Below are 57,671 nucleotides of genomic sequence, written 5' to 3' on the forward strand. Positions count from 1 at the left end.
GCTTGCTCGCGAAGGCGGAGTGTCAGTCAACACAGTCTTCTCTGACCGGCCGCCTTCGCGAGCAAGCTCGCTCCCACAGTGGTCAATGGGTTCTGGATGTTTACGGAATGTGAGCTAGATTGCACGACATGCCTTTAGCCGAATCCGTTTTCGATTACGAAGCCCGCCTCGCTGCTTGTGCCCGTGGCGAGCGTTCGGCCCTGCGCGATTTGTATGTGCAGGAAGGTCCGCGTCTGCTCGGCGTGGCCAAGCGCCTGGTGCGCGATACGGCGCTGGCGGAGGACATCGTTCATGAGGCCTTCATCAAAATCTGGAACGGCGCGGCGGGGTTTGATCCGGCGCGCGGTTCGGCGCGTGGCTGGATGTTCAGCGTGACCCGGCATCTGGCGCTGAATCTGCTGCGTGATCACGGCCGGGAAACGCCGTTCAGCGAGGCCCACGAAACCGCTGCGGACGATGCCAGCTTCGACGCCCACGCGCATTCGGCGCGTATCCACCATTGCCTTGAACAGCTGGAGCCACAACGGCGCAGTTGCGTCCTGCATGCTTACGTCGACGGCTACAGCCACGCGCAGATTGCCGCGCGCCTCGACACGCCGCTGGGCACCGTCAAAGCGTGGATCAAGCGCAGCCTCAATGCCTTGCGGGAGTGCATGGGATGACCAGCGAATCAGCGCAGGAACGAGATGAACTGGCCGGCGAATATGTGCTCGGCACGCTGTCGTTCGAACAGCGCAGCGAGGTGCAACGGCGCTTGCCGAATGATCCGCAATTGCGCGCAGCGGTAGACGCCTGGGAACGGCGTCTGCTGGAGCTGACGGATCTGGCCGAACCGCAGCAACCCTCGGCGCAGTTGTGGCAACGCATCGAGCGCAGTGTCGGTCGACTGGCGCGGCAAGCACCTTCAACTTCATGGTGGAACCTGCTGCCGCTCTGGCGTGGGTTGAGCGCAGCCGGTTTGGCCGCCACGTTGATTCTGGGTTCGATCCTGCTGACCCAGACCACGCCGAAACCCAGCTATCTGGTAGTGCTGGTTGCGCCGCAGGACAAGGCCCCGGGCTGGGTGATTCAGGCGAGCAATTCGCGGGAAATTCAGTTGATTCCGCTCGGTGTGGTTGAGGTGCCGACGGACAAGGCGCTGGAATTCTGGACCAAGGCTGATGGCTGGCAGGGACCGGTTTCGCTGGGGCTGGTCAAGCCTGGACAGGCGTTGTCGGTGCCGTTGGACAAGTTGCCGCCGCTGCAACCCAATCAACTATTCGAGCTGACACTTGAGGGCGCCAATGGCTCGCCGATCGGCAAACCGACCGGGCCGATTCAGGCGATCGGGCGCGCTGTGAAGGTGCTGTGAGGCTCTGCTCTGCGGCTCCTGGCTACCATCATCGGCATCGATGTTCACCATCACGGCAATGAAGTTCTCATAAAAAATCCCGGGCGTAACATCTGCTCCATACCAACCAACAACACCCCGGAGCACACCATCATGAAACGCCAAACTCTTCTCGGTATCGCTTTCTCGGTCTTCGCTATCAACGCTTTCGCCGCTACCCCGGCCCACACCATGATCGCCGAAGGCGGCTCGGACAAACTGATCGAAAGCCGTTTGGCTGAAGGTGGTTCGGATCGTCTGCTTGAACGTCGCGTTGCTGAAGGTGGTTCGGATCGTCTGCTCGAACGCCGCGTTGCCGAAGGTGGCGCTGATCGTCTGCTTGAACGTCGCGTTGCTGAAGGTGGTTCGGATCGTCTGCTTGAACGTCGCGTTGCTGAAGGTGGCTCGGATCGTCTGATCGAACGCCGCGTTACCGAAGGTGGTTCGGATCGTCTGCTCGAACGCCGCGTCGCTGAAGGTGGCTCGGATCGTCTGATCGAACGTCGCGTTGCTGAAGGTGGCTCGGATCGTCTGATCGAACGTCGCGTTGCCTGATGATTGGCTGTAAGCGCAACAACCCAGAGAAACCCGGCTCCCTTGGCCGGGTTTTTTATGTCTGTCTGATTTATCCGGCCTTGGCCATGCAGCGCTTGTAGCGCTCGTCCACGCGCTTGGCGAACCACGCTGTGGTGAGTTTGCGGGTGATCTTCGGGCTCTGCAGCACGATCCCCGGCAACACCGCGCGCGGCAGCTTTTTCCCCTCCGCTTGCTCCGCCAGTTCGAACACCCGCTGATAGAGTTTGGTCTCTTCGAATTCCAGGGTTTTGCCCTTCTCCAATTGGTCGCGAATCGTCGGGTTGCGCATGCCCAATGACTTGCCGAGGGTGCGCACCGCCAGTTCCGTGCCGCCGGGCATGATCGAGTCGTAGCGGATCAGGTCGCCATCCAGCGCCAGCGGGATGCCCGAGGCGCGGCTCACCGCGTTTTGAAATGCGGCATTACGACTGGCGTACCACCCGGCGTTGAAATCGGCGAAGCGATAAAGCGGCTCGCGATAACTCACCGGGTAACCGAGCAAGTGGGCAATACCGAAATACATGCCACCACGGCGGCTGAACACCTCGTGGCGGATCGTGCCGTCTACCGGGTACGGATAATCCTTGGCGTGTTGCTCGGCAAATTCGATGCTGACCTGCATCGGCCCGCCGGTGTGCACCGGGTTGAAGCCACCGAACAGCGTGCGCCCCATCGGCACCCGGCCGATGAAGTCGTCGAAAATACCGCTGAGTTCTTTCTCACTGCGTGCGGCGTTCAAGCGTTCGCTGTAGGTCTTGCCGTTGGTTGAGCGCACTTGCAACGCGCCGCTGACCAACAGGCTGGGGATGTGCACTTTGGCGGCGCGACGGTCGATTTCGTCGCGGGCAATCTTGCCTAGGCCGGGCACCGTGGGGTCGGCCTGAAAGGTAGATTCCTGTTCGGCAACGGCCAGCACCGAACACAGATTCTGCGTGGTCGGGCTGATGTTCTGCGCGGCAAACGCGGCGTAGATATCGGTGGCCCAGCCTTGCCGATCGGCAGTCTTGGCCGGCATCAGCCGCACGATCTCGGCCTTCACTTCAGCAGGCGCACGGGGCGCCGGTTCTTGGCTGCGTTGCCCGGCGCAACCGGCGAGCACCAGCAGTGCGGCGAGGGTGATCGGTAATTGAAAGTTGTGCATGAAGCTTTATCCAGTCCGTTAAGCCCAAACCACCATACACAATCCGTGTAGGAGCTGCCGCAGGCTCCTACACAGGAATGCGGGTATTGAAGGGGTGATGACAAACTGATTGCAAGTCGCTACTGAGAAAACCTATCATTTGCACCTGGAGTCGCATTTGCGCAAGGAGTTCCCGCGCCGCCCTTATTTTTCTCACTGGCCGTGCGCCTCCAGGTCCCTACATGCCCGTTCCAGCTCGACTCGCCGTCCCGTTTCGCCCGACGCTTCTCGCCCTGCTGTGCTCCCTGACTGTCACCGCCCACGCCGCTGAAGGCGATACCAAAGCGCTGGTGCTGGACGACGTCAACGTCAACGCCCAAGCCCCGACGCCCAACGCCCTGCCCCCGGTTTACACGGGTGGTCAGGTCGCCCGTGGCGGCCAGCTCGGCGTGCTGGGTAATCAGGACATGATGGACGTGCCGTTCAGCGCCGCCTCCTACACCGAACAATTGATTCAGGATCAGCAGGCCGAAGACGTCGCCGACGTATTGCTCAACGATTCGTCGGTGCGTCAGGCCTCCGGTTTCTCTAACCAGGCGCAGATTTTCATGATCCGCGGCCTGCCGCTGACCGGCGACGACATTTCCTATAACGGCCTGTACGGCGTGCTGCCCCGGCAGATCATTTCCACCGATGCGCTGGAGCGCGTGGAAGTGTTCAAAGGCCCGAACGCCTTTATCAATGGCGTGACCCCGACCGGTTCCGGCATTGGCGGTGGCGTCAACCTGCAACCGAAACGCGCTGGCGACGTGCCGCTGCGTCGTTACACCACCGACATCAACAGCGAAGGTCGCATCGGTCATCACTTCGACATTGGCCAGCGCTTCGGTGAAGACAACCGCTTTGGCGCCCGGATCAACCTGTCCCAGCGCGAAGGCGACACCGGCATCGATCACGAAAACCAGCGCTCGAAACTGTTTGCCATCGGCCTCGATTATCGCGGCGACGCCCTGCGCATTTCCGGCGATTTCGCGTATCAAAAAGAACGCGTCAACGGTGGCCGCAACTCGGTCAACCTCGGCACTGCCACGCACATTCCGGATGCGCCGTCGGCCGACACCAACTACGCGCCGAAGTGGGGTTACACCGACATCGAAGACACCTTCGGCATGCTCCGCGCCGAATACGACCTGAATGACAACTGGACCGCCTACGCGGCCGGCGGCGCCAAGCACACCCGCGAAGTCGGGCGCTACAACTCGACCACCCTGGTCGGTAACAACGGCGCGTCGTTCACCACCGGCTCGTTCATTCCGCACGACGAAGACAACACCAGCGTCATGGCCGGCCTCAACGGCAAATTCGATACCGGCGCGGTCAGCCACAAGCTCAACTTCGGCCTGACCGGAATCTGGGCCGAACAACGCAGCGCCTATGATTTCGACCTGACCAAGTACGCCAACAACATCTACCACCCGGTACAGACGCCGTCGCCAGTGGGCAATTTTGCCGGCGGCGACTTGAATGATCCGGGCATCGTCGGCAAGACCTTCAACCGCAGCATCGCACTCTCCGACACCCTCGGTTTCTTCGATGATCGCCTGCTGGTCACCGCCGGCCTGCGTCGCCAGCAACTGGTGGTGCAAGGCTACAACTACGCCAGTTGGGGCAGCGGCGGCCGCAAGTCGAGCTACGACGAATCGATTACCACACCGGTCTACGGTGTGGTGTTCAAGCCGTGGGAACACGTGTCGTTCTACGCCAACCACATCGAAGGCCTGGCCCAGGGCCCAACCTCGCCGACCAGCACCGGCGGCTTTCGCGTGACCAACGGCAACGAAGTCTACGCACCGGCGCGTTCCAAGCAGACCGAAGTCGGGGTGAAAGTCGACATGGGCACTTACGGCGCCAGCCTGGGTGTCTATCGCATCGAACAGCCGAGCGACGGTTACTGCAACATCGACAGCGCCACCACCTGCACCTACGTGCGTGAAGGCGAGCAGGTCAACAAAGGCGTGGAAATGAACGTGTTCGGCGAACCGATCCAGGGCCTGCGCCTGATCAGCGGTCTGACCCTGATGGACACCGAACTGAAGAACACCCTCAACGGCGCCAACGACGGCAACCGTGCGATCGGTGTGCCGACCTTCCAGTTCAACGCCGGCGCTGACTGGGATGTGCCGGGCCTGCAAGGCGTAGCGCTGAATGCGCGGATGCTGCGCACTGGCGGTCAATACGCGGATGCGGCGAACAATCTGAGCCTGCCGACCTGGAACCGCTTCGATGCGGGGGCGCGTTATGCGTTCAAGATGTCGGAGAAGGACGTGACGTTGCGTCTGGGTGTGGAGAATCTGGCGAACAAGAAGTATTGGGAATCGGCTCAGGGGGGTTATCTGACTCAGGGTGAGCCGCGGGTGGCGAAGTTGTCCGGCACCATTGATTTTTAAAGCTGAAAAGCCCCTCACCCTAGCCCTCTCCCAGAGGGAGAGGGGACTGACCGTGCTGTTCTTTCGAGCTACACCGACCTGAAATATCGAGTCGTACTCAAGTCTTAAAAAACACACAAATCGGCTCCCCTTCCCCTCGCCTTTTAGAGGAAAGGGGACTGACCGTGGTGTTCTTTCGAGCTACACCGACCTGAAATATCGAGTCGAACTCAGGTTTTGAACGGACCCCAAATCGGCTCCCTCTCCCTCGGGAGAGGGCTGGGGTGAGGGGCGCGTATTTACGTCACACAACAGCACCCCAGCCGAACACCATCAAAACCTCCCCGTCTGGCCGATCAACTGGCCAGCCTCTCCTTCTGATCCATACTTGCTGCACAGCAAACGGAGGACAGGCCCATGAACCGCAGCGACGTTCTGATCATCGGCGCCGGCCCGACCGGGCTGGTGCTGGCCCTGTGGCTGAGCAAACTGGGCGTGCGCGTGCGCATCATCGATAAAACCTCCGCGCCCGGCACCACGTCGCGAGCGCTGGCGGTGCAGGCGCGCACCCTCGAGTTGTACCGGCAACTGGACCTCGCCGACACCGTGGTGCGCAACGGCCATCGAGTGGCGGCGGCGAATTTCTGGGTCAACGGCAAACCGATCGCGCAGTTGCCACTGAATCGCATCGGCGAAGGCCTGACGCCCTACGCATTCGTCGAAATCTTCCCGCAGGATCAACACGAACGGCTGCTGATCGAGCGTCTTGAAGACTACGGCGTCACGGTCGAACGCGATACCACCCTGGAAAGCTTCGAGGAAACCGGCGACGGCCTCACCGCGCACTTGCGCCTGCCCGATGGCGAGCAGGAAATCTGCCAGGCCTGTTATCTGGCGGGATGTGATGGCGCCCGCTCAGTGGTGCGCAAAACCCTCGACACCGGTTTTCCCGGCGGCACCTATCAGCAGATTTTCTACGTCGCCGACGTCAAGGCCAGCGGCCCGGCGATGAACGGCGAGTTGCACCTGGATCTGGATGAGGCGGACTTCCTCGCCGTGTTTCCCCTGGCCGGCAAAGGCCGCGCGCGGCTGATCGGCACGGTGCGTGATGAGCGCGCGGATCGCGCCGAAAGCCTGGAATTCTCCGACGTCAGCAGCCGTGCCATCGAACACCTGAAAGTGCATATCGAAGACGTGCACTGGTTCTCGACCTACCGCGTGCATCACCGCGTGGCCGAGCATTTTCGCAGTGGCCGCGCCTTTCTGCTCGGCGATGCCGCGCATGTGCATAGCCCGGCGGGCGGTCAGGGCATGAACACCGGCATTGGCGACGCGATCAATCTGGCGTGGAAACTCGCCGCCGTGCTCAGCGGTGCCGCCGAACCAAACCTGCTCGACAGCTACGAAACCGAACGCATTGCCTTCGCCCGCCGATTGGTGTCGACCACCGATAAAGTCTTCAGCTTCGTCACTGCCGAGGGGCGCATGGCTGACTTGCTGCGCATGCGTGTGGCACCGTTTCTGATCCCGAAAATGGCTTCGTTCGAGGCCAGTCGCGAGTTCCTTTTTCGCACCGTGTCGCAAGTCACCCTCAACTATCGCGGCATGCCGCTGAGCCAGGGCGCCGCCGGCCAGGTGCATGGCGGCGATCGCTTGCCATGGGCGCATGATGGTGAGGGGGATAATTACGAACCGCTAAGGCAACCGTGCTGGCAGGTGCATGTGTACGGCGACACCAGCGACGAAATGATCGCCTGGTGCAATGAACACCATTTACCGCTGCATGTGTTCGACTGGCGCCCGGCGTTTGAAGCGGCAGGATTAGGGCGCAACGGTTTTTATCTGCTGCGCCCGGATACTTATGTGGCGATTGCCGAAAGCAGCGCGGACCCGAAAGTGATTGAACGCTACTTCCGCGATCACGGCATCCGGCCCTACTTCAACTGCCCCTGACACACCACAAATCAAATGTGGGAGCGAGCTTGCTCGCGAAGGCGTCGTGTCAGTCAACATGGATGTCTGCTGAAAGACCGCTTTCGCGAGCAGGCTCGCTCCCACAGGGATAATGCGGTGACCTTTAGATCCCGGCCAGGGCCAAATCCATCGCAAAGTAAGTAAAGATCAAATCAGCACCCGCCCGCTTGATCGCGCCCAGACTCTCTCGCACCACGCGATCCTCATCAATTGCCCCGGCCTGCGCGCCAAACTTGATCATCGCGTACTCGCCACTGACCTGATACGCCGCCAGTGGCAGGTTCGAGGCCTCACGAATGTCGCGGATGATGTCGAGGTAAGCGCCGGCCGGTTTGACCATCAGCGCATCGGCGCCTTCCTGCTCGTCGAGCAGCGATTCGCGCAGGGCTTCGCGGCGGTTCATCGGATTCATCTGATAGCTTTTGCGGTCGCCTTTCAGCGCACTGCCACCGGCCTCGCGGAACGGGCCGTAGAGTGCCGAGGCGAACTTGGTCGAGTAAGCCATGATCGGAATCTGGGTGAACCCGGCCGCGTCGAGTGCCTGACGAATCGCCCGCACCTGACCATCCATCGCCGCCGACGGCGCGATCACGTCGGCACCGGCGCGAGCAGCGGCTACAGCCTGTTTGCCGAGGTTGATCAGGGTCTGGTCGTTGTCGACCTCATGGTTGTGCATCACGCCGCAATGGCCGTGATCGGTGTATTCGCAGAAGCACGTGTCGGACATCACGATCATCTCCGGCACAGCGTCCTTGGCGATGCGCGACATGCGCGAGACCAGACCGTCTTCGCGCCAGGTGTCGCTGCCGTTGCTGTCCAGATGATGCGACACGCCGAAGGTCATCACCGACTTGACGCCAGCACGGGCATAACGCTCGATTTCGCTGGCCAGTTTGCGCTCGGGAATGCGCATCACCCCGGGCATGCTCTTGATCGGCACGAAGTCATCGATTTCTTCCTCGACAAAAATCGGCAGCACCAGATCATTCAGGCTGAATTCGGTTTCCTGGAACAGGCTGCGCAGGCTCGCATTGCGGCGCAGACGGCGGGGACGTGCTTCGGGGAACTGACTGGACATGAGGGCCTTTCCTGAAAACGGCAGATGAGACGAAAGTCGTAGGGGGCGAAGCTTATGCCTTGCGGGGCGCGCGGTACAAACCTGGATCAATCAAGAGTGCATTACCGGGGGTGTAATAATCCCTGTGGCACAACAAACCCCCTGTGGGAGCGAGCTTGCTCGCGAAGTTGGTGTATCAGCAATAGCAATGCTGGCTGACACGACGCCTTCGCGAGCAAGCTCGTTCCCACAGGGTTATGTGTATAGCCCTGAGATTACGAGGGGATGGTCAGGCCGCGAATGACCGCTGGGCGGGCGAGGAATCGCTCCAGTACGCGGGTGACATTCGGGAAGTTGCTGATCCCGACCAGATCACCCGCTTCATAAAACCCGATCAAGTTACGCACCCACGGAAACGTAGCGATATCAGCGATGGTATAGCGCTCGCCCATGATCCAGTCACGGCCCTCGAGCCGGCCGTCGAGCACCTTGAGCAGACGTTTGCTTTCATCGACGTAACGATCACGCGGGCGCTTGTCCTCGTAATCCTTGCCAGCGAATTTGTTGAAGAAACCGAGCTGGCCGAATATCGGACCGATGCCGCCCATCTGGAACATCAGCCACTGGATGGTTTCGTAGCGCTGCGCACCTTCCTGCGCGAGCAACTGGCCGCTTTTGTCGGCCAGATAAATCAGGATCGCACCGGATTCGAACAGCGCCAGTGGCTGATCTTCGGGGCCATGCGGATCCAGGATCGCCGGGATCTTGTTGTTGGGGTTCAGCGAGAGGAACTCGGCAGACAATTGATCATTACTGTCGAAAGCGACCTTGTGCGGCTCGTACGGCAGGCCGATCTCTTCGAGCATGATCGAGACTTTGACGCCGTTGGGCGTCGGCAAGGAATAGAGCTGAATCCAGTCAGGGTACTGCGCCGGCCATTTCTGAGTGATCGGGAACGCGGACAGATCGGTCATGGGAAGCATCCAGTCACAAATTAAAGCCAGATCATAATTCAGAGCCGCCGCAGCCTGTGATCTTTTGGCCAGTGCTCGCCCACATCAATCCTCGATAAGGCTGTCAAGCCACGCATATTCAATTTTGTTGCGCTGCAACGTCTGCAGGCTTTTCGCCGCGTAAACAACGCTGTCAGCATTGTTCGCGGCCATGTGCGCGCGCATTTGCGAATTGGCATTGAACAGGTCAACCGCCGTATGAAGGTCCAGATCGTCGTCGACGCCCAGGTAATCACTGACGCCGAACAAAAAGCTATCGTGATCGTCCCCGAAGGCCTTCAAGTAATCGACCGTCAATCCACCACGCATGATCGCTTCGGAAACACCGCGCTCCGGCACGTCATAAATGCTTGGCAAATCCGGGCTCAACAGACCTTGCAGATGGTTGTTCAGATAGAAGAAATCCGCGGCATTGGGCCCGATGGCCTGGAACCGGTCAACTCTGTTGGTGTGCAACATTTCATGGCCCAGCGACATACTCAAAATTCCACGTCGCATGTACTTCCGGTTGATGAAGAACCGGCCATGAAAATCTCTTTTGTACATCCATGCGGCGGCGTCATTATCGACATCAACGCCGATAAATTTTTCCTCCCCCCACACGCCCTGATACTCCCTGGACAGCGCCAGGCCTCGCGAGACTGACTCAGCGAATTGCCCTGCAACGACTCGATGGTCAGCGCCAAAGAAGCTTGTGTAAACCGCATCGGCTTCGTGCAGATTTTGACTTATGGCGTAATTGGCATCAGAGAAAACCGTTTCGATCGCCCGCAACTCCGAACGAATGAGTGCTGCCTGTTTTGGCTTGAACTGCTTCAACCCACGCGCAACCAGGGTGGCACCGATCAACGTGTCACGCTCGATCATGTCTTCGCTGCCATCATGAATCCGTTTTTTTGCGGTCGATTCATTTCTGATGCCGCGAATCAGCTCATCAATATCGATATCAATCACGTTGGCTAAGTCAGAGGAAGGCTGAGCAGCGGCGAGCTTCCACAGCCTGTTTTGCGGATCAAAGATCAGCGCCGGCCCGGAAGCTGCCAATTCCGATGCCAATGTCGCCCGATACTCGCCGGTTGCTGCTGTTTGCCGAACCTGAACGATCTCGTCGTGAGCAATATCGACGTATTGGCGCCCGTTGAAGATCCTCAAGCCCTGGGCATCGGCCGCAGGCAAGCTGGCCGGTGATTTCAAGCGATAGTGTTCAAGTGATCCGACCACAGGACGAATAGGTAAAACCCCGGCAGACGGCAATGCTGAGACCGTGAAAGGTGTAATCGACATTTCAGGTTGATTGGCAGCCGCCACCTGCGTTTGCGGCTCATCAAGCCGCGAATTCTTCACCAGCCCGTCGTCGGCGAGCACACCGTTGCTTCTTTTACGAGACGGGTTTGCGTCCGCCAGTCCAGGGCTGGACAGCGAGTGGGTGGCGGTTTTGCGAACAATGCCCATAAAAATCCTTTTTTTAAGAGTGCTGCCCAATGAAAAACCAGGCAGACGTCGCGATAGTCGTCTATCACACAGGCGCCATTGCAATCGACTGGGCAGCATCGGGTGCGGTACATGGATATCGCACATAAAAGGGAGTTTTGTGCATTCTCGTGGAGCCGGCGCAAAAAAACGTCTGCTGCGTCGAACCGTAACATCCTGTCGCTAACCTGTGCCCAAGCCGTTGAAGTTTGCCGCTAAAGTGCCGCTCACTCGTACGGATCGAACCAAATCGGCCCCAAGGGACTCTGAGCTATGGCTTTGTTGCAGAGGAAGCCGTTCACGACAGGGAAAACACCCGGCGCTGGGAGCCCGCGGTGTAAAGGTTTGTCAGCCTTAACCGAATTTGCTGAAGAACCTTTTATTTCATGACGATCCTTATGCGATTCGCCAAACGTTTCAAACACCGCGCATATGTGGCCCTGCCTTCCCTGCTGGCCGTCAGTGCGCTACTCCTGTCGCTGGAGTCCAGCGAAAGCCGCGCGCAACCGGTGGACGGTACCCAGACGCTGGTGTTCCTGCGCCATGCGGAGAAACCCGAAGGTGGCCTCGGCCAGCTCAACTGTCAGGGCCTGAACCGCGCCATCGACCTGTCGACGCTGCTGCCGGAGAAATTCGGCAAGGCCGATTACGTGTTTGCCGCCAACCCGACGCGCAATGTCGAGGAAGGTGAGCTGGATAATTCCTACAGCTACATTCGCCCGCTGATGACCATCAGCCCCGCCGCGATCAAGCTCGGCCTGCCGGTGAACATTGAGTTCTCGGCCAACGACACCAGCGATCTGGCCCGCGAACTGCTGGAAGACAAGTATCACAACTCGACGATCTACACCGCCTGGTCCCACGGCTATCTGCCGGAGCTGATCAACAAGGTGGCGGGCAACGCGGTCGGCGAGAAGCAGAACATCACCGATGACTGGGCGGGCAACGATTTTGACTCGCTGTACGTGCTGACCCTGACCTGGCACAACGGCAAGGCCAGTCTGCAGAGCCACAGCTACAAGCAGGGGCTGGATCATGGCAAGGAAACCTGCCCGACCTGAGTGTTGTGTGGCCTGGCCCGGCTCCTTCACGAGCAAGCTCGCTCCCACATTGGATTTGCGTGAAATACAAATCCCCTGTGGGAGCGAGCTTGCTCGCGAAGAGGCCAGCCGCTACAACCTCATAGCGTCTGATTCACTCGCTCACGCAGATACTCAAGCACCGCCCCACGCTCCCCGGCAAACTCGATCCGCCCGCCCTTCTTCTCGCGCTGGAACACATACATCGGGTCGTAATACTCACGCAGCAAGCCTTCGATCCAGCCGCGATGCAAGTCCACCGCCCCACTCCGCCCCTGCTCGATCAACGCCTCTTCCATCAACAGCAGCATTCGCCGATGACGCTCGCCACCGAGGCGTTTTTGCACATTGTTGAGGCTTTCCAGCAGGCGTTCAGAGAACAACGTGAAGCCCTCTTCACCGTGCACTGCCGTAAATTCCGCTGACAGATCCACCACGTAATCACGCAGAATCCGCTCCACGCGATCGTCAAAACTGTCCTCCAGCCAGACCATCGGGTACTGCTGCATGCCCTGATACAGCGGCAGCGGCAAGGCGCAACTGCCGACCACCCGACTCTCGTCCTCCAGCACGAACTGCGCAAACCCCGCGTCGCGTTTCTTGAGAATATCGATGGCCAGGCGGTTTTCAAAATCGATGTTCGACGGCTGTCCGGTGGCGCGTTTGCCGAAGCTTGAGCCACGATGATTGGCGTGCCCTTCCAGGTCCAGGCCATTGCGCAACTGCACCAGCACTTCGGTCTTGCCAGTGCCGGTCATGCCACCGAGCAGGACGAAATCACATTGCGCGATGGCCTGTTCAAGGGTGTCGATGAGGAAGTTGCGCATCGCTTTGTAACCACCGCCGATGCGCGGATAGTCGATGCCAGCCTCGTCACGCAGCCATTGCTGGGTGATCTGCGAGCGCAGGCCGCCACGAAAGCAATACAGATAACCGTCAGGATGGGCGCGGGCAAAATCGGCCCAAGCCTCGATACGCTCGGCCTTCACCGCGCCCGAAACCAGTTGATGGCCCAGCTCGATGGCGGCCTGCTGGCCGTGTTGCTTGTAGCAGGTACCGATCTTCTGCCGTTCGACATCATTCATCAGCGGCAGGTTGATCACGCCGGGGAACGCGCCCTTGTGAAACTCGACCGGCGCACGGGCATCCATCAGCGGCCGATCGTTGAGGAAAATGTCTCGGTAGTCAGTGCAGTCGCGGAGCATCAAATCACCTCGACTGCGTTCGTCTGTCGCTCAACCAGTTCGCCGATTGGCGCAAGGTTCAAGCCCAGTTCAGCGGCGACGGCGAGGAATTCTTCGTGGCCTTCAGGCGTCACCGCGATCAGCAAGCCCCCGCTGGTTTGCGGGTCGCAGAGCACGCGCTTGTGCAACTCCTGCACACGGCCGACCTTGCTCGCATAGCTGTCGAAATTGCGCAGCGTACCGCCGGGGACACAACCTTGATCAAGGTAATACTCGACGCTGTCCAGACGCGGCACGCGGTCGTAGGCAATGCGTGCAGTGAGTTGGCTGCCATCGGCCATTTCCACCAGATGTCCGAGCAGGCCAAAACCGGTGACGTCGGTCATCGCCGTGACGCCGGTGAGTTTGCCGAAGCGACTGCCGGGTTTGTTCAGGGTGCACATCCAGTCGCGGGCCACGCCGACGTCGGCGGCGCGCAGCTTGCCCTTCTTTTCGGCGGTGGTGAGGATGCCGATGCCCAGCGGTTTGGTCAGGTACAACAGGCAACCGGCGGTGGCGGTGTCGTTGCGCTTCATATGGCGCTTCTCGACCAGACCGGTGACGGCGAGGCCGAAGATCGGCTCTGGCGCATCGATCGAATGCCCGCCTGCCAGTGGAATGCCCGCCGCGTCGCACACGGCACGGCCGCCGCGAATCACTTCACGCGCCACTTCCGGCGCCAGCACATTGACCGGCCAGCCGAGAATCGCGATGGCCATCAGCGGATCACCGCCCATCGCGTAGATGTCACTGATCGCGTTGGTCGCGGCAATCCGGCCGAAGTCGAACGGATCGTCGACAATCGGCATGAAAAAGTCGGTGGTCGAGACCACACCGCGCTCGGCATCAATTTCGTACACCGCCGCATCATCGCGCGAGGCGTTGCCGACCCACAGTTTCGGATCCAGGTTCTGTGCGCCGCTGCCGGCCAGAATCACTTCCAGCACCTGTGGGGAAATCTTGCAGCCGCAACCGGCGCCGTGGCTGTATTGGGTCAGACGAATCGGCTCGCTCATGGGGGAGTCTCAGGCTGTTGATGGGGCCGATTCTAGCAGAGCACGCCGGGTCTATCCGATCGTTCCCACGCTCCGCGTGGGAATGCAGCCCGGGACGCTCCGCGTCCCTTCCGGAGCCGGAACGCGGAGCGTCCCTAGAGGCGTTCCCACGCAGAGCGTGGGAACGAGCAGCTTGAGGCAAGGCAAAAAAAACCGCCCTCGCGGGCGGCTAAAAGTGCTTCGACCCTAAATCAGAAGCCCAGGCTGAAGCTGATGGTCATCGCATGGTCGTTGCTGTCGTTCGACAGTTGGCCGGAGTAGCCGACCCCGAGTTTGCCGGTCGGGCTGATCTGGAAGTCGACCCCCGCTTCGACGATGGCGCTGTCCTTGGCGATCGGCACACCTTGGGTGCTGAACGAGGCGCCGCCGTCGATGAAGGTCAGATCAGCGTCAGGCTTGGTGTCACCAAACGCATGGCGCCAGCCGAGCGCCGCGCGCGGGGTGAATTGCCCGCCGTTGGCCAGGGTGATGACTTTGCCGGCACGCACACCGAGGGTCGAGAAGGTGATGTCTTGATCGGCATCGGCCTCCAGGCGCCCTGCTCCGCCTTTTTCCTTGGCTTTGTCGCTGTCGTAGTTGACGTAGGCCAGCCCGGCGAACGGCTCAAGGGCAATGCCGCCGGCGTCAATCGTGTAACCGACTTCACCGAACACCTGGGCACTGCGCGCGTCGTAGTTGGCTTTCAAGCGGTCGTTGTAGCTGCCGACGCTGACGTTGCGTTTGGTCTCGATGTCGTGCCAGCTGTAAGCCGCGCCGAGGCGCACGGCCAGGGCATCGAACTGCGAGTTGAGGTACGCGGCCAGATGGTAGCTTTCGACGGTGGCGTCCGAGCGACGATCATGGGCATCAAGGTCGCTGCGGGTGTAACCGGCGGCCATGCCCACGCGCCACTGGTCATCGAGTTGCTTGTCGGTGCCGAGCATGAAGCCGCTGAGGTTACGATCGAGTTTCGCCGCATTGCTGTCGCCATCCGACTCACCCCACGCGCCAAGGGCCCGCGCCCAGCCAACCATTTCGCCGTGGCAACCGTTGCTGCTCAGTTGGTTGTCACTTGGCGCCAAGGCACGGCGTGGATCATCCGCGGCGCTGCACGACGGCTGGCGCATGCGATCGTTGACCGCGTCACGCACGTAGCGCGAATCCTCAAGGATCGCACTGGCGGTGCTGGCGTGGATCTCACCGGACAGACTGTCGAAGGCATTACGCGCACCGGCGACACTGAGGTTGACGATCTCGTTCTGCAACGCCGCGCCCGCCGGACCATTGTTCGACAGCGCAGTAGCAGTCCGGAACTGGTTGCCGGTGGCGGCGACATCGGCGAACGAATTGCCGTTACGGCTGACCACCAGGTTCACTGCGTTGGCGTCATACACCAGTGCCGTGTTGAGGAACGCGTATTGCGGCAGGTCCGCAGCGCTGAAGGTGCCGTTCACGCCACCGCCCGCGGAGATCAGCGAGTACGTGGTGTTGCCGGTGAACGGTGCCAGCGAGTTCACTTGCAAAGCGCCGCCCAGCGTTGCGGTGCCACCGACGGCCAACGGTGTCGCGGTTGGCGAACTGACGGTCAGCGCCAGCACCCCGTCGCTCGAATTGGTCAGGTTACCGGCCACGCTCAGGGTTCCGGCCTCAGCACCGGAAGCCACCACACCATGGTTGACCACCGAGCCGACGCTGCCATTACCACTCAACCCCGCGCCGTTGGCCACGGTAACTTGCCCACCCAACGACGCCCGCGCCGACCGGCTGCCGACTTGCAGCACGCCTTGATAGACTGCGACCGTGCCGCTGAATGGCTGATCACCGGTCAACAGCAAGGTGCCGGTACCGCGTTTAAGCATCGCGCCCAGTCCGCGCAACGATCCATTGAACTGACCGTTGAAGTTCTGCACGAAAAACAGCGAAGCGTTGTTGAGGATATTGCCTTGCAGGCTGGTGGTGTTACCGACCAGCGTACCGCCGCTGACGGTGGTGCCACCGCTGTAGGTGTTGGCGCCGCTCAATACCAGCGTGCCGGAATCAAGTTTCTCGATGCCGCCCGTGCCCACCAGCGGCGCGGAGATTTCCGCGCTCCCTCCGGCATTGACCCGCACTGGCGCGAGGCTGCCGCCCGCACCGTTGACCGGGGTCAGTGAGCCACCGGCACCCGGCGTCAGGCTGTAGCCGCCGGCGAGGAATTGCAGGCCGGTGAAGTTCTGATTGCCCTGCACGGTAACCGTACCTGCCTGACCGCCGAACACCGCGAACTGACCATTTGAAGCCAGCGCCTGAGTACCGCTCGGATCGGTCCAGTTGGTGCCCGGCCCCCAAACACCGCTGCCGCCACCGATGCTGCCGTCCGGATTGGTGGTGCCACCGTTCCAGAACTGCACCTCACCCGGGGTGCCTTGCACCAGCAGGTTGATCTGATTGGCAATCGCGGTTTGCAGGGTCAGATTGGCCGCCGACACCGGCAGGCTGCCATACACCAGACCGTTGTCGGTCAGGCTGCCGCCGTAGCTGAACAGTTGATAAACCCCAGTGCCGAAACCGCCGGCGTTGCTGATGTTCAACGTACCGTCGAGGGTCAGATTGCCGGCGACATTGACCACGGTGGTCGAACTGGCCGCCGAGCCGAGACTGAAATCCAGATTGGTCCCCGACGACAGTGCCAGCGAACCGACTGACAATGGCGTTGCCGTACCGCCACCCAGCAGCGTCGCGCCGCTGGCCAGTTGCACGGTCCCCCCAAACTGGCCACCACCGCCGATGCCCGCGCCGCTGGCAACGTTGACATTGGCGCTGTTGAGCACGCCGTTGACGATCAGGTTGCCGGCCTGCACCGAGGAATTGCCGGTGAAGCTGTTGTTGCCAGTCAGCAGCAACTCTCCAGCCCCGGTTTTGTTCAGCGTGCCGGCACCGGTGAGGTTACCGGTGTAGCTGCCGTCGGCGTTTTGCTCGAAGGTCAGGGTTGCGTTGTTGACGATCGCACCTTGCAGGCTACTGGTGTCACCGCGCGTCGTGCCGCCGTTCAGCGTGGTGCCACCGCTGTAGGTATTGGCACCACTGAGGACGAGATCGCCGCTACCGTTTTTCAGCAGACTGCCGATGCCGGTCACCGCACCGATCAATGTGGTGTTCTGATTACCCGCGAGGGTCAGTTGCGCGCCAAGGTTGATGGCATTGGCCAGTTGCAGCGCCGAGGTGCTGTCGAGCGTGCCGTCACCGGTCACGTTAAGCGCAGCGCTGCTGATCGCACTGTTGTTGCCAAGAACCAGCGTGCCGCCGGCGAGTTGAGTGCCGCCACTGAAAGTGTTGCTGCCGTTGAGGGTCAGGCTCGATGCGCCGGCCTTGATCAGGCTGCCGCTGCCGCTGACCACGCCGTCGAGGGTCAAAGCGTTGGAACCTGCGACATTCAAGCCACCGTTGAGCACAACATCGTTGCCCAGGCTGACGGCCGCGTTGCTGTCCAGCGCGGTGCCATCGGCGGCGGTCAATACACCAGTGCCGAGCGCCGCGTTGTTGCCAACGACAATCTTGCCGCCATTGAGCGCCGTGCCGCCGGTGTAGCCGTTGGCCGCGTTGAGCACCAGCGTACCGCTGTCGTATTTGCCCAGCGTGCCGCTGCCATTGAGCGCGACACCGATGGTTGCCGTGGCATTCGGGTCAACCCGCACCGTGGCATTGCCCAGCGAACCGTTGACCAGATTCAGCGAGCCCGCCGTGCCGTTCACCAGGCTGTAGCCATCGGTGACGAACTGCAGGCCGGTAACGGTTTGCGCGCCGTTGACGGTCACCGTGCCGGCCGCGCCCTGGAACACCGCGAAGCTGTTGGTCCAGGCCTGGTTGGTGGTGCCGTTGACGTCGGTCCAGTTGGTGGTGCCAGTGCCCCAAGTGCCGCTGCCGCCCTCTACCGAACCATTGGCCACCAGTTGATTGCCGTCCCAGAACTGCACGGTGACGCCCGGTGCGGTGACCAGCAGGTTGATCTGATTGGCCAGCGCGGTTTGCAGTTGTAGATCGCCCGGGCTGACGCTACCCGGCAACGTGCCGAAGAGCATGCCGTTGTCAGTCAGGCCGCCGGTGTAGTCGATCAGGCGATACACGCCGCTGCCAAAACCGCCGATGTCGCTGACATTGAGGGTGCCGTCGAGGGTCAGGTTGCCGCCGACATTGACCAGCGCATTGCCGCCACCGGACACCGGTGTGCCAAGTCCGACGTCGAAGTTTGAGTTGCCGTTCAACACCAGCGAACTGACGTTCAGCGTACTGCCAGTGACGCCAGCCAGATGACCGCCATCAGCCACCGTCACGGCACCGGTCAAGGTGCCGCTGCCACCGAGGGTGCCACCGTTGTTGACCAGCACGTTGCCGCTGGCCAGCGAGCCGTTGACCTGCAAGGTGCCGGCGTTGACGCTGGTGTCACCGGTCATGTCGCTGATGCCGCTGAGGGTCAGGGTGCCCGTGCCGAGTTTGCTCAGCCCGCCATCACCGCTGAGTATGCCGGCAAACGTGCTGCTGACGTTGTTGCCACCGAGGCTCAGCGTATTGCCAGTGCCGACCAGCGCAGTGCCGCTGCCGGTGAGGCTCGCGAGGCTGCCCGAAGCACCGAGATTCAGCGCCGCGCCACCCGCGAGATTGACCGTAGCGTTGTTGCCCAGCGCTGCGCCACTCAGTGTGGTCAGGCTGCCGGACGCCACATCGAACGTGCCGCTGAAGGTGTTGTTGCCACTCAGCGTGACGTCGGCCAGACCGTTTTTGCTCAGCGTACCGGCGCCGGCAATCACACCGCCAAGGGTCAGGTTGTTGTTACCGGCCAAGGCCAGATTGGCATTGACGTTGAGGTTGTTGGCCAGCACCAGTGGCGCGGAATTGTCGAGGGTCGAAGCACCCGCCACGGTCAGCGCGCCACTGCCCAGCGACGCGCCCGTACCAAGGGTCAACGTGCCGGCATTCAGCGTGGTACCGCCGGTGAAGGTGTTGATGCCGTTGAGTGTCAGGTTCGACGCGCCGTCCTTGATCAATCCACCCGCGCCGCTGACCACACCTGCGAGGGTCAGGTTGTTGCTGCCGGTGTTGCTCAGATTGGCGTTGAGCACGACGTTGTTGCCCAGGCTCAGCGCGCTGTTGCTGTCCAGCGCCGAGGCACCCGCCACGGTCAGGTTGCCCAGACCCAGCGCCGAGTTGCTGCCGGCGGTCAGCGTGCCGGCGTTGAGGGTGGTGCCGCCGAGGAAGTTGTTGTTGCCGCTGAGGGTCAGGTTGGCCGCGCCGTTTTTGCTCAGGCTGCCGGCGCCGTTGACCGTACCGGCCAAGGTCAGATCCGCCGTGCCGCCGATGCCGAGATTGCCGGCCAGGTTGACCGCGTTGTTTACCGAAACCGCCGTGCTGGCATCCAGAGTCGTACCGCCCGCCGCGTTCAACGTGCCGGAGCCGAGCGCCGAGTTCGACGCCAGAACCAGCCCGCCGGCATTCAGCGCTACCGGGCCGAGGAAAGCGTTATTGCCGCCGAGGGTCAGATTGGCCGTGCCGGTTTTGATCAGCCCGCCGGTGCCACCAATCACGCCGTTGAGGGTCAGCGCATTGCTGCCGACTACGGTGAGGTTACCGTTGAGCGTCGCCGCGTTAGCCAGTGTCACCGCCGCGTTGCTGTCCAGTTGCGTGCCGGCATTTGCCGTCAGCGTGCCGGTGCCGAGCGCGGTGTTGCTGCCGACGATAATCTTGCCGCCATCCAGTTGCGTGCCGCCGCTGTAAGTGTTGGCGCCGTTGAGCACCAAGGTGCCGGCGTCGAGTTTGTTGAGGATGCCGCTGCCATCGATATTGACGCCGATAGTGCCGGTGACGCCCGGATCGACCCGCATTGCTGTGGTGCCGCCAGTGCCGTTGATGGCCGTGAGTTGCCCTGCCGCGCCGTTGACCAGGTTGTAGCCGTCAGTGACGAACTGCAGGCCGGTAAACGCTTGCGTGCCGTTCACCGTCACGGTGCCAGCGCTGCCTTGGAACACCGCGAAGTCGCCGGCCCACGGCTGGTTGACCAGGCCGTTGGCATCGGTCCAGTTGGTCCCGACCGCGTTCCACGTACCGCTACCGCCATCGACCACGCCGTTGGCAATGGTCTGGCTGCCGTCCCAGTAACGGATGTTGCTGTTCGGCGCCGAGACTTGAATGTTGATCTGATTGGCCACGCCGGTTTGCACCAGCAGATCGCCGAGGCCGTAGCCGACCGGCACGCTGGCCACGTCCAGACCGAGGTTGGTCAGGCTGCCGGTGTAGTTGAACAAGCGATACACACCGACGCCGAAGCCGCCGGCATCGGTGACATTGAGATTGCCGTCGAGCGTCAGGTTGCCACCGACATTCATCAGCGATGAGGTCGACGGTGTGCCCAGTGCCACATCAACGTTGCTGCCGGTGCCGAGAGTCAGAGCGCCCGCCGACAAGGTGTTGCCCGACGACAACGCGAGATACCCACCGTTGTTGATGTTTACCGCACCGAGCGCCGAGCCGGTACCGGTCAGGGTGCCGCCGGTATTGACGTTGAGTTGAGCACTGCCCAGCGAACCGCTGAGATCAACGGTGCCGCCATTGATCGCAGTGTTGCCGGTGATGCCGCTGATCCCGGTGAGGTTCAAGGTGCCGGTGCCGACTTTGACCAGACCGCCGCTGCCACTGAGGTCACCGTCAAACGTACTGGTGACGTTGCCGCTGCCGACGGTCAGGGTGTTGCTGCCGGTCAGTTGCACACTGCCGCTGCCGGTCAGCGCGCCGAGGCTGGCGTCACTGCCCAGATTCAGCCCGGCACCGGCACTGATGTTGACCCCGGAGGTGTTACCCAACGCGTTGGTATTGAGCGTGGTGACGCTGCCCGAGACGATATTCAGCGCGCCGGTAAAAGTGTTGTTGCCGGCGAGGGTCAGATCCGACAGGCCGTTTTTGGTCAGGCTGCCGGCGCCGTCGATGATGCCGTTCAGGCTCAAATCGTTGTTGCCGGCAACCGTCAGCCCGGCGTTCAAAGTGATCGCGTTGCCAATGCCGAACGAGGCGCTGTTATCCAGCGTCGCCGCGCCGCCGACGACCAATGCACCGCTGCCCAGGCCGTTGGCATTGCCCAATGTCAGCGTACCGGCGTTGAGCGTGGTGCCGCCGCTGAAGGTGTTGTTGCCATTGAGGGTGAGATTGGCCGCGCCGTCCTTGATCAACTGGCCAGTGCCGCTGGTGACGCCGCCGAGGGTGAGGTTCTGCGTACCGCCCACGGTCAGCGCGGCATTCAGGGCGACGGCGTTGTTGAGGCTGACCAGCGGCGAATTGCTGTCCAGCGTTGCGGCGCCAGCGACGGTCAGCGCACCGGACCCCAGTGCCGAACTGTTGCCGACGGTCAACGTACCGGCGTTCAGCGTGGTGCCGCCGAGGTAGTTGTTGGCGGCGTTGAGAATCAGATTGGCCGCGCCGTCTTTCACCAGACTGCCGGCGCCGCTGACCAGACCGGTCAGGGTCATATCCGCCGTGCCGCCGATATTCAAGGCACCGGCGAGTGCCACGGCATTGTTCAGGCTGACCGCCGTGTTGGCGTCCAGCGTGGTGTTTGCCGCCGCGTTCAACGTACCGGAACCCAGCGCGGTGTTGCTGCCGACAATCAGTTTGCCGGTGTTCAACACGGTGTTGCCAAAATAAGTGTTGGCGCCGTTAAGGGTCAGGTCGGCAGCGCCGTTCTTGGTCAGTCCACCGATACCGGCGACCACGCCGCCGAGGGTCAGCGCATTGGAGCCACCCAGGGTCAGAGTGCCGCCGAGGTTAACGTTGTTTGCCAGCGTTGCCGCAGTGCTGGCATCCAGAGTGGTGCCGTTCGAGGCATTCAGTGTGCCAGTGCCGAGGGCGGTATTGGAGCCGACAATCAGCGAACCGGCGTTCAGGGCGGTGGTGCCGGTGTAGGTGTTGTTGCCGTTGAGGGTCAGGCTGGATGCGCCGGTCTTGATTAAACCACTGCCGCCACTGATCACCCCGCCAAGGGTCAGCGCATTGGCGCCGCCGGCGGTGAGGTTGGCGTTGAGGGTGATTGCGTTGTTCAGGGTCACCGCCGTGCTGCTGTTGAGGGTACTGGCCCCGGCGACAGTCAGTGCGCCAGTGCCCAGCGCCGCAGCGTTACCGACAGTCAAGCTACCGGCGTTCAACGTGGTCCCGCCAGCGAACGTGTTTACCCCATCGAGGGTCAGGTTGGCGGCGCCGTTCTTGATCAGTTGACCGGCGCCGTTGATGACGCCGGAGAGGGTCAGACCGCTGCTGCCGCCGAGGCTCAGGGTACTGCTGTTGAGGTTGATGTTGTTGCTCAGGTTGACAGCGGTGTTGCTGTCCAGCGCTGAGACATCGATGACGTTCAATGCACCGCTGCCCAACGCGGCCGCGTTGCCCACAGTGAGCGTGCCGGCGGCCAGCGTGGTACCGCCGAGATAAGTGTTGGCACCGTTGAGAGTCAGGTTGGCAAAACCGCGCTTGGTCAACCCGCCACTGCCGCTGATCACACCACCGAGGGTCAGGTCAGCACTGCCACGCACTTCCAGATCACCGCCAAGGGTCACCGCATTGGTCAACGCGGCCGTGGTGCTAGCGTCGAGTTTGGTGCCTGCCGCTGTGGTCAGGGCACCGGTACCCAGCGCCGTATTGGAACCGACAATCAGCGTACCGGCATTGAGCGCAGTGCCGCCGGAGAAGGTGTTGTTGCCGCTGAGGGTCAGATCCGCCGTGCCATTCTTGATCAAACTGCCGACGCCGCTGACAACGCCGCTCAGGCCCAATGCCTGAGTGCCGCCGATGGTCACCCCGCCCGCCAGCGCAACGGCGTTGGCCAATGTCACTGCGGCAGTCGCATCCAGCGTGGTACCCGCCGCCGCATTCAGTGCGCCAGTCCCCAGCGCGGTGTTGCTGCCAACGAACAGGCTGCCGGCATTGAGCAGCGTGTTGCCGCTGTTGGTGTTGTTGCCGCTCAAGGTCAGGCCGGCGCTGCCGGATTTGGTAATCCCGCCAGTGCCAGACAACACGCCGCCGAGTGTCAGGGCATTGCTGCCGAGCACGTTGAGCGCACCGGTCATACCGATGTTATTGGCCAGAGTGACGTTGGCGGTGCTGTCCAGACTGGTACCGGCGGCGGTATTCAGCGCGCCACTGCCCAGCGAATCATTGTTGGTCACCAACAGGCTACCGGCGCTGAGGGTGGTGGTGCCGGTGAAACCGGTATTGGCACCGCTGACGGTCAGGCTACCGCTGCCGGTTTTGGTCAGGCCGCTGCTGCCGCTGATCAAACCGCCGAGGGTCAGTGCTCCGGTGCCGCCTGCCGTCAGGGTGCCGCCGAGGCTGATGGCGTTGGCCAGGCTGATCGTGCCCGGTGCGCTCAATGTTGTCGCGCCGGTGACGTTGAGGGTGCCGGTGCTCAGCGCCAGGTTGTTGCCCAACTGGACGGTGCCGCCATTGAGCGTGGTGTTGCCCAGGTAGGTGTTGGCAGCGCTGAGGCTCAGTTGCCCGGAGCCGACCTTGGACAGGCCACCGCTGCCGGAAATGACGCCGCTCAGGGTGGTGGCGTTAGTGCCTTGCACGGTCACGCCACCCGCGCCGAGGGAAATCAGATTGCTGATGTTCAACCCGGCATTGCTGGCCTGCAGAGTCCCGCCGTTGGAGGTGATTACGCCGCTGCCGAAGGTGGCGTTGTTGTTGAAATTCGCGATACCGCCGTTGAGCGTGGTCGCGCCACTGACCAATGGCCCCTGCAAGGTCCAGGTGCCGCTGTTGAGGGTCAGGTTGTTGAAGTTGATGTAGGTGGCGCTCGATGCCGTGCCAGTCCCGGTGATACCGCCGCCGACGCCAGCCGGGTTTTGCAGGATCAGGCTGTTGGTGCCGCCCGCACCGCCATCGACCGTGCCGGTTGGCGCAAAGGTCAGGTTGATGCCGATCAGTCCGCCGAGGCCGACGCTGACCTGCACGCCGTCACCAACCTGCACCGAAGAGCCGGTCACTGCGGTGAAGGTGTTAGTGCTCGCCGCACCCATCGACACACCGCCGGTAATCGCACCAGCGTTGGTGAAGGTATTGCCCGCCGCCGACGTTTCGAACGCGATCCGGCCGTTGATCACACCGGTGCTGCTGTTGGTCATGTTGACCTGCGAACCGCCGTAGACGCCGACCACCGGGGTATCCGCCAAGGTGATGCCGCCGATCGAGAGTCCGGTCGAGGTGATGGTGCCGTTGTTGGTGATGCTGGTGGTGCCGGTTGCCGCGTTGTTAACCGAAAGGGCCAGGCCGTCGATGCTGGTCAGGTTGAGCCCGAGCAACATGCCCGTGCCGCGAATGATCCCGCTGGCATTGTTGAGCACACTGACCGTACTGGTCGCACCGGTGCCAATGAATGCGCCGCCACTCAACACCGAGACCAGGCCCAGTAGCGCCGGGTCGAGGGTGCCGGAGTTGTTCAGGGAGATGTTTACCCCGGTCAGGTCCATCACATGGCCGCCGAGGGTCGCGTTCATCTGCGCGCCGCTGTTGACGTTGACCGTCAAACCGCTGGTGGCACTGGAGAAGTTGTTGAGGAACAGCGGCAGACTCGGCACGCCGGTGCAGGTCACAGTGGAACCTGCCGTGGAGCACGTGGCCAACGCAGGTGCGCTGACGCCGCCGAACAACAGCCCGGCAACGCTCAGGTGCACAGCAAGGGACAGTGGGGAAAAACGCGAAACGAGGGCGACACCAAACCTTGCTTCCACGGGCTACTCCTTGTCGTGGCCAATTTCTTCCTTGAGCGGCGTGCACAAGCAGCGGGCTTATTCGACACGCGAATCAAGACTGCGCCGGTCATTACAAAACCGTTCTATTCCTGACACACGCTAGTCGACGCCCTGCGATGGGGCATTGGTTAAATGGCATTAATACTTTGGTGCTAGAGGCCTCTGCAATCAGCGTTTCAACCACGCAGCGATTAGCCTCGACGAGACTCAAAACTGTGGGAGCGAGCTTGCTCGCGAAGGCGTCGTGTCAGCTCCCACAAGGACCTGCAGGGTGCGCAAAACCGCGTCTGACCGATCAAGCAGGAAATGCAGCAAAACGATCTATTTTTCAGCTTGTTGAAGATTTTGGTACGTCTTGTGCAAACGTTTGCGCAATGGCAATTCCAGCGTTTTCGTAACAAAACCGTACAAGCCCACGGAATCCGGGCCCTGATCCGCAAAAAAGGACTTTGAATGCCCATCGCATGCCCTTTTCGCGCACCTTTCCCGTGCACGCTCGCTGTTTCCCTGCTACTGACCGGCGTTACCGGACTTCTCAGCCCCAGCGCTCTGGCGCAACCGGTCGCCAAGGAAGAATCCGCCCAGGGCGAAGCGCTCAGCCCCGAAGCCAGCCCGCCGAAAAAAGGTGCGTACCTGTCGGACTGGTACAACCAGGATCTGATGCTGATCGGCAGCAAGGACATCAGCTTCGGCCCGCAACCGGCTGATGACATCTATCTGGAATACGAGTACTTCGGCCGCAAAGGCCCGTTCGAGTTATACGGCTACGTCGACATTCCAAAGATCTTCAACATTGGCAATAGCCACGACAAAGGCGTGTGGGATCACGGCTCGCCGGTGTTTATGGAGCACGAACCGCGCATTTCCATCGACTACCTCGCCGGCCGCAGCCTGGCCATCGGCCCGTTCAAGGAATGGTATGTGGCGTTCGACTGGATCTACGACCACGGCAGCCGTAAAGAGAACCGCGCCAACACCCTCTACAGCGGTTTCGGTACCGACATCGACACCCATTCGCGGGTCAATCTGTCGGCCAACCTCTACGGTCGCTATCAGTGGGAAAACTACGGCGCGAGCAACGAATATTCGTGGGACGGCTATCGCGCGCAACTGAAGTACATCGTGCCGATCGACAAATTCAGCAACGGCGCGTCGCTGACCTACATCGGTTTCACCAACTTCGATTTCGGCTCGGACATCCACAAGGACAACCCTGCGCGCACGGCCAACGCAACAGTGGCGACCAACGTCTTGCTCTACTCGTTCACTCACTTGCGCTTCACCCTGGTCGGCCGTTATTTCCACAACGGCGGCAACTGGGAAGACGGCAGCGAGCTGAATTTTGGCGACGGCAACTTCCGCGCACGTTCCAACGGCTGGGGTTACTACGCCGGCGTCGGTTATCAGTTCTGAATCAAGGAGTTTTCCATGCAAGCAATGATGCGTTTGACCCTGGCCGGTGCGGCCCTGCTCTCCTCCACCGCGTGGGCCGCCGAAGCACCGATGCAGCCGAAAGTCGTGCTGATCACCATGTTCGCCCCCGAGGCGCAGCATTGGATCGATCGCCTGGAGCTGAAGCAGGAAATCCGCGTGCCGGGCCTGTCCGCCGAGTACCCGAGCATCCGCTGCAACACGCAGCAGGTGTGCCTGCTGACCACCGGCATGGGCCAGACCAACTCCGCCGCCTCGACCCTGGCCTTGGCCTTGTCGCCGAAATTCGACCTGCGCAAAAGTTACTTCCTGATCGCCGGTATCGCCGGCATCAGCCCGAAACACGGGACTATCGGCACCGCCGCGTGGGCGCATTATCTGGTGGAATTCGGCACGCAATGGGAGATCGATTCGCGCGATGCGCCGTCGAGTTGGCCAACCGGCTACCTGGGCATCAACACCCAAGGCCCGAACGAAAAACCACCGTTGGACTACAAGACCGAAGTCTTTGAACTCAACCCGAAACTGCAGGCCAAGGCATTCGCCCTCAGCCACAAGGTCGAGCTGAGCGAAAACAGGGAATCCGCCGCGTGGCGCCTGAAATACCCGTCGGCCCCGGCCAATCAACCACCGGTGGTGACCCGTTGCGACACACTGGCCGGAAACACCTGGTTCTCCGGCACGCGCTTGAGCGAACGGGCCGAGGTCTGGACCAAGTTGTTGACCGATAACAAGGGCGAATACTGCACGACGCAGCAGGAAGACAACTCCACCTATGAGGCCTTGCTGCGTGCCAGTCGCGAAGGTCTGGTCGACGTACAACGTCTGGCCGTGGTGCGTGCCGGCTCCGATTTTGATCGTCCAGAGCCGGGCGGCAGTGAAGTGAACAACCTGCTCAAGTACGCCGATCAGGGCGGCTTCGTGCCGGCGCTGGAGAACCTCTATCGCGCGGGGAATCCGCTGGTGCAGGACATCCTGAAAAACTGGTCGGCGTGGGAAAACGGTGTCCCGCAATCCTGAGCCCGACACCGATCTACTGTAGGAGTGAGCCTGCTCGCGATCGCGGTGTGTCAGTTGATACATGGGTGACTGATACACCGCGATCGCGAGCAAGCTCACTCCTACACGGGTTTGCGGTGTTTCAGGGGATGAGGATGACCTTGTCACCGCTGCCCTGATTCACATCGGCGTAGCGCGCCAGGCCTTCGGCCAACGGCGCTTCGACCAACCCTTGCGGCAACGGCAGCAAGCCTTCATCAAAGAACCGCCCGAACTGCTCGAGCATCGCCGCACACGCTTCAACGCCATACAACAACGAATTGATCCCGACCACCGACCCGCCTTTGCGATACAACGCCAGTGCCGGCAGTTGCACGTGCCCATCCACCGGCGCGGCGATGATCGCGATCCGGCCGAAGGTGGCCAATGCCGCCACCGACGCCGGGAGCCAGAAACCGGTGGTGTCGAAAATCACATCGGCGCCGCCGCGATACACCGCGTTGACCTGCGCGCCGAGGTCTTCGGGTTTATCCAGCTGGATCGTCTGATAACCCTGCGCCTGTAACTCCGCCACCTGCTCCGGGCGGCGCGCCGCTGCCAGCAACTGCGCACCACGCACTTTCGCCAGGGCCAATGCCGCCGAGGCCACCGCACCGCCACCGATCACCAGCAAACGTGTTTCAGCCGTTACCAGACTGCGTTCCAGCGCATCCCACGCCGTCGTGTACGGCACGCCGAGGCTGGCGGCTTGGGTGAAACTCAGATGCGAAGGTTTGTGCGCCACGCCATTGGTCGACAGTTTGACGAACTGCGCATGGGAGCCGTCGGCAAAAAAGCCCAGCTCACGGCCAGTGCCCCAGACTTCCTGACCGATCAAGGCCTGCGGGCCTTCGACAACGACACCGGCAAAATCCCGACCGGGAATCCGTGGCAGCGTGGTGTAGGGGAAACGACCCAGGACGTTTTTCACATCACTGGGATTCAGGCCGGCAGCCTTGATCTGCACCAGCACTTCGTCGGCGCTGGGTACCGGAGTCGGCACCTCGACGTAGCGCAAGGAAGACAGATCGCCGGTTTTATCGAATTGCAGTGCTTTCATGGGGACATCCACCGAAGGAGAAAAAGAGTTCAGGACAGCCAGCCCGTCACCAGTTGCCGGCCCATCGGCCATAACTGTTCACCGGCAAGCATGCCGAGCAAACCGACCAGTGCGATGGCCGGTGGCGCCGGGGAACGGAAATCCAGCGCGCCATACAGCAGGCCGACGCCCAGACCAATGGCCAGTGAAATCAGGTAGTTCATGGGGAGGAACTCCGCCGTTTGAAGGGAATGGGCAGAGTTTAGGGAACCGGCGGGGATGGCATCGGCCAAGGACTTCTGAATTTCGGACAAGTATCGGATGCACACCACAGAACCCTGTGGGAGCGAGCCTGCTCGCGAATGCGGCATTGGATCTGCGCTGGTTTGATTAATCGTGTTCCACTGCAAATTGTGAGGGCGCCACGCCAAGTTCGCGGCGAAACATGTCGCTGAAACTACTGGGTGAATAGCCGAGCTCCCGGGCAATCACACTCACCGCCACGCCCTGAATCAGTTCCGCCACCGCCGTCGCCAACTGCACCTGCCGCCGCCACTCAGCGAAGCCCATGCCGAGGCTGTCCTTGAACAACCGCGCCAACGTGCGCACGCTGGCCCCGGCATTTGCCGCGTGCTGCTCGAACGGAATCTCCAGCGACGGCGCTGCCATGACCGCCTGGCACAGGTTCATCAAACGCCGATCGGAATCATCCGGCATCGGGATCTTCAACTGTGAACGCCTGGCGCGTTTGAGTTCCAGCAAGGCCAGCCCGACCAACGCCTCGTAGTAGGCCGGTTCACCACTGTCGCCCTGCTCCACCAGCCCGACAATCAACTCGCGCAGCAAACCACCGACCTCGATCACCTGCACCGTCTGATCCAGCGTCGCCGCCAGCGCCGGACGCAGGTAGATATTGCGCATCTGCAAATCCGACACCACCCGAATCCCGTGCGGCACCCCCGGCGGCAACCACACCGCGCGCTGCGGCGGCACCACCAGCGCTTCGTGCGGGGTCTCGACCCACATCACCCCGCTCATCGCATACAGCAACTGCCCCCAGACATGCTCGTGCGGCTCGATAAACAAGCCGCGCGGATACGTGCGTGCCAGCGGTTGCACGGGCACATCGGTATCGCTGAGATCGGGCGGTGCGGCAAGGGCCATGGCGAGCATTCATTGGGGTTGGCGGGGAAACCATGGTAACCAGTGCGCCACGGCGTCGCCAACGATAGAGACCGTCGGACAATCCGAATGAATTTTCCCGGTGCGCCGCGATCCCTCTAATACTACAGGGAGGAATACGGGCTTTATGAACAACGCAAAACTCTATGTCATCGAATACACCCTCCACGGCACGCCCAAGTCCTTCATTATCCGCTCGGACAAGATGGACAATGTCGAGGCGTGGCACTGGGCGAGCTGCGACGCCGGCGTCGGTCGCATCCCGCGCTTTGGCCGTGAGAAGGTGCAGAAGACCAGCAAGCCGATGGCAGAAAAATTCGGCGTGGAAAACGTCGTGTGGCGACCGACCAGCTAAGCTCAGCCTGGTGATCGGCATCATTCGGGGGAATGCACCATGACCAACATCAACAGCCCGGCGCATCTGGACTATGGCCTTGATACGTTGTTCGGGCGTATCACCAAAAGCGTGGATTGCCGCGTTGGGCTGGAGGCGGTCGTAGATGATCCGTATCGCTTTGCCGTGCGAGTGCCAGCACCGCTGCCGGAGGATCTTGACCAGGCGAAAACCGTGGTGGTCAGGGTTGAAGGCCGGCGGCTGCAAGGTACGGTGCGGCATACCGAACGAATGGACGATGAAAGTCTGAAACTGGAAGTGGAGCCTGATTAGGCTCCACTTTTTTATGCGTCGTTCGTCATCCGTGGGCGCATTTACAGCCCTTGGTAGAGCATTCCGCACCGTTCTCATGATGATGGGCGCAAGCCTCGCAGCAAAAATGCTTGCCATGACGCACGACCGGATGCTCGCCGAGCTTGCAATTGCATTTAGGGCAGTCACAGGTTTTATCAGGCATGGGACAGACTCCTTGGGTGGTGGTTGTCTGGGGCTTGAAGGGCAAGCCGTAATACCCAGTGTAGGAGCTGCGGCAGGCTGCGATCTTTTGATTTTGTTTGGGATTGGGGGCATATCCGTTGCTGCGGGTGCTGCCGCTGGCGGTTTCGCTCTTACAGCGACTCACTTTTCCAGACGCCGAAAAGTAAGCAAAAGGCTTTGCCCCTGGCGTACGGCACTTCGCTGAGGCTCAGTGTTCCCTCGCTACGGTGTCCATCCGGGGGCATCGCCTACGGTTTGCTTCGCTGCACCTCCTCTCGATGTATGCGGCTACGCCGCACGGCGCTGCGCGCCTAACCCCCGGATGAACACCTCCGCTCGGCCTGCCGATGGGGCAAAAGATCAAAAGCCGAAGCAAGATCAAGAACCAGATCAAGAGCCCCTCACCCTAGCCCTCTCCCAGAGGGAGAGGGGACTGATTGAGGTGTTTGGGAGAGCTACGCCGATGTGCGATACCACGTTGAACTCAGGCTCTAAAAAGCAAAAAAATCAGCCCCTCGCCATGAGGAAAAGGGGACTAATCGAGGTGATTGGGCGAGCTACGCCGACGTGCGATACCGCGCTGAACTCAGGCTCTAAAAAGCAAACAAATCAGCCTCTCACCCTCCGAGAAAGAGGGGACTGACTGAGATGTTTGGGAGAGCTACATCGAAGTGAAATACCGAGTCGAACTCAGATTTTGAAAAGCCCACAAATCGGCTCCCTCTCCCTCGGGAGAGGGCTGGGGTGAGGGGTGAATCCAACACCAATCCAAAGCCGAACACGCTGTTGCTCCTCACCACTCAACAGGATGAGCGTTAGCTCGGCTGCAGCTCTTGATCTGTAGGGCGACGTCGGAAGGCTGAGTGGAGGGATTGATCCGGGCGTGAGAGCGCAGCGACCGTTTGGCGCAGCCAAACACAGCGGGAGTAGGTGCAGCGAAGCAAACCGGAGACGCTGCGCCCGGATCGATCCCGCAGCGAAGGAACCCCGAGCCCCAGCGAGCGGGCCGCACGTAGGAGCAAGCGTTTTTTTGCTTACTTTTTTTAGGCGTTTGTAAAAAAAGTGAGTCGCCGTAAGGGCGAAACCCTAATCAGCCGTTACCGCAGCAATGGATATGTACGCAACCCAGGTCACCCAGCCTGACGCGAACTCCGATACATAAACACCAAAGCCAACCCCAAACACCCCATCGCCAAAATCCGACTGGAAGAAAGCTCAATCGCCGGATTCCCCAGCCAGCCAAAATTATCAATCAACATCCCCATGCCCAACTGCCCGACAATCACCGCCACCGTCGCCACAGCCGTCCCCACCACCGGCACCGCCCCGACCATCACCATCATGTAGACCACACCAAACAGCGCCCCGGTCAACTGCCACTTCGGCACATCCAAAAGACTCACCGCATGCGCCGGCTCAAAAAACAAAATCAACAACCCGGTCGACACCGCACCGACAACGAATGTCAGCAAACTACTGCGCAACACCCCGACGCTCTCACCCAAACGCCCGTTGATCGCCGCCTGCACACTCAACACCGCACCGGCCAACACCACCACCGCCAACAAAATAACCAGACTCATCACTCACCCCCGCGCAATCAAAACAAGTGCCGCCACAATCAACCCCAACGCCAGCCACCGCTCGGCATTGACCTTCTTGCGCGTCGCGCCGAACCAGCCGAAATGGTCGATCAACACACTCTTGCCAACCTGCCCGGACAGAATCGCGATCATGGTCATGGCAATGCCGATATGCGGCGTGGCCAACGTCAGCACCACTACATACATCGGCCCCAGAAACCCGCCAATCAACTGCCAGCGCGGCAGATCAGTCAGTGCCGGGCCTTTTTGCGGACCGGCGAACAACAGCAGTAAAAACAGAATCGCCGAGCCGACGCCAAAGATGCTCAAAGTCGCCCACAGATGCCCGACCTGCACACCCAAAGGACCGAGCAACCCCGCCTCCACCGACAAGCCCATGCCCGCGATAATCACCAATGGCAGCAGCAACAAGCGCAGCCCTGATTTCGTCGCCGGTGCACTGACACTCACCTCATCCAACGTCTGCATAAACAACATTCCACTCAACTAAACGATCGCGCGTATTATCGACTGGCGAAGCTGTGCGATAAATGGGAGCATCCTGACAACACTTTTGCGCAACCCGCACAGCAGGACACATCATGCACGGGCTCAATGAACTCGGATTCAAGGCACTCAGGCTGTTTGTGGCCGTGCTCGATCACGGCAGCTTTTCCGAAGTGGCCCGCCGCGAAGGCGTGGCGCCCTCCTCGATTTCCCGGCAGATCCAGTTGATGGAACAGGCGCTGAATCAGCAATTGCTCTATCGCCACACCCGAGCAGTGACGCCAACCGAAGCCGGGCGCATGCTCGGTCACCATGCGCGGCTGGTGCTGGTGCAACTGGAGGAAGCCGAACAGGCGCTGCAGGAACAGCAAAGCGAACCCACCGGCCTGGTGCGCATCAACGCCCCGGTAGTATTCGGTCAGCGCCATCTGACGCCGTGGCTGGGCAAGTTGTGCGCGCGTTATCCAAAGCTGCAACTGGATATCCAGCAGACCGACCATTACGTCGACCCGCTGCAAGAAGGCGCCGACCTGTTGTTTCGCATCGGCCCGCTGCACGATTCGAGTATGCAGGCACGGATTCTGGCGCCGCACCGCTTTCAGGTCGCGGCCAGCCCGGCGTATCTCAAACGCCACGGCACACCGCAAAAACCCGAAGATCTCGCGCAACACCAATGCCTCGCCTACAAAGGCGCGACCGGCCAGCAGCGCTGGTTTTTCCGTCGTGATGGTGAAGACTGGACGCCGTACTCGGTGAAAGGCCCGATCACCGGCAACCACGCCGACACCCTCACCCAAGCCGCCGAGCAAGGCCTGGGGCTGGTGATGTTTCCGTCATGGCTGATTGGCGAAGCGGTGCGCGACGGCACGCTGGTGCCGGTGTTGGGGGAGTATCAGGTGTCGAACAGCCTGGAGCCGCAGCAGATTGCGGTGTTGTGGCCGGGGAGCCGCAGGTTGTCGGTGAAGGTGCGGACGGTGATTGATTTCTTTGTCGAATGTTTTGGTGAAGTGCCCTATTGGGATCGTCCCTGAAAACTGAAAATCAAAAGCCCCTCACCCTAGCCCTCTCCCGGAGGGAGAGGGAACTGATTGGGGGATGCTGTGGAATTACGCCGACCTGAAACAGCTTTACCGAATCCATAATCGACCCAATCTTTCAGGTCGATGTACAACGCAAAACACCTCGGTCAGTTCCCTCTCCCTATGGGCGGTCCGACGTTTCGGGAGGGCTAGGGTGAGGGGCTTTTCAGGCTGTCAGATCCGGAACTGCCCAACCAGTTTGCCCAGGCGCTGCCCCAGCTCCGCCAGACTACGCGAAGTCTGCGCACCCAACTGCGTCTCATCGGCCACGCTGTCCACCGCCACCGCAATCTGATGCACGCTGCGGTTGATCTCCTCCGCCACCGCCGTCTGCTCTTCCGCCGCACTGGCAATCTGCGCGTTCATCGAGTTGATCGTCGCGATCAACTCGGCCATGGCATCCAGCGAAGCCCCGGCCTGATTGGCCTGCTGTGAAGTGCCGTCGCCCGCCTCACTGGAACGACGCATGGCTTCAACCGCTTGCTGCGTACCCGCCTGCAAACGATCGATCATCCCCTGAATTTCCTGCGTGCTGATCTGCGTACGGCTGGCCAGCGCCCGCACCTCATCCGCCACCACGGCAAAACCACGTCCGGCCTCACCGGCCCGCGCCGCTTCAATTGCGGCGTTGAGCGCCAGCAGGTTGGTCTGCTCGGCGATCGAACGAATCACCCCGAGCACGCCGACAATCGACGTCACGTCTTGCTGCAGGCTGTCCAGCGACACGCCGCTGCTGCGGATGTCATCGACCAGCGCATGAATCTGCTTGATGCTGCCGGCCACCACGCGTTTGGCGCTCTGGCCTTCTTCGTCGGTCTGCTGAGCGGCGACGGCGGCGTTCTGTGCGCTCTTGGCCACTTCCTGCGCGGCGGCAGACATCTCGTTGATCGCCGTGGCAACCTGATCGGTCTCGTGGCGCTGACGCTCCATCGCCTGATCCGAACGCTGGGCCTGATCGGACACTTGCGTCACCAGACCGGTCAGTTGCGTGGTCATCTCGGTGATCTGCCGCACCAGGCCATGAATCTTGTCGACGAAACGGTTGAACGAGCCCGCCAGTTCGCCAAGTTCATCCTGGCTGGTGATGTTCAGGCGACGCGTAAGGTCGCCCTCACCCGCTGCAATGTCGTCGAGGTTGGCTTTCATCAGGGTCAACGGACGCAAAATGGTATTGGCCAACAGCATCCCCGCCGCCGCGATGACCAACAGCACCACCACCGCGACGCCGACGATGCTCAGCACCACGCCTTGCATACGTTCCTGCACCTGCGCTTCGACCAGCGCCACTTGCGCTTCGATGCCGTCGAGGTTGACCGACGTACCGACCGCCATGTCCCACTTCGCCAGGTATTCGGTGTAACCGAGCTTTGGCACCAGCACGTTGGCGTTGCCCGGCAGTGGCGAGCTGTATTGCAGATAGTGGGTGCCGTCCTTCGCCACACTCACCAGACCACGATTGACGTAGACGCCATTCGGGTCGCGGTTGTCCTTGAAGCTTTTGCCCACGCCTTCGGGGTCGTTGGCCTTGAACAGGCGCACGGTCTCGGAGTCGTAGCCGAAGAAGTAGCCGTCCTTGCCGTAGCGAATGCCCGAGAGCAATTTGATCGCCTGCGCCCGCGCCTCAACGTCACCCGGCGCGGCCGCGTCGTACAGCGGCTTGATCGTGGTCATGGCCACGGCGACGTAGCTTTGCAGAGTGGCTTTGGCATCGCCGAGCAGACGCTCGCGGGTCTGGTCGACCTCTTTGTGCGCTTGCTCCTGGAGGATGAACAGCGTGGTCAGGCTGATGACCAGGGCAAAGAGCAACACCGGGAGAACGGCGAGGGAGAGGACTTTAGCCTTGAGGCTCAGGCGCATTGTGGGAGCTCACTCTTTTGGTTTTATTGGCGTGGTTAAAGGCTTTAACGGCACGTCATTACAAAAGTTGAGCAAAGGTATTACCCCATTCCCCTGTGGGAGCGAGCTTGCTCGCGAAGGCGTCGTGTCAGTCAACCATCAAGTCGCTGATACACCGCTTTCGCGAGCAAGCTCGCTCCCACAGAAGATCGGCGGGGTTCAGAGGACCATCGCGGCCACCCAGCCAAACGCCAGCAACGGCAGGTTGTAGTGCAGGAATGTTGGCACGACGGTGTCCCAGATATGGTGATGCTGGCCGTCGATGTTCAGGCCGGAGGTCGGGCCGAGGGTCGAATCCGACGCTGGCGAACCGGCGTCGCCCAACGCACCGGCGGTACCGACGATGCAGACAATGGCGATTGGGCTGAAGCCCAGTTGCACGCACAGCGGCACGAAAATCGCCGCCAGAATCGGCACCGTGGAAAACGACGAACCGATGCCCATGGTTACCAGCAACCCGACCAGCAGCATCAGCAACGCGCCGACGCCTTTGCTGTGATTGATCCACGACGCCGACGACTCGACCAGGGTCTGCACCTCACCGGTGGCCTTCATCACCTCGGCAAACCCGGACGCGGCGATCATGATGAAGCCGATCATCGCCATCATCTTCATGCCCTCGGTGAAGAGGTCATCGGTCTCGCGCCATTTCACAATGCCCGACACCGAGAAGATCAGGAAACCGACCAGCGCCCCGATAATCATCGAGTCCAGCAGCAGTTGCACGATGAACGCAGCAGCAATCGCCACACCGGCAATCATCAGGCTCAGCGGGTTGTACTGCACCGCCACTTGCTCGACCTGCTCGATCTTCGCCAGGTCGTATACGCGCCGCTTGCGATAGGTGATGAACGCCATCGCCAGGCCGAAGACCATGCCCAGCGCCGGAATGCCCATGGCGTGGGTGACATTGATACCGCTGATGTCGACACCGCTACGGGCAACGTTGGCCAGCAGGATTTCATTGAGGAAGATGTTGCCGAAGCCCACCGGCAGGAACATGTACGGCGTGATCAGACCGAATGTCATGACACAGGCGATCAAGCGGCGGTCGAGTTGCAGCTTGGTCAGTACATAAAGAAGCGGCGGCACCAGCAGCGGAATGAACGCAATGTGGATCGGCAGAATGTTCTGCGAGGCAATCGCCACCACCCACAACAGGCCAATCAGCAGCCATTTGACGCTGCCACCGCCGGTCGAGTGCTGGCGATCGACCATTGCCAGCGCCTTGTCGGCCAGCGCATGAGCCAGGCCGGACTTGGCAATCGCCACGGCGAAAGCGCCGAGCAAGGCGTAGGACAACGCCACCGTCGCGCCACCGCCCAAGCCACTGTTAAACGCCTTGAGCGTGGCGTCGATGCCCAGACCACCGGTCAGGCCGCCGACCAGCGCGCCAACGATCAGAGCGATCACCACATGCACGCGGGACAGGCTGAGCACCAGCATGACGCCGACCGCCGCTATGACTGCATTCATTTCACTTCCTCGAAAAACACTGCGGTGGAAAACCGACCGCCAGACAGAATGAGTCCGCCAAAGCTTAACCGGCGGATTTGCAAAGAGGGTCTTATTAGAAGGGCGCGCACTGTGCCGCAGAGTGGCGGCGGTGTCAAAGCGAGCGCTCCCGGGTGCGTCAATCCGCCATATTGTGTTTCAACGATAAAGAAAGCCGAAACGCGGCCGTTACAGTGCAAAGTCTCAGATATTTATCGAATAAGGACGTCTCCATGTCGCTCAGACAACTTTCCATCCAATGGAAAATCACCCTGCTCGCCGGCCTCTGCCTGGCCGGTATCGTGACCCTGTTGGTAGGTCTTTCGCTGTATCGCATGGAGCACAGTTCTGAACTGGTGAAAGCTTCGAGCATGGAAATGCTCACCGAGTCGGCGCAGGCGCGCATCGAATCGCAAGGGGAAGTGCAGGCGGCCGGCATTCGCCAGCAGTTCATGGACGCCTATCAGTACGGTCACGGCTTCTCGCGGCAGGTGTTGTTCCTGCGCGAGCAGGCCGAGAAGCGCTTTCTCGATGCCTTCGACCTGCGCGAAGACATGACCCGTCAGGTCAAATCAGCGCTGCAAGCCAACCCTGACCTGCTCGGCCTGTCGCTGGTATTCGAAGCCAACGCGCTGGACGGCAAGGATGAACTGTTCGCAGGTCAGGCTGAACTGGGCAGCAACGACAAGGGCCGCTTCGCCCTGTACTGGTCGCAACCAACGCCAGGCAAAGTCACCTCGATGGCCCTGCCGGAAAGCGACATGGCCGACACCAGCACCGGCCCCAGCGGCCAAGCGGCCAATGCCTGGTTCACCTGCCCGCGCGCCACACTCAAGCCATGTGTAATCGAACCGTACTTCTATGTGATCCACGGACAGAAGGTGCTGATGACCAGCATCGTCTTCCCGTTGATGGTCAACGGCAAAGTCATCGCCTCGCTGTCGGTCGACATCAACCTCAACAGCCTGCAAGCGATCAGCCAGGGCGCGAGCAAAAAGCTCTACGACGGCCAGACCGCCGTGAGCATCATCAGCCCCGCCGGCCTGCTCGCCGGGTACAGCCCGGATGCCGGCAAACTCAGCCAGCGTCTGGATGCTGTCGACAAAATCAGCGGCGCCGAACTGCTGAGCAAGCTCGCCTCAAGCACCAGCGTGAGCAGCCTGCACAGCAACGGCCAGTTGAAAGTGCTGTCGCCGTTCCAGCCGATTCCCGGCGGCCCGTCGTGGGGCGTGCTGCTGGATGTGCCGGAAAAAGTCCTGGTCAGCCGCGCCGAAGCGCTCAAGCAACAGCTGGACGCGAGCAATAATTCCGGCACGTTGATCGAACTGAGCCTCGGCGTGCTGGCCGCGTTGATCGGCCTGCTGCTGGTGTGGCTGATGGCACGCAGCGTGACCAAGCCGATCCTCGGCGTGGCGCACATGCTCGAAGACATCGCCAGCGGCGAAGGTGATCTGACCCGCCGTCTGGCCTATGACAAAAAGGACGAACTCGGTCAATTGGCCGGTTGGTTCAACAAGTTCCTCGACAAGTTGCAGCCGATCATTGCCGAGGTGAAACGCTCGGTGCAGGACGCGCGCAACACCGCCGACCAGTCCTCGGCCATCGCCACCCAGACTAGTGCTGGCATGGAACAGCAATACCGTCAGGTCGATCAGGTCGCCACCGCGTCCCACGAGATGAGCGCCACTGCACAAGACGTCGCCCGTAGCGCTGCGCAGGCTGCCGAGGCCGCCAAGGATGCTGATCGCGCTACCCGTCAGGGCCTGACCGTGATCGATCGCACCACGGCGAGCATCGACACCCTCGCTGCCGACATGAGTGCGGCGATGGTGCAAGTCGAAGGGCTGGCGGCCAACAGCGAGAAGATCGGCGCGGTGCTGGAAACCATTCGCGCCATCGCCGAGCAGACCAACCTGCTAGCGCTCAACGCCGCGATCGAAGCGGCGCGTGCTGGTGAAGCCGGACGTGGATTTGCCGTGGTCGCCGATGAAGTCCGCAACCTCGCCCGCCGCACGCAAGAGTCGGTGGAAGAAACCCGTCAGGTGATCGAGCAACTGCAAACCGGCACGCAGGATGTAGTCGGTTCGATGGGCAACAGCCACCGCCAGGCTCAGGGCAGTGTCGAACAAGTCGGCCAGGCGGTGACTGCGCTGCGTCAGATCGGCGATGCGGTGACGGTGATCAGCGACATGAACCTGCAGATTGCCAGTGCCGCTGAAGAGCAAAGTGCGGTGGCCGAGGAGATCAATAACAACGTGGCGACGATCCGCGATGTGACCGAGTCGTTGTCCGGGCAGGCGAATGAGTCGGCACGGGTGAGCCAGTCGCTCAATAGCCTGGCGAATCAGCAGCAGAGTTTGATGGATCAGTTTCGCGTTTGATTTGAAGGTAGTGGGGTGTCAGGTAGATCCTTACCCCCTCACCCCAGCCCTCTCCCCCAAGGGGGCGAGGGGGAAAGGGAGCCGATCTTCGTGCCATTCAAAACTTGAGTCCGTCTCGATATTTCAGGTCACGGGAAAGCTTTTAAAACCTGAGTTCGACTCGATATTTCCGGTCCAGGGAAGGCTTTCAAAACCTGAGTTCAGCTCGGTGTTTCAGGTCGGTGTACCTCGAACAAACACATCGGTCAGTCCCCTCTCCCTCCGGGAGAGGGTTAGGGTGAGGGGCTTTTAGAGGCTCACCGCCGAGGCAACTCAATCACCACTTTCAACCCGCCCCACTCACTCTCGCCCAACACCAGCAACCCGCCCCACGTATCGACAATGTCGCGCACAATCCCCAGCCCCAACCCATGCCCGTGGGTCTGCTCATCCAGCCGCGTGCCCCGGCTGAACACCTCAGCGCGCTGCTGTTCGGGAATCCCCGGGCCGTCATCTTCCACGCTCAGTGCAAAACCATCCGAACGTTCAATCACACTCAGACGCACCTCGGCGTCCGCCCACTTGCAGGCGTTATCCAGAAGATTCCCCAACAGTTCGAGCAAATCCTCACGATCCCACGGCAGTTGCAATCCCGCTGGCGCGACATAACTCAAGGCCAGATGCTCGCCATGAATCATGTTCAACGTCGCCAACAACCCCGGCAGTTCCGCATCACAATCAAACAACGCACCCGGTAGCGCATCACCGGACAGCCGGGCCCGGTTCAGTTCGCGGTTGAGCCGCTGCTGCACTTGCTCCAGCTGCTCCTTGAGCACCTTGCGTAACTCGGGATGCGCATCGAGTTTTTCGCTGGAGGCCAGGCTCAACAACACCGCCAACGGCGTTTTCAATGCATGCCCGAGATTGCCCAAGGCATTGCGCGAGCGCTTGAGGCTGTCTTCAGTGTGCGCGAGCAAATGGTTGATCTGCGCCACCAGCGGTTCCAGTTCCACCGGCACCTGATCATCGAGTTGCGAACGCTGGCCTTGCTGCAATTGCGCGATCTGCTCACGAGCCCTTTCCAGCGGTTTCAGCGCGCGGCGCACGGTCAATCGCTGCAAAAACAGAATCAGCAACAATGCCGCCAGACCGAGACCGAGGCCGATCTGGCGCATGCGCTGAAAGCTCTCGCGCACGGGGGTGTAATCCTGCGCGACGCTGATCGAAATCGATTGGCCCAGGCGCCGATAATCCGAGCGCAGCACCAGCAACTGCTGACCGTCCGGCCCCAGTTGCAGATTGCTGTGCAACCCGGGATGGTCGAGCAGCGGCAGGTCCTGATCCCACAACGAGCGTGAACGCCAGTGGCTGTCGGCAAAATCGATACGGAAGTAGTGCCCGGAAAACGGCCGCTGATAGGCCGGGGACAGATGCCTTTCATCCAGTTGCAGCCCTTGCGGGCCACGGACCAGCGCCACCAACAAGCTCTCGCTGTCGTTGCGCAGGCCGGCTTCGAGGTAGCGCTGCAAACCCACTTCGAACAACCACAGACTGGTTTGCGCCACCACCACACCGACGACCACCATCACGCTGATCAGACCCAGACTCAAGCGGCGCTGGATCGACCTCACGAAGCTTGTCCGCCAAACAGGTAACCCTGGCCGCGACGGGTTTCGATCACGCTTTTGCCGAGCTTGCGCCGCAGGTGGTTGACGTGCACTTCGAGGACGTTGGAATCACGCTCGGTTTCACCGTCGTAGAGGTGTTCGGCGAGGTGGCTTTTGGAGAGGATCTGCTCCGGGTGCAGCATGAAATAACGCAGCAGACGGAACTCGGCGGCGGTCAGTTGAATATCGGCGCCGTCGCGAACCACGCATTGCCGACCCTCGTCCAGATGCAGACCGGCCGCCTGCAATGTCGGCTGATTGGCCTGGCCTTTGGAGCGGCGCAGCAGCGATTGAATGCGCAGTTGCAGCTCTTCGGGGTGAAACGGTTTGGTCAGGTAATCGTCGGCACCGGCCTTCAGGCCTTCGATGCGCTCGGCCCAGGAATCGCGCGCCGTGAGAATCAGCACCGGAATCGCCAGACTGCTGGCGCGCCATTGCGCCAGCACCTCAAGCCCCGGCACGCCGGGCAGGCCGAGGTCGAGAATGATCAGGTCATACGGCTCACTACTGCCCTGATACAACGCATCACGACCGTCCGCCAGCCAATCGACCGCGTAACCTTGCCGTTGCAGGCCGGCGAGCAATTCGTCGGCCAGCGGTACGTGGTCTTCCACCAATAGCAAACGCATCGATCAATCTTCCTTGTCTTTCACAAGTTCGCCGGTATCGGCCTTCAAGTGCAGCTCACGGGCGACACCTTCAAGGGTGAGCAACTCGACTTCATAAATGTAGATGTCGTGTTTTTCTTCCAGCTCGACTTCCAGCAGTTTTGCGCCGGGATAGCGATCCATCGCCTGCTGCAGCACTTGCTCCAGCGGCAGGATCACGCCCTTCTCACGCAGACTCAGGGCTTCGTCCTGATCGAGGTCACGCGCCATCGCGGCCGAGCAGAAAATCACCAGCGCCAATGCCGTACGGCTGGTGGCGCGAACATTAACCTTCATTACTTATCCTGATGATCCTTGAGAACCTGCCCAGTCACCGCGTCTAATTCCAGATCCCAATCGACGCCCTGCGGATCGCGCATTTCGATCTGGTAGCTGTACTTGCCGTACTCTTCTTCCAGCTCGGTTTCAGTGATCGTCGAACCCGGGTGTTTGGCCAACGCGGCGGCGTTGAGCTTCTCGAAGGAGACGATAGTACCAGCGTCGCGCAGACGCAGGGCTTCGTCAGGGCCGAGATCGCGGGCATGGGCGAGGCTGGCAGTGAAACCGATAATCGAGGCAATGGACAGGGCAGTCAGGGTTTTCATGGTGTCTCCATATTTTTATGTGTTGCTTACGGTGGGCACCTTAGCGGGATGAACTTAACTGAAACTGAATTGCCATCATTGCTCCAGCTCAACACATGCCCCCCTGTGGGAGCGAGCTTGCTCGCGAATGCGGTGTATCAGACACATCATCGTTGACTGACCCTACGCTTTCGCGAGCAAGCTCGCTCCCACAGGGGACATCATCGTTCTATAATCCTTCGCTTGCTAACGATCGAGACCGGTATGACCGCCATCCACATCAAATTCCCCGCCCTCACCCTCAAGGCCGGCCCGCGGGCCATGGCGCGCATTCGTGCGCAAGGCTTGAATGCCGCCGACGTCGGCACCCTGCCCGGCGCCGCCGGTGGACCGAAGGCGTTGGGAATTCAAGGGCTGGATCTGGCGCTGTTCGGTGAATGGCTGCCCAGCGTGCCGCGCGAGCGTTCGCTGATCGGTGCCTCGGTCGGTTCCTGGCGTTTCGCTAGCGCTTGCCTGCCGGACGCCGCCGAAGGCATCCGCCGTCTCGGTCATCTGTACGCCGAGCAGAACTTCAACAAAGGCGTGACCATGGCCGAGATCACTCAGAGCTCGCAGCGCATGCTCCATGACCTGCTCGACGGCCGCGACGCGAGCATCCTCGACAACGCGCATTACCGCCTGAACATCATGGTGGTGAAAAGTCAGGGGCGTCTGGCCGATGACCATCGCGGTCGCCTGGGTCTGGCGCTGGGTTCGGTGATCGCCGACAACTTGCGCGGCCGCGCGCGCCTGTCGCGACACTTCGAACGCTTGATCATCCACGATCCACGCCTGGCCCCGCCGGTGAATGCGCTGAACGACTTCCCGTCGCGCTTCGTCGCCCTGAATGCCAGCAACCTGCGTCAGGCCCTGCTCGCCTCGGGTTCGATCCCGATGGTCATGGAAGGTGTACGGGATTTGCCGGGCGCCGGTGCTGGCACTTTCCGCGATGGTGGTCTGCTCGATTATCACCTCGACCTGCCCTACAGCGGCGACGGCATTGTGCTCTATCCGCACTTCACTGATCGGGTGATTCCCGGCTGGTTCGACAAGACCCTGCCATGGCGCAAGGCCTCGGTGGAGCGCTTGCAGGACGTGCTGCTGCTCGCGCCGTCGAAGGAATATCTGGCGCGCCTGCCCTACGGCAAATTACCTGACCGCAACGACTTCAAACGCTTTATGGGCGATGCACCGAGCCGGCAGAAATACTGGCACGCAGCGATGGACGAGAGCCGCCGCTTGGGCGATGAATTCCTTGAACTGACTGCCAATGGTCGCCTCGCCGAGCGCTTGCTGACCCTTTAGTCAGCACGCTCAAACACAAGCTGATAAACTCGCCGCCTGCCCGAATCGCTGCGGCGAACGCCATCTGAACAGAGCCGAAAATACCGTGGAAATCTTCAAAGAGTTTACTTTCGAATCCGCCCACCGCCTGCCGCACGTCCCGGACGGCCACAAGTGCGGGCGTCTGCACGGTCACTCTTTCAAAGTGGCGCTTCACCTCAGCGGCGATCTCGATCCGCACACCGGCTGGATCCGCGATTTCTCCGAGATCAAAGCGATTTTCAAACCGCTGTACGAGCGTCTCGACCACAACTACCTGAACGACATTCCCGGCCTGGAAAACCCGACCAGTGAAGTGCTGGCCAAATTCATCTGGAATGAAATGAAGCCACTGCTGCCGGAACTGAGCGCGATCCGTATTCACGAGACGTGCACCAGCGGTTGCATCTATCGCGGTGAGTAATCCGATCCAGAAATCACTGCATAACCCTGTGGGAGCGAGCTTGCTCCGGGCGGCGTTCCGACGAATGCGGTTTGCCAGTGAAATAAATATTGACTGACACAATGCCTTCGCGAGCAAGCTCGCTCCCACAGGGATAAGCGGCGTGTCAGTGAATGAATAAACAGCCTTCACGGCTGTTTTTTTACGCCTATGCTTTTTGGCTCCCACCCGCCAAGAGGACAGGCCCATGACAGACTGGCTGCTGGATCAGGTCTTTGACTTCAACGGCCGACAGGTCCGCTACGCCGTGCGCGGCGATGGCCCGCCGCTGGTGTTCGTGCATGGCACGCCGTTTTCGTCGTACGTGTGGCATCGGATTGCGCCGCACTTTTTCACGACTCATCGCGTGTATTACTTCGATCTTCTCGGCTACGGGCGCTCCGAGCAACCGGACGCCGATGTCTCCCTCGGCGTGCAAAACCAACTGTTGGCGCAGTTACTCGACCACTGGAATCTGCAGCGCCCGGATGTCGTGGCTCACGACTTTGGCGGCGCCACGGTGCTGCGCGCACATCTGCTCGACGGCAAGGATTACCGCAGCCTGACCCTGATTGATCCGGTCGCGCTGACGCCTTGGGGTTCGCCGTTCGTGCAGCACGTGCGTCAGCATGAAGCGGCGTTTAGTGGCATCCCCGACTACATTCAGCGCGCCATCGTGCCGGCCTATATTCGCGGGGCGATCCACCGCGAGATTGCCGATCACGAACTCGCACCCTATGTGCAGCCGTGGCTTGGCGATCCGGGGCAAGCGGCGTTCTATCGGCAGATTGCGCAGATGGATGAGCGCTATACCCGTGAAGCAGAAAGCCTGTATCCAACGATCCGCTGCCCGGTACAGATTCTCTGGGGCGAGCAGGATCAGTGGATTCCCATCGAGCGTGGCCGCGCGTTACAGCAGATGATCCCGGGGTCACGATTCCACCCGATTGCCAACGCCGGACACCTCGTCCAGGAAGACGCCCCGGAAGCCATCGTCGCCGCCCTGCTGCGCTTCCTCTGAGCCAACACCCATCCCTTGTGGGAGCGAGCCTGCTCGCGAAAGCGGAATATCAGCCACTGCAGATGTCGCCTGACACGCCGCCTTCGCGAGCAGGCTCGCTCCCACATTGGGCTTGGGTGTATTCAGGTGCACCGCTTTCGCGCCAATCCGCGCGACTCGTCTATACATAACCCGCGCCATCCGGCATTTGGCACGACCACTGCAACCCTCCCCCGCGTCTCCTCCACTCCAGCAAGGACCGCCCTATGACGCAGAACGATATCGGCAACGATTACCCCCTCAGCGAAGTCCCCATGCATGCACGCAAAGGCCTGGCCTCCACCGCCATGGTCTTGCTCGGTTTCACGTTTTTCACCGCAACCATGTTTGCCGGCGGCAAGCTTGGCGTGGCGTTCAGTTTCGCCGAGATGATGGCGGTGATCGTCGTCGGCAACCTGCTGCTCGGCCTGTATGCGGCGGGCCTGGGTTATATCGCCTTCAAAAGCGGCCTCAACTCAGTGCTGATGGGCCGCTTCTGCTTCGGCGAAGTCGGCAGCAAGCTCAGTGACCTGATCCTCGGTTTCACCCAGATCGGCTGGTACGCCTGGGGCACGGCGACGGCTGCCGTGGTGATCGGTAAATATTTCAATCTCGACGAAAGCACGGTACTCGGCCTGATGGTGCTGTTCGGTCTGCTGTTCTGCGCCACGGCCTACGTCGGTTATCGCGGGCTGGAAATCCTCTCGTACATCGCCGTGCCGGCGATGATGTTGTTGCTCCTGCTGTCGATGTGGGTGGCGACGGTGAAAGTTGGCGGGTTCGAAGGCTTGCTCAGCGTAGTGCCGACGGGTTCGCTGGACTGGTCGACGGCGATTACTCTGGTGTTCGGCACCTTCGTCAGCGGCGCGACGCAGGCGACCAACTGGACACGCTTCTCGCGCTCGGCGCGGGTGGCGGTGCTGGCCAGCCTGATCGGATTCTTCATCGGCAACGGCCTGATGGTGCTGATCGGTGCGTATGGCGCCATCGTCTACCAACAACCGGACGTGGTTGAAGTGCTGCTGTTGCAAGGTTTCGCCATGGCCGCAATGGCCATGCTGTTGCTGAACATCTGGAGCACCCAAGACAACACCATCTACAACTTCGCCGTCGCTGGTTGCAATCTGCTGCGCACTGGCCGACGCAAGACCGTGACCCTCGCCGGTGCGGTGATCGGCACCCTGCTCGCTCTGCTGGGCATGTACGACATGCTGGTGCCATATCTGATTCTGCTCGGCACGGTGATTCCGCCGATTGGCGGGGTGATCATGGCGGACTTCTTCTTCCGTTGGCGCGGACGTTATCCGCGCCTGGCCGACGCACGGTTGCCGGCGTTCAACTGGCCGGGACTCGGGGCCTATGCGGTCGGCACCGTCGCCGCGTTCAGCTCGCCGTGGGTCGCGCCGCTGGTAGGGATCGCTGCTGCCGCGCTAACGTATGTCATCGTCACCGGCGTGCTCAGCGCTCGCAGCGCGACCGCGCCACTACAAGACCTATAAAAAAGGATTCGCCTGATGCACATCATCAACGCCCGTTTGCGCAACCAGGAAGGTTTGCACGAATTGCACCTTGAAGACGGTCTGATCCGCAGCATCGCCCGCCAGACCGAAGCGCCCACCCTCGGTCCGGATGACTTCGACGCCGGCGGCAATCTGGTGGTGCCGCCCTTCGTCGAACCACACATTCACCTCGACGCCACCCTCACCGCCGGGGAACCGCGCTGGAACATGAGCGGCACATTGTTCGAAGGCATCGAGTGCTGGGGCGAGCGCAAGGTCACCATCACCGAAGAAGACACCAAGACCCGCGCCAAGAAAACCATTCAAACGCTGGCCGCCCACGGCATCCAGCACGTGCGCACCCACGTCGACGTTACCGACCCGCAACTCACCGCGCTCAAAGCCATGCTCGAAGTGCGTGAGGAAAGCAGCCACCTCATCGACCTGCAAATCGTCGCGTTCCCGCAGGAAGGCATCGAGTCGTTCCGCAATGGCCGCGAGCTGATGGAAGAAGCAATCCGCATGGGCGCGGACGTGGTCGGCGGGATTCCGCATTTCGAGTACACCCGCGATCAGGGCGTCAGTTCGGTGAAGTTTCTGATGGACCTGGCCGAGCGCACCGGTTGTCTGGTCGACGTGCATTGCGACGAAACCGACGACCCGCATTCGCGCTTCCTTGAAGTGCTCGCCGAAGAGGCGCGCAGTCGCGACATGGGCGCGCTGGTCACCGCTAGCCACACCACGGCGATGGGCTCCTACGACAACGCCTACTGCGCGAAACTGTTCCGCTTGCTGGGCCATTCCGGAATCAGTTTTGTCTCGTGCCCGACCGAGAGCATTCACCTGCAAGGGCGCTTCGACAACTTTCCCAAACGCCGTGGCGTGACCCGCGTGAATGAGCTGCTCGAAGCCGGCATGAACGTGTGTTTCGGTCAGGACTCCATCGTCGATCCGTGGTATCCGCTGGGCAATGGCAACATTCTGCGGGTGCTCGAAGCCGGGCTTCACATCTGCCACATGCTCGGTTACCGCAACCTGCAAAGTGCACTGGATCTGGTCACCGACAACAGCGCCAAAGCCATGCACCTGGGTGAGCGTTATGGCCTGGAACAGGGACGGCCGGCGAATCTGTTGATTCTGTCGGCGGACAGCGATTACGAGGTGATCCGCAGTCAGGGCTTGCCGCTGTATTCGATTCGTGGCGGCAAGGTGTTGATGAAGCGGCAGATGCCGGTGGTGGAGTTTGCCTAAGGTCCCGGCATCGGCGTCCCTCGGGCGCCGACTGGCACTCTTCAATAAAGAACACTTGATCGATCGTGTGCAAGGCTATGGTTGGCGAGACTTTTATCGCCAAATAATCGAGCAAACCTGTCAGATCTGACAGGCGACACACGCTACGAACAGACTCACAGTGTCCTCTGGAATCAACAGATTCAGGAGGACAACCATGAAGCGCCTTTTACTGTTCACCCAGGTTTTATGGCTTTGCCTGACGCTAAGTGTGACCTTCGCGACGAACGCCACGATGCGAAATGGCAGCGGCGAAGAAATCATGCTCCAGGGCTTTCACTGGAATTCCAGCCGTAATGCCGTAGCGTGGTACTCCGTTCTTGCACAACACGCGTCCACGATCAGCAGCGACGGGTTCACGCTGATCTGGTTGCCACCCGTCTGGACCGACACCTCCAGCTGGAGCGAACCGACTGGCAAATCCGGTGGTGGCGAGGGCTATTTTTGGAGCAGCTTCGACAAAAACAGCCGTTATGGCAGCGATCAACAACTCAAACAGGCCGCGGCGGCACTCAACACTGCCGGTGTTAAAGTCGTGTACGACGTGGTGCCCAATCACATGAATGACGATAGGGTCAACCAGTCCATGTTTCCCCGAGGGCGCAATGAATGGCGCCATGATTGCCTCCAGTGTGATGAGGGCGATGCATTCATGGATGGCGCGGCAGACCTGAATACCGCCGACCCCAAGGTTTTCAATGCATTCAAGAACGAATTCATCAATTTGCGTGACAACTATGGTGCCCAGGGCCTGCGCTTCGATTTCGTTCGAGGTTACGCCCCGGAGACAATCGACCGCTGGATGAACGCTTTTGGCAGCCAGCAGTTCTGCGTCGGGGAAAACTGGAAAGGCCCCGACGAATATCCGCAAGGTGACTGGCGCCGTTCAGCCAGTTGGCAGGATGTACTCAAGGACTGGTCTGATCGTTCGCACTGCGCGGTGTTCGATTTTGCTCTCAAGGAACGCATGCAAAATGGCTCAATCGCCCAATGGCGCCACGGCCTGAATGGCAATCCGGACCCTGCCTGGCGTGCGATTGCGGTAACGTTCGTTGACAATCATGACACCGGCTATTCGCCCGGCGCCAATGGCGGCCAACATCATTGGGCGCTGCCCGATCCGCTGGTCAATCTGGCTTACGCCTATATCCTCAGCAGCCCCGGAACGCCGACGGTCTATTGGCCGCATATGTACGATTGGCAGCGCGACCAGCTGATCCGGCAACTCATCAAACTTCGCAAACATGCTGCTATCCGGGCCGACTCGCCTATCCGCTTCAACACCCAGTATTCGGGGCTGGTGGGGACCACTTCAGGAGCGCGTGGCACGCTGGTGATAGCGCTCAAATCCGACCTGCAACGCTTGCCCGAAGGCATGGGGGTACCGACGCTGACCTGGGACAACGGTGATATTCGCATCTGGAGCACACCCGTGCAGTCTGCAGCAGTCAACATTAGCCTTCATTGCGACAATGCTAACCCGCAATCCGGTGAAGGGGTTTACGCCGTTGGCTCATCACTGGAGCTGGGGGCGTGGGATCCGCTGCACGGGGTTGCGCTGACTTCCGCCGGCAATCGCTGGAGCACGAACATCGAAGTACCAGGGCAGCAGGCGCTCGAATGGAAATGCGTTGTGCGCGGACGGAATGGTTCGCCGGTCTACTGGCAACCCGGCCCGAACAATTCGTTCACCAGCGGCGATGTCAGCGACACAGCCGGACGTTTTTGATTAAGACTTGTCGGCGCTCACCCTGCACACGCTGGCAAGGTACTCGCCTCCGAATACTGATCGGGCATCGACACAGCTGGAGTCTTTGCGATTGAGGCATCCGTAAACTGTAAGAACTAACAGGTTCGCGCCCGCAAACATTGAGCTAAGGTGTGAAGGCCGCCATCGCAACGGGCCGCCCCCCCTCCCGGATGTACGCTTTTTCATGCTGAAGTTCGTGCGTAGTTGATCAGCCGCCATCCTCATTTGCTTGAGGATTTCTCATGAACAACAAACCTTCGCCCATGGCCACGCTGTACCACGGAGGCCGACCTATCTTTACCGAACTTGTACCCGATGGCGGCGCTCGACTAGATGCGCTGTTTCACACCGTGCCCGCCCTGGGCGAGTTGGCAGTGGGTGTGGTTTACGGGCATTTGCATGCGCGCCCCGGCAATCAGTGCTGGTTGAATGCTTTGAGGATGAACCGTCGCCACTGGCACTGCTGCGGTTGACGGTACAGGGTGATCAGGTGATGTCGGTGACTTTGTTCAAGGCTCACTGACGGGCTAACTCTGAGGGCCTCATCGCTGGTAAGCCAGGCTCCCACAGGGTTTTGTGTGAACACATTATTCGTGCCCACCTGAATCCAATGTGGGAGCGAGCCTGCTCGCGAAGAGGTCGGCACATTCGGCATCATCGCGTCAGACAGACCGCTTTCGCGAGCAGGCTCACTCCTACAGGGTTATGTGTTTGAACATACTATTTGTGTTCACCACAAAACCCTGTGGGAGTCTGGCTTGCCAGCGATGGCGGTTTTGAATTCAGTCCATCAACCGCGCCGTACCGAACAGTCTGACACGCAGCAATTCTCCGTGCGCTTCTTCGAGCAAAATCGGCGCCGTACCTCCGGGCATGACCACTTGCACTTCTCCTGCGGCAACCCAACCCACCCGCCATGCCGCGCACGCTACCGCACTCGCGCTGGTGCCGGATGAGGCCGTCGGCCCTTCGCCACGTTCGAACACACGGGCAAGGATTGTTTGCGACGACTCTAGCACCGCCCATTGCAGATTGACGCCCGCCGCGCATGGATCACCAGCGCCGACAGGCATGGCGTAGGCAACCTGGGTCAGGCCTTCGCTCAGCGGCGATTCACGCATCTGCTCATTGCTTGGCAACGCCGCGGCGTCACCGAGCAGCGTGACGCAATGCGGATTGCCAATGCGCACGAATTGGCTGTGTGCCCAGTCGGGATCAAGTTGTGCCAAGGGCTGGACGTGGCTCACGTCCCGAGCATTGAACTCAATGCCTTGAACAGTCTGCGCAGCGACTGCATCCGGTCCGAATCGCGGTTGACCGAGATCAAGCCAGAAACCTTCAACGCCTTCGACTTTGGCCGGTTTCACCAAGGTCTCCACGGCGTCACCCTTGTCGTGATGCACGCGCAACAACGCGCCCTCCTCCGGCATCAAGCCTTGCTCGGTCAGCGCTTGCGAGAAAATCGTCAAGCCATTGCCGCTGCGCTCGGCGAGGGTGCCGTCGGTGTTGACGATCAACACGTCGAATGGCGGCGATGTCTGGAACGGGCCGATCAGCAGGCCGTCGCTACGGTGGGATTTGCTGTTCGCCGGGCGTTGGCCTTCGGGCCAGTCGCAGCAGAGCGTGATGGCGGCGCGGCTCCAGGCCTGTCTCGACGCAGCACACTGCGCGGCACTGGCCGGCAAATCAATGCCCGCCTCGCGCAATGACTGCGGCGAAATCACCCCGTAAATATTGCCCCGTGCATCGTAGAACTGCGTCATCACCGGCCCTTGCTGTTAGATTCCCTCAAGCCTCCACTGTAAAACGCAATCCCTTGTGGGAGCGAGCCTGCTCGCGAATGCAGTGTGTCAGCCGATATTTTCTTTATCCGACGCACCGCCTTCGCGAGCAAGCTCGCTCCCACAGGAATCGGTGCATGACCGCTGATTAGTGAGCCCGCTCCATTCAATGTGGGAGCGAGCTTGCTCGCGAAAGCGGCGGATCAGCCGATATTTTTTTAGCTGACACTGCGCCTTCGCGAGCAGGCTCGCTCCCACAGGTTAGGATGTTGCCTGTACTTCCCCGAATGGCCGGCGATCGAACCTCGTCGCTGAATCACTGTCCTTCGGGGACGCGAAGTTTTTTGCCAAGGATCGATATGACCAGCCTCAACCCCCAAGACACTTTCGTCCCCGGACGCCTGCAACAGATGTCCACGCGCATCGCCTTTTTCATCGCCGGGCTCGGCATCGCCGCGTGGGCGCCCTTGGTGCCGTACGCCAAGTCCMGCGCCGGACTGGATGAAGGCACGCTGGGGTTACTTTTGTTGTGCCTCGGGGTCGGTTCGATTCTGGCGATGCCGCTGGCGGGGATTTTGGCCACACGGTTTGGCTGTCGGCGCGTCGCTACCGGCGGCACCTTGTTGATCTGCGCGGCGCTGCCGTTACTGGCCACGGTGTCGTCGATACCGGCGCTGATCGCCACGCTGTTCATGTTCGGCGCTGGCCTGGGCACGGTGGATTCGACGGTAAACCTGCAAGCGGTGATCGTCGAGCGCGCCAGCGGCAAGAACATGATGTCGGGTTTCCACGGCTTGTTCAGTCTCGGCGGGATTGTCGGCGCGGCGGGTGTCAGTGCCTTGCTCGGCCTGGGTTTGACGCCACTGGCCGCCATGCTGGTGGTAGTTGTCGTGCTGATCGCGGCATTGTTCAAATGCGTGCCGCACATGCTGCCCTACGGCAGTGAAAGTTCCGGACCGGCATTCGCCATCCCTCATGGCATCGTGCTGTTTATCGGCGGAATGTGCTTCATCGTGTTCCTGACTGAAGGCGCGGCGCTGGACTGGAGCGCGGTGTTTCTGGCGCAGGAACGCGGGATCGACACGGCGTACGCAGGGCTGGGTTATGCGGCGTTTGCATTGACCATGACGGCCGGACGTTTGATGGGGGACCGGATTGTGCGGATGGTCGGTGCAACACGGATCATTTTGTTTGGTGGTCTGTTGGCAGCGGCCGGCCTGTTTCTCGCAACATTCGCGCCAAGCTGGGAAGCGGCGCTGGTCGGTTACGCGCTGGTCGGCGCTGGTTGCTCGAACATCGTGCCAGTGCTGTACACGGCAGTGGGCAAGCAAACGGTGATGCCGGAAAGTATCGCCGTGCCGGCCATTACCACGCTGGGTTATGCAGGGATTCTGGCCGGGCCGGCGGTGATCGGCTTTGTCGCCCATGCCAGCAGTTTGAGTTTTGCCTTTGGCTTGATGGCGGTGCTGTTGGTCGCGGTGGCCATTGGCGGGAAAGTTCTTAAAGTCTAAAAGCTTCGCGAGCAGGCTCGCTCCCACAGGATTTCAGTGATCCATGTGGGAGCGAGCCTGCTCGCGAAGAAGCTGATGCGGTCTATCAGAAACCGACACTGGCCTGCACAAAGAACGTGCGCGGCGCGCCGACATACATCCCCGAGTTGTTGTCGCTGGAGCGGGTGAAGTACTGCTTGTCGAAGACGTTCTTCACCCCGGCGCCAAGCTTGAGGTTCGACACCTGCGGTCCGAAGTCATAGCCGCCACGCACGTTCCAGGTCACGTAACCCGGGATGTCGCCATACTGCCCGTCCGCCGTGCCATCGGTGATGTAGTTGCCGTTGAAGCTGCCGTCGGCATTCACACCGGTGCCCGGCGAGCGCTGTTTCGACTGAGCGAAACCGTCGATGTTGTAAGTCCAGCGGTTGATGTCGTAACGCAAACCGACGGTCGCCACCTGCCGCGAATAGAACGGCAGATCACGGCCCTTGAAGCCCGGAATCTCACCTTCATAAGTAGCGCGGGTGTAAGTGAAACCCGCGTTGGCGGTCAGGCCGTCGAGGCGCGGATCCAGCGCCGCCATGTCGTAGTGCACCGAGGCTTCGATGCCCTGGTGCTTGGTTGCGCCGAGGTTGGTCCAGCCCACGTCATTGCTGATGTATTGCAGCTCGTCGTCGAAGTCGATGTAGAACAGCGTCACTTCGCCGCCCCACACGTCATCGTTGTAGCGCGTGCCGATCTCGTAGGTCTTGGCCTTTTCCGGCTCCAGACCGTTGGCGGTCTGATCACCCGAGCCGCCCTGGCCGAGCTGGAAATACTGCAGGCTGCCGAACGAGGTTTCGTAGTTGGCGAACAGTTTCCAGGCGTCCGACAGGTGATACATCACGCTAAGCGCCGGCAACGGTTCGTTGCTTTCGATGCTGCGGTTTTTCGCCTGCACCGGTTTGCCGGCGGTGTCGAGCACGGCGCGGTCATGCCAGTCGGTGCTGATGTGTTCGAAGCGAATGCCCGGGGTGATGGTCCAGTTGCCGACGTCGATTTTGTTGTCGAGGTAGACCGAGTTGGCCTCGGTGCCACCCGTGCGGTCCTGGAACACATGGCCGTCGGAGGTCGGCGTGAGCACCGGCTGGTTGTTGACCAGCGCCACGCGGCTCGACGATTCGTGCATCGCCTCTTTCAGGTAGCGATAACCGACACTGACTTCCTGCGTGGTCGGGCCGACATCGAAAACCCGCGACACCCGTGGCTCGATGCCCAGCGTGTAATACGAACGCGGGTAAGAGCTGAGCGTTTTCTGGTCGCGGGCGGCGATGGTGCTGCCACGGAAACTGTCGGTGTAATAGGTGAGAATTTCTGCTTGGGTGCGCTCGTCGATCTGGCGGATCCACTTGAACGACACGTCTTTGCGCCGCCCGGTGAATTGGTCGTAGTCCCGCACCGAGTCGTACGGTTTGGCGTCGTACTGCTTCTGTGTCAGACCGCCGGGCATGTCGGCCGTGGCGTCGTAGTAGTGGAAGTTGAGGCTGAAATCGTCCTGATCGGTCGGCGCCCAGTGCGTCTTGAGCAACACGTCGTCGATGTCGTTGCCGTTGTTGCGCTCGCGGTAACCGTTACCGTTGACGCCGGAATACAGCAACGCCACGCCCATGCCATTGTCGGCGGTGCCGCCGAGGAACGCGGTGTCGATGTGTTTCCAGCCACCGTACTGAGTGGTTTCCAGCGTGGTGCCGATTTCGCCAGTGGCTTTTTCCGGAATCGCCCGGGTGACGAAGTTGATCACCCCGCCGACGTTTTGCGGCCCATAACGCACCGAACCGGCGCCGCGTACCACGTCGATGCTGTCGAGGTTGCCCGAGGAAATCGGCGCCATCGACAGTTGCGGCTGGCCGTAAGGGGCAAACGCCGCCGGCACGCCATCGATCAGCACGGTGGAGCGCGGCGACAGACGCGAGGTCAGACCGCGTACGCCGACGTTCAGCGAAATATCACTGCCGCCGGTGCCGTTGGAATCCTGCACTTGCACGCCCGGTACGCGCTTGAGCACATCGCTGACGTTCATTGCGCCCTGTTCAACCATCGCTTCGCGGCGGATCACCGTGCGCGCCCCGGGGTGGTTCTGCACCACGGCAGCGTTGGCATCGCCGAGCCAGTCGCCGACCACTTTGATGTCGGTGACGCCCAATTCCAGCGGGCCATTGCCGGCGGTGGAGGTTGCGGCCGGCGACAGCGTCACCGAACCTTCGTTGATCTGATAATCCAGACCACTGCCCTGCAGCAATTGGCTTAGCGCCTGCTCCGGGGAGATGTCGCCGTCGACCGCCGGGGCCTGTTTGCCGGCGACCAGATCCGGGCTGAAAAACACTTGCAGCGATGTCTGCTGGCCCAGTTCGCTCAAGGCCTGGCCCAGCGGCTGCGCACGGATATGAATGGCTTCACCGGCGAACGCCTGCGGCATGCCAGCGTTGACCGCCAGCGCAAGAGCCAGCGGCAGCCAAGGGAATTTTTTGTTGTTGGCAGGGGTGTATTTCACGTCGTACGTAGTCCTGTGGATCGCAAGAGTGTGCGGCTGTTAATGCAAACCAGTTGCAGTTGTACAGGAAGACGCTGAACTCGAAAAAAACCTGAATTTTATTTTGCGATTATTTCCTGACTGCCATCGGCAAGGGTGCGAACGGCCACCGGCAGGATGCTCGGCAAGGCTTTGAGCAAGGCATCGGTGTTGTCGGATGTGAACACGCTGGTCAGGCGCAGACTGGCCACGGCCGGATTGGTCACGGTCAACGGCTTTTCACGATAACGCGACACTTCGGCCGCGACTTCGCTGAGGCTGGCGTTGTTGAACACCAGTTTGCCGCTGCGCCATGCCGTCAGTTCTGCCGGGTTGACCGCATAGGCGGCGGCGACCTGGCCTTGGGCATCGACGTGGGTGCCGAGGCCGGCGCTCAGGCTGATGAACTGATCATCCGCTGCATCACGGCCCTGCACTTTCACCGTGCCCTGCTCCACCGCCACGCGGGTCTGCGCGACATCGCGGCGCACATCGAAACGCGTGCCGGTGACCGTGACCTTGCCGCTGCCGGCCTCGACCACGAACGGTCGTGAAGTGTCGTGCGCGACGCTGAACATCGCCTCACCTTCACTTAACTCGATCAGCCGCCGATCCTGTTCAAAGCGCACCTGCAAGCGACTGCGGCTGTTCAAATCGATCACCGAACCGTCCGGCAGCGCCACATGTTTACGCTCGCCCAACGCCGTGGCGAACTCGGCGCGGTAACCGCTCGGATGATTCAAACCACTGAACAAGCCCAGCCCGAGCGCCACCGCCAGCACACTCGCAGCCACGGCATAACGCAACAACGGACGACGTTGGCGACGGTTCGGCGGGGTTTCAGCGAGGGCTTTGAGGCGCGGCGCCGAAAGCAAATCGGCGGCCGACCACAAGCCCTGCAGCAACTGAAATTCGTCACGGTGCTGCGGATGTTCATTCAGCCAGGCGTCGAAGCGCTGCTGCTCGTCGGCCTCAATGGCCGGCTCCTGCAAACGCACAAACCAGCGAGCCGCGTCATCGCGTACCGTTGTTTGCCCGCACGCGCAAGCACGCGTCTCCATCATGGAATGTCCTGTTGGGCTGAAGATGAAAGGGGGCAGCGGCTCATGACTGCAACCCGTCGAGGCGATCGCGCAGATGGCGCAGGGTGCGGATCATATACTTTTCGACCATGTTCTTGGACAGCCCCAGGCGTTCGGCGATTTCCGCCTGAGTCAGGCCTTCGATCTTCTGCCAGACAAAAATCTTCCGGCAATTGATCGGCAACTCGCTGAGCGCCCGTTCGATGGAATCGGCCAGCTGGATCGCATGCATGTAATGCTCAGGGTCGCCGATTGACGACTCAGTGTGATCGATGTCCTGCGACTCCAAAGCGCCGCGCCGATCCTCACGCCGATAACCGTCGACCGCGATATTGCGCGCGGTCTGGTGCAAATACGCCCGTGGCTGCTGCACCGCCGCCGAATCGGACTCAAGCACCCGCACAAAGGTGTCGTGCGCCAGATCCTCGGCCTGCGCGCGATTGCGCAGGCGACGAGTCCAGGTGCCGATCAACTCTTCGTAGTGCTCGAAAAAGCCGGGTCTGCGGGGACGCATGGGGGTTTTGGCGGCGTGCTGAGGAAAGGGGCGTGAATAGTAATGCTTCCTATTAAGGCGAAGCAATGGATTCCTCGACCGACCGTCCGGGTCACCTGTGCAGCTCAGCGTTTTATCGAAATCACACCACTCATGTATTCATGCAGATCGCGCAGATCCTTAACACTCCAGGCATGCGGCGGTATTTTTACCCCGTTTTCCTGCAACGTTTTCGGTATCAGGTTGCCGTTCGGGCGAAGGATGATCGACGACACAATCACCCCCGGATATTCATGCAGTCGTTGCTTGAACGTGGAGGTTGTCAGGTCAGGTGTGGGCGGATTGCTTTTGTGCGCCAGCGGCCCTGTTCCTTTGATATCGGCGCCGTGGCACACAGCGCAGCGCTGCACATA

General features: G+C 60.9%; 43 protein-coding genes and 3 pseudogenes (1 of these 46 running past the window's edge). 21 read left to right on the forward strand and 25 right to left on the reverse strand.

Going from position 1 to position 57,671, the window contains the following annotated elements; genetic code table 11:
* Positions 1-128: 128 nt before the first annotated feature.
* The 3 genes from AC1DVF_RS23105 to AC1DVF_RS23115 all read left to right on the forward strand — a co-directional run bounded on the left by AC1DVF_RS23105 (position 129) and on the right by AC1DVF_RS23115 (position 1,924).
* Positions 129-662: a sigma-70 family RNA polymerase sigma factor gene (locus AC1DVF_RS23105; protein WP_093433913.1), complete on the forward strand. Its 534-nt coding sequence runs from the start codon at positions 129-131 to the stop codon at positions 660-662.
* Positions 659-1,351 carry an anti-sigma factor gene (locus AC1DVF_RS23110; RefSeq protein WP_460129422.1) on the forward strand — a complete coding sequence of 231 codons (693 nt, stop codon included), beginning with the start codon at positions 659-661 and terminating at the stop codon, positions 1,349-1,351. Before AC1DVF_RS23105 ends, AC1DVF_RS23110 begins: the two co-directional genes overlap by 4 nt.
* A gap of 132 nt (positions 1,352-1,483) precedes the next feature.
* Entirely contained in the window at positions 1,484-1,924 is a 441-nt protein-coding gene (locus AC1DVF_RS23115) for a phage infection protein (protein WP_477783185.1), read from the forward strand.
* Positions 1,925-1,994: 70 nt separating this feature from the next.
* On the opposite strand, the gene AC1DVF_RS23120 is transcribed toward AC1DVF_RS23115, so the two are convergent.
* Positions 1,995-3,086 carry a DUF1615 domain-containing protein gene (locus AC1DVF_RS23120; RefSeq protein WP_116256007.1) on the reverse strand — a complete coding sequence of 364 codons (1,092 nt, stop codon included), beginning with the start codon at positions 3,084-3,086 and terminating at the stop codon, positions 1,995-1,997.
* Between the two features lie 221 nt (positions 3,087-3,307).
* Here AC1DVF_RS23120 and AC1DVF_RS23125 point away from each other — a divergent pair, with 221 nt between their 5' ends.
* Both AC1DVF_RS23125 and AC1DVF_RS23130 read left to right on the forward strand, forming a co-directional pair.
* Entirely contained in the window at positions 3,308-5,512 is a 2,205-nt protein-coding gene (locus AC1DVF_RS23125; protein WP_477783186.1) for a TonB-dependent receptor, read from the forward strand.
* Positions 5,513-5,908: 396 nt separating this feature from the next.
* A complete protein-coding gene (locus AC1DVF_RS23130) occupies positions 5,909-7,444 on the forward strand; it encodes an FAD-dependent oxidoreductase (RefSeq protein ID WP_477783187.1) in 1,536 nt (511 codons plus the stop codon).
* Positions 7,445-7,568: 124 nt separating this feature from the next.
* Here AC1DVF_RS23130 and hemB read toward each other — a convergent pair whose 3' ends face one another.
* The 3 genes from hemB to AC1DVF_RS23145 form a co-directional block, all read right to left on the reverse strand.
* Complete coding sequence (hemB, locus tag AC1DVF_RS23135; protein ID WP_034154617.1) at positions 7,569-8,543, reverse strand: porphobilinogen synthase; 975 nt, start codon at positions 8,541-8,543, stop codon at positions 7,569-7,571.
* Between the two features lie 254 nt (positions 8,544-8,797).
* Positions 8,798-9,496, reverse strand: coding sequence for a glutathione binding-like protein (locus AC1DVF_RS23140; protein WP_477783188.1), 699 nt, complete (start codon positions 9,494-9,496; stop codon positions 8,798-8,800).
* An 84-nt stretch (positions 9,497-9,580) separates the two neighbouring features.
* A complete protein-coding gene (locus AC1DVF_RS23145; RefSeq protein WP_320337537.1) occupies positions 9,581-10,987 on the reverse strand; it encodes a hypothetical protein in 1,407 nt (468 codons plus the stop codon).
* A 404-nt stretch (positions 10,988-11,391) separates the two neighbouring features.
* Between AC1DVF_RS23145 and AC1DVF_RS23150 the strand changes: the two genes are divergently transcribed.
* Positions 11,392-12,066 carry a histidine phosphatase family protein gene (locus tag AC1DVF_RS23150; protein WP_116256002.1) on the forward strand — a complete coding sequence of 225 codons (675 nt, stop codon included), beginning with the start codon at positions 11,392-11,394 and terminating at the stop codon, positions 12,064-12,066.
* Between the two features lie 119 nt (positions 12,067-12,185).
* Here AC1DVF_RS23150 and mnmH read toward each other — a convergent pair whose 3' ends face one another.
* The 3 genes from mnmH to AC1DVF_RS23165 all read right to left on the reverse strand — a co-directional run bounded on the left by mnmH (position 12,186) and on the right by AC1DVF_RS23165 (position 25,080).
* Positions 12,186-13,289 (reverse strand): tRNA 2-selenouridine(34) synthase MnmH, encoded by a 1,104-nt coding sequence (gene mnmH, locus AC1DVF_RS23155; protein ID WP_460129427.1) that lies wholly within the window; start codon positions 13,287-13,289, stop codon positions 12,186-12,188.
* Entirely contained in the window at positions 13,289-14,323 is a 1,035-nt protein-coding gene (gene selD / locus AC1DVF_RS23160) for a selenide, water dikinase SelD (RefSeq protein WP_320337534.1), read from the reverse strand. Before selD ends, mnmH begins: the two co-directional genes overlap by 1 nt.
* Before the next feature lie 230 nt (positions 14,324-14,553).
* On the reverse strand, positions 14,554-25,080 hold the full coding sequence (locus AC1DVF_RS23165) for an autotransporter-associated beta strand repeat-containing protein (RefSeq protein WP_477783189.1): 10,527 nt from the start codon (positions 25,078-25,080) through the stop codon (positions 14,554-14,556).
* A gap of 474 nt (positions 25,081-25,554) precedes the next feature.
* On the opposite strand from AC1DVF_RS23165, the gene AC1DVF_RS23170 reads away from it, so the two are divergent.
* Entirely contained in the window at positions 25,555-26,514 is a 960-nt protein-coding gene (locus tag AC1DVF_RS23170) for a nucleoside-specific channel-forming protein Tsx (RefSeq protein ID WP_093433884.1), read from the forward strand.
* 15 nt (positions 26,515-26,529) lie between these two features.
* A complete protein-coding gene (locus AC1DVF_RS23175) occupies positions 26,530-27,552 on the forward strand; it encodes a purine-nucleoside phosphorylase (RefSeq protein ID WP_477783190.1) in 1,023 nt (340 codons plus the stop codon).
* Between the two features lie 121 nt (positions 27,553-27,673).
* On the opposite strand, the gene AC1DVF_RS23180 is transcribed toward AC1DVF_RS23175, so the two are convergent.
* The 3 genes from AC1DVF_RS23180 to AC1DVF_RS23190 all read right to left on the reverse strand — a co-directional run bounded on the left by AC1DVF_RS23180 (position 27,674) and on the right by AC1DVF_RS23190 (position 29,782).
* Positions 27,674-28,630 carry a quinone oxidoreductase family protein gene (locus AC1DVF_RS23180; RefSeq protein WP_477783191.1) on the reverse strand — a complete coding sequence of 319 codons (957 nt, stop codon included), beginning with the start codon at positions 28,628-28,630 and terminating at the stop codon, positions 27,674-27,676.
* 29 nt (positions 28,631-28,659) lie between these two features.
* Positions 28,660-28,833, reverse strand: a complete 174-nt coding sequence (locus AC1DVF_RS23185) for a DUF1427 family protein (RefSeq protein ID WP_093433877.1) — start codon at positions 28,831-28,833, stop codon at positions 28,660-28,662.
* 166 nt (positions 28,834-28,999) lie between these two features.
* The gene (locus tag AC1DVF_RS23190) at positions 29,000-29,782 is read right to left on the reverse strand and encodes an AraC family transcriptional regulator (RefSeq protein ID WP_093433875.1); all 783 of its coding nucleotides are present in this window, start codon (positions 29,780-29,782) and stop codon (positions 29,000-29,002) included.
* A 136-nt stretch (positions 29,783-29,918) separates the two neighbouring features.
* Here AC1DVF_RS23190 and AC1DVF_RS23195 point away from each other — a divergent pair, with 136 nt between their 5' ends.
* Both AC1DVF_RS23195 and AC1DVF_RS23200 read left to right on the forward strand, forming a co-directional pair.
* Complete coding sequence (locus AC1DVF_RS23195) at positions 29,919-30,146, forward strand: DUF6555 family protein (protein ID WP_093433873.1); 228 nt, start codon at positions 29,919-29,921, stop codon at positions 30,144-30,146.
* A 39-nt stretch (positions 30,147-30,185) separates the two neighbouring features.
* A complete protein-coding gene (locus tag AC1DVF_RS23200) occupies positions 30,186-30,458 on the forward strand; it encodes a hypothetical protein (protein ID WP_093433871.1) in 273 nt (90 codons plus the stop codon).
* A gap of 25 nt (positions 30,459-30,483) precedes the next feature.
* On the opposite strand, the gene AC1DVF_RS23205 is transcribed toward AC1DVF_RS23200, so the two are convergent.
* From AC1DVF_RS23205 to AC1DVF_RS23215, 3 genes are all read right to left on the reverse strand, one after another.
* Complete coding sequence (locus AC1DVF_RS23205; protein WP_160058743.1) at positions 30,484-30,642, reverse strand: metallothionein; 159 nt, start codon at positions 30,640-30,642, stop codon at positions 30,484-30,486.
* A 1,150-nt stretch (positions 30,643-31,792) separates the two neighbouring features.
* Positions 31,793-32,245: a DMT family transporter gene (locus AC1DVF_RS23210; RefSeq protein WP_093433867.1), complete on the reverse strand. Its 453-nt coding sequence runs from the start codon at positions 32,243-32,245 to the stop codon at positions 31,793-31,795.
* A 3-nt stretch (positions 32,246-32,248) separates the two neighbouring features.
* Positions 32,249-32,734, reverse strand: a complete 486-nt coding sequence (locus tag AC1DVF_RS23215) for a DMT family transporter (RefSeq protein WP_460091551.1) — start codon at positions 32,732-32,734, stop codon at positions 32,249-32,251.
* 113 nt (positions 32,735-32,847) lie between these two features.
* On the opposite strand from AC1DVF_RS23215, the gene AC1DVF_RS23220 reads away from it, so the two are divergent.
* Positions 32,848-33,783 (forward strand): LysR family transcriptional regulator, encoded by a 936-nt coding sequence (locus AC1DVF_RS23220; protein ID WP_127929071.1) that lies wholly within the window; start codon positions 32,848-32,850, stop codon positions 33,781-33,783.
* A 222-nt stretch (positions 33,784-34,005) separates the two neighbouring features.
* Here AC1DVF_RS23220 and AC1DVF_RS23225 read toward each other — a convergent pair whose 3' ends face one another.
* From AC1DVF_RS23225 to AC1DVF_RS23235, 3 genes and pseudogenes are all read right to left on the reverse strand, one after another.
* Complete coding sequence (locus tag AC1DVF_RS23225; protein WP_371748313.1) at positions 34,006-34,827, reverse strand: methyl-accepting chemotaxis protein; 822 nt, start codon at positions 34,825-34,827, stop codon at positions 34,006-34,008.
* An 84-nt stretch (positions 34,828-34,911) separates the two neighbouring features.
* A pseudogene (locus tag AC1DVF_RS23230) lies at positions 34,912-35,688 on the reverse strand (cache domain-containing protein); the annotation flags it as partial.
* A gap of 198 nt (positions 35,689-35,886) precedes the next feature.
* A complete protein-coding gene (locus AC1DVF_RS23235) occupies positions 35,887-37,203 on the reverse strand; it encodes a Na+/H+ antiporter family protein (RefSeq protein WP_093433861.1) in 1,317 nt (438 codons plus the stop codon).
* Positions 37,204-38,597: 1,394 nt separating this feature from the next.
* On the opposite strand from AC1DVF_RS23235, the pseudogene AC1DVF_RS23240 reads away from it, so the two are divergent.
* Both AC1DVF_RS23240 and AC1DVF_RS23245 read left to right on the forward strand, forming a co-directional pair.
* Positions 38,598-38,744, forward strand: a pseudogene (locus AC1DVF_RS23240) (HAMP domain-containing protein); the annotation flags it as partial.
* Positions 38,745-38,846: 102 nt separating this feature from the next.
* The gene (locus tag AC1DVF_RS23245) at positions 38,847-39,602 is read left to right on the forward strand and encodes a methyl-accepting chemotaxis protein (protein ID WP_371857720.1); all 756 of its coding nucleotides are present in this window, start codon (positions 38,847-38,849) and stop codon (positions 39,600-39,602) included.
* A gap of 296 nt (positions 39,603-39,898) precedes the next feature.
* Here the strand turns inward: AC1DVF_RS23245 and AC1DVF_RS23250 are convergent, their stop codons facing one another.
* Genes AC1DVF_RS23250 through AC1DVF_RS23265 form a run of 4 tightly spaced genes read right to left on the reverse strand, consistent with a single transcriptional unit; the run spans position 39,899 to position 42,500 of the window.
* Complete coding sequence (locus AC1DVF_RS23250) at positions 39,899-41,212, reverse strand: sensor histidine kinase (RefSeq protein ID WP_093433857.1); 1,314 nt, start codon at positions 41,210-41,212, stop codon at positions 39,899-39,901.
* The gene (locus AC1DVF_RS23255) at positions 41,209-41,877 is read right to left on the reverse strand and encodes a response regulator transcription factor (protein ID WP_477783192.1); all 669 of its coding nucleotides are present in this window, start codon (positions 41,875-41,877) and stop codon (positions 41,209-41,211) included. The genes AC1DVF_RS23250 and AC1DVF_RS23255 overlap by 4 nt, the downstream gene beginning before the upstream one ends.
* 3 nt (positions 41,878-41,880) lie before the next feature.
* Positions 41,881-42,192 (reverse strand): PepSY domain-containing protein, encoded by a 312-nt coding sequence (locus AC1DVF_RS23260; RefSeq protein ID WP_477783193.1) that lies wholly within the window; start codon positions 42,190-42,192, stop codon positions 41,881-41,883.
* Complete coding sequence (locus AC1DVF_RS23265; protein ID WP_093433852.1) at positions 42,192-42,500, reverse strand: PepSY domain-containing protein; 309 nt, start codon at positions 42,498-42,500, stop codon at positions 42,192-42,194. Before AC1DVF_RS23265 ends, AC1DVF_RS23260 begins: the two co-directional genes overlap by 1 nt.
* Positions 42,501-42,743: 243 nt before the next feature.
* On the opposite strand from AC1DVF_RS23265, the gene AC1DVF_RS23270 reads away from it, so the two are divergent.
* The 7 genes and pseudogenes from AC1DVF_RS23270 to AC1DVF_RS23300 form a co-directional block, all read left to right on the forward strand.
* A complete protein-coding gene (locus AC1DVF_RS23270; protein ID WP_477783194.1) occupies positions 42,744-43,823 on the forward strand; it encodes a patatin-like phospholipase family protein in 1,080 nt (359 codons plus the stop codon).
* 85 nt (positions 43,824-43,908) lie between these two features.
* Positions 43,909-44,265: a 6-carboxytetrahydropterin synthase QueD gene (gene queD, locus AC1DVF_RS23275; protein ID WP_007915588.1), complete on the forward strand. Its 357-nt coding sequence runs from the start codon at positions 43,909-43,911 to the stop codon at positions 44,263-44,265.
* Between the two features lie 226 nt (positions 44,266-44,491).
* Positions 44,492-45,304: an alpha/beta fold hydrolase gene (locus AC1DVF_RS23280; RefSeq protein ID WP_477783195.1), complete on the forward strand. Its 813-nt coding sequence runs from the start codon at positions 44,492-44,494 to the stop codon at positions 45,302-45,304.
* 245 nt (positions 45,305-45,549) lie between these two features.
* Positions 45,550-46,821: a cytosine permease gene (gene codB / locus AC1DVF_RS23285; protein WP_477783196.1), complete on the forward strand. Its 1,272-nt coding sequence runs from the start codon at positions 45,550-45,552 to the stop codon at positions 46,819-46,821.
* Positions 46,822-46,836: 15 nt separating this feature from the next.
* Positions 46,837-48,072 (forward strand): cytosine deaminase, encoded by a 1,236-nt coding sequence (gene codA, locus AC1DVF_RS23290; RefSeq protein ID WP_477783197.1) that lies wholly within the window; start codon positions 46,837-46,839, stop codon positions 48,070-48,072.
* Positions 48,073-48,268: 196 nt separating this feature from the next.
* The gene (locus tag AC1DVF_RS23295; protein ID WP_257355638.1) at positions 48,269-49,840 is read left to right on the forward strand and encodes a glucan 1,4-alpha-maltotetraohydrolase domain-containing protein; all 1,572 of its coding nucleotides are present in this window, start codon (positions 48,269-48,271) and stop codon (positions 49,838-49,840) included.
* A 263-nt stretch (positions 49,841-50,103) separates the two neighbouring features.
* Positions 50,104-50,274 (forward strand): annotated as a pseudogene (locus tag AC1DVF_RS23300) (carboxymuconolactone decarboxylase family protein); the annotation flags it as partial.
* Positions 50,275-50,643: 369 nt separating this feature from the next.
* On the opposite strand, the gene AC1DVF_RS23305 reads toward AC1DVF_RS23300, so the two are convergent.
* Positions 50,644-51,624, reverse strand: coding sequence for a diaminopimelate epimerase (locus AC1DVF_RS23305; protein WP_477783198.1), 981 nt, complete (start codon positions 51,622-51,624; stop codon positions 50,644-50,646).
* A 377-nt stretch (positions 51,625-52,001) separates the two neighbouring features.
* Here AC1DVF_RS23305 and AC1DVF_RS23310 point away from each other — a divergent pair, with 377 nt between their 5' ends.
* On the forward strand, positions 52,002-53,153 hold the full coding sequence (locus AC1DVF_RS23310; protein ID WP_477783199.1) for an MFS transporter: 1,152 nt from the start codon (positions 52,002-52,004) through the stop codon (positions 53,151-53,153).
* A gap of 85 nt (positions 53,154-53,238) precedes the next feature.
* Here AC1DVF_RS23310 and AC1DVF_RS23315 read toward each other — a convergent pair whose 3' ends face one another.
* The 4 genes from AC1DVF_RS23315 to AC1DVF_RS23330 form a co-directional block, all read right to left on the reverse strand.
* On the reverse strand, positions 53,239-55,665 hold the full coding sequence (locus AC1DVF_RS23315) for a TonB-dependent siderophore receptor (RefSeq protein ID WP_477783200.1): 2,427 nt from the start codon (positions 55,663-55,665) through the stop codon (positions 53,239-53,241).
* 98 nt (positions 55,666-55,763) lie between these two features.
* On the reverse strand, positions 55,764-56,747 hold the full coding sequence (locus AC1DVF_RS23320; RefSeq protein ID WP_477783201.1) for a FecR family protein: 984 nt from the start codon (positions 56,745-56,747) through the stop codon (positions 55,764-55,766).
* A gap of 40 nt (positions 56,748-56,787) precedes the next feature.
* Positions 56,788-57,279, reverse strand: coding sequence for a sigma-70 family RNA polymerase sigma factor (locus AC1DVF_RS23325; RefSeq protein WP_099756744.1), 492 nt, complete (start codon positions 57,277-57,279; stop codon positions 56,788-56,790).
* Between the two features lie 104 nt (positions 57,280-57,383).
* Positions 57,384-57,671: the 3' portion of a c-type cytochrome gene (locus AC1DVF_RS23330; RefSeq protein ID WP_477783202.1), read on the reverse strand. Its footprint extends 90 nt past the window's final position; 288 of the gene's 378 nt are visible here — the last part of the coding sequence; its start codon lies beyond the right edge, outside the window; the stop codon is at positions 57,384-57,386.

This window comes from Pseudomonas sp. P4_D7, assembly GCF_056401755.1.

Coding starts and splice junctions, on each gene's coding strand:
- AC1DVF_RS23325 (WP_099756744.1), bottom strand. CDS start 57,279: ATGCGTCCCCGCAGACCCGGCTTTTTCGAGCACTACGAAGAGTTGATC.
- codB (WP_477783196.1), top strand. CDS start 45,550: ATGACGCAGAACGATATCGGCAACGATTACCCCCTCAGCGAAGTCCCC.
- AC1DVF_RS23245 (WP_371857720.1), top strand. CDS start 38,847: ATGGAACAGCAATACCGTCAGGTCGATCAGGTCGCCACCGCGTCCCAC.
- AC1DVF_RS23195 (WP_093433873.1), top strand. CDS start 29,919: ATGAACAACGCAAAACTCTATGTCATCGAATACACCCTCCACGGCACG.
- hemB (WP_034154617.1), bottom strand. CDS start 8,543: ATGTCCAGTCAGTTCCCCGAAGCACGTCCCCGCCGTCTGCGCCGCAAT.
- AC1DVF_RS23260 (WP_477783193.1), bottom strand. CDS start 42,192: ATGAAGGTTAATGTTCGCGCCACCAGCCGTACGGCATTGGCGCTGGTG.
- AC1DVF_RS23145 (WP_320337537.1), bottom strand. CDS start 10,987: ATGGGCATTGTTCGCAAAACCGCCACCCACTCGCTGTCCAGCCCTGGA.
- AC1DVF_RS23170 (WP_093433884.1), top strand. CDS start 25,555: ATGCCCATCGCATGCCCTTTTCGCGCACCTTTCCCGTGCACGCTCGCT.
- mnmH (WP_460129427.1), bottom strand. CDS start 13,289: ATGCTCCGCGACTGCACTGACTACCGAGACATTTTCCTCAACGATCGG.
- AC1DVF_RS23280 (WP_477783195.1), top strand. CDS start 44,492: ATGACAGACTGGCTGCTGGATCAGGTCTTTGACTTCAACGGCCGACAG.
- AC1DVF_RS23190 (WP_093433875.1), bottom strand. CDS start 29,782: ATGCTCGCCATGGCCCTTGCCGCACCGCCCGATCTCAGCGATACCGAT.
- AC1DVF_RS23220 (WP_127929071.1), top strand. CDS start 32,848: ATGCACGGGCTCAATGAACTCGGATTCAAGGCACTCAGGCTGTTTGTG.
- AC1DVF_RS23225 (WP_371748313.1), bottom strand. CDS start 34,827: ATGACCACGCAACTGACCGGTCTGGTGACGCAAGTGTCCGATCAGGCC.
- AC1DVF_RS23110 (WP_460129422.1), top strand. CDS start 659: ATGACCAGCGAATCAGCGCAGGAACGAGATGAACTGGCCGGCGAATAT.
- AC1DVF_RS23185 (WP_093433877.1), bottom strand. CDS start 28,833: ATGAACTACCTGATTTCACTGGCCATTGGTCTGGGCGTCGGCCTGCTG.
- AC1DVF_RS23205 (WP_160058743.1), bottom strand. CDS start 30,642: ATGCCTGATAAAACCTGTGACTGCCCTAAATGCAATTGCAAGCTCGGC.
- AC1DVF_RS23120 (WP_116256007.1), bottom strand. CDS start 3,086: ATGCACAACTTTCAATTACCGATCACCCTCGCCGCACTGCTGGTGCTC.
- AC1DVF_RS23130 (WP_477783187.1), top strand. CDS start 5,909: ATGAACCGCAGCGACGTTCTGATCATCGGCGCCGGCCCGACCGGGCTG.
- AC1DVF_RS23210 (WP_093433867.1), bottom strand. CDS start 32,245: ATGAGTCTGGTTATTTTGTTGGCGGTGGTGGTGTTGGCCGGTGCGGTG.
- AC1DVF_RS23150 (WP_116256002.1), top strand. CDS start 11,392: ATGACGATCCTTATGCGATTCGCCAAACGTTTCAAACACCGCGCATAT.
- AC1DVF_RS23305 (WP_477783198.1), bottom strand. CDS start 51,624: ATGACGCAGTTCTACGATGCACGGGGCAATATTTACGGGGTGATTTCG.
- AC1DVF_RS23270 (WP_477783194.1), top strand. CDS start 42,744: ATGACCGCCATCCACATCAAATTCCCCGCCCTCACCCTCAAGGCCGGC.
- AC1DVF_RS23320 (WP_477783201.1), bottom strand. CDS start 56,747: ATGATGGAGACGCGTGCTTGCGCGTGCGGGCAAACAACGGTACGCGAT.
- AC1DVF_RS23295 (WP_257355638.1), top strand. CDS start 48,269: ATGAAGCGCCTTTTACTGTTCACCCAGGTTTTATGGCTTTGCCTGACG.
- AC1DVF_RS23265 (WP_093433852.1), bottom strand. CDS start 42,500: ATGAAAACCCTGACTGCCCTGTCCATTGCCTCGATTATCGGTTTCACT.
- selD (WP_320337534.1), bottom strand. CDS start 14,323: ATGAGCGAGCCGATTCGTCTGACCCAATACAGCCACGGCGCCGGTTGC.
- AC1DVF_RS23215 (WP_460091551.1), bottom strand. CDS start 32,734: ATGCAGACGTTGGATGAGGTGAGTGTCAGTGCACCGGCGACGAAATCA.
- AC1DVF_RS23255 (WP_477783192.1), bottom strand. CDS start 41,877: ATGCGTTTGCTATTGGTGGAAGACCACGTACCGCTGGCCGACGAATTG.
- AC1DVF_RS23140 (WP_477783188.1), bottom strand. CDS start 9,496: ATGACCGATCTGTCCGCGTTCCCGATCACTCAGAAATGGCCGGCGCAG.
- AC1DVF_RS23235 (WP_093433861.1), bottom strand. CDS start 37,203: ATGAATGCAGTCATAGCGGCGGTCGGCGTCATGCTGGTGCTCAGCCTG.
- AC1DVF_RS23175 (WP_477783190.1), top strand. CDS start 26,530: ATGCAAGCAATGATGCGTTTGACCCTGGCCGGTGCGGCCCTGCTCTCC.
- AC1DVF_RS23125 (WP_477783186.1), top strand. CDS start 3,308: ATGCCCGTTCCAGCTCGACTCGCCGTCCCGTTTCGCCCGACGCTTCTC.
- codA (WP_477783197.1), top strand. CDS start 46,837: ATGCACATCATCAACGCCCGTTTGCGCAACCAGGAAGGTTTGCACGAA.
- AC1DVF_RS23115 (WP_477783185.1), top strand. CDS start 1,484: ATGAAACGCCAAACTCTTCTCGGTATCGCTTTCTCGGTCTTCGCTATC.
- AC1DVF_RS23105 (WP_093433913.1), top strand. CDS start 129: ATGCCTTTAGCCGAATCCGTTTTCGATTACGAAGCCCGCCTCGCTGCT.
- AC1DVF_RS23200 (WP_093433871.1), top strand. CDS start 30,186: ATGACCAACATCAACAGCCCGGCGCATCTGGACTATGGCCTTGATACG.
- AC1DVF_RS23180 (WP_477783191.1), bottom strand. CDS start 28,630: ATGAAAGCACTGCAATTCGATAAAACCGGCGATCTGTCTTCCTTGCGC.